At 71.5% G+C, this 54,959-nt stretch carries 55 protein-coding genes, 1 tRNA gene, 1 pseudogene and 1 riboswitch (2 of these 58 running past the window's edge); of the genes and pseudogenes, 28 read left to right on the top strand and 29 right to left on the bottom strand.

Annotated elements, in window-relative coordinates:
- On the bottom strand, nucleotides 1–994 hold the 5' portion of the coding sequence (locus QSK34_RS02085) for a sensor histidine kinase (RefSeq protein ID WP_285579262.1). 155 nt of this gene lie to the left of the window's left edge; the window shows 994 of its 1,149 coding nt (coding positions 1–994); the start codon lies at nucleotides 992–994; its stop codon lies beyond the left edge, outside the window.
- A gap of 193 nt (nucleotides 995–1,187) precedes the next feature.
- Between QSK34_RS02085 and QSK34_RS02080 the strand changes: the two genes are divergently transcribed.
- Both QSK34_RS02080 and QSK34_RS02075 read left to right on the top strand, forming a co-directional pair.
- Entirely contained in the window at nucleotides 1,188–2,651 is a 1,464-nt protein-coding gene (locus tag QSK34_RS02080; protein WP_285579261.1) for a S1C family serine protease, read from the top strand.
- On the top strand, nucleotides 2,648–4,288 hold the full coding sequence (locus tag QSK34_RS02075; protein ID WP_285579259.1) for a serine/threonine-protein kinase: 1,641 nt from the start codon (nucleotides 2,648–2,650) through the stop codon (nucleotides 4,286–4,288). Before QSK34_RS02080 ends, QSK34_RS02075 begins: the two co-directional genes overlap by 4 nt.
- On the opposite strand, the gene QSK34_RS02070 is transcribed toward QSK34_RS02075, so the two are convergent.
- The 3 genes from QSK34_RS02070 to QSK34_RS02060 all read right to left on the bottom strand — a co-directional run bounded on the left by QSK34_RS02070 (nucleotide 4,278) and on the right by QSK34_RS02060 (nucleotide 7,157).
- Nucleotides 4,278–5,054: an ABC transporter ATP-binding protein gene (locus QSK34_RS02070; protein ID WP_285579257.1), complete on the bottom strand. Its 777-nt coding sequence runs from the start codon at nucleotides 5,052–5,054 to the stop codon at nucleotides 4,278–4,280. The two genes, QSK34_RS02075 and QSK34_RS02070, sit on opposite strands and share 11 nt — an antisense overlap.
- Nucleotides 5,051–6,058, bottom strand: coding sequence for a FecCD family ABC transporter permease (locus tag QSK34_RS02065; RefSeq protein WP_285579253.1), 1,008 nt, complete (start codon nucleotides 6,056–6,058; stop codon nucleotides 5,051–5,053). The genes QSK34_RS02070 and QSK34_RS02065 overlap by 4 nt, the downstream gene beginning before the upstream one ends.
- A 166-nt stretch (nucleotides 6,059–6,224) precedes the next feature.
- A complete protein-coding gene (locus QSK34_RS02060) occupies nucleotides 6,225–7,157 on the bottom strand; it encodes an ABC transporter substrate-binding protein (RefSeq protein ID WP_285579252.1) in 933 nt (310 codons plus the stop codon).
- Between the two features lie 68 nt (nucleotides 7,158–7,225).
- Nucleotides 7,226–7,358: riboswitch (cobalamin riboswitch) on the bottom strand.
- A 27-nt stretch (nucleotides 7,359–7,385) separates the two neighbouring features.
- On the opposite strand from QSK34_RS02060, the gene QSK34_RS02055 reads away from it, so the two are divergent.
- The 3 genes from QSK34_RS02055 (at nucleotide 7,386) to QSK34_RS02045 (ending at nucleotide 10,589) form a co-directional block, all read left to right on the top strand.
- Nucleotides 7,386–8,585, top strand: coding sequence for a sensor histidine kinase (locus QSK34_RS02055; protein WP_285579250.1), 1,200 nt, complete (start codon nucleotides 7,386–7,388; stop codon nucleotides 8,583–8,585).
- Nucleotides 8,576–9,220, top strand: coding sequence for a response regulator transcription factor (locus QSK34_RS02050; RefSeq protein ID WP_161480286.1), 645 nt, complete (start codon nucleotides 8,576–8,578; stop codon nucleotides 9,218–9,220). The genes QSK34_RS02055 and QSK34_RS02050 overlap by 10 nt, the downstream gene beginning before the upstream one ends.
- Nucleotides 9,221–9,341: 121 nt before the next feature.
- Nucleotides 9,342–10,589: an acyltransferase family protein gene (locus tag QSK34_RS02045; protein ID WP_285579247.1), complete on the top strand. Its 1,248-nt coding sequence runs from the start codon at nucleotides 9,342–9,344 to the stop codon at nucleotides 10,587–10,589.
- On the opposite strand, the gene QSK34_RS02040 is transcribed toward QSK34_RS02045, so the two are convergent.
- Entirely contained in the window at nucleotides 10,555–11,412 is an 858-nt protein-coding gene (locus QSK34_RS02040) for a Gfo/Idh/MocA family protein (protein ID WP_285579245.1), read from the bottom strand. The two genes, QSK34_RS02045 and QSK34_RS02040, sit on opposite strands and share 35 nt — an antisense overlap.
- A gap of 88 nt (nucleotides 11,413–11,500) precedes the next feature.
- Here QSK34_RS02040 and QSK34_RS02035 point away from each other — a divergent pair, with 88 nt between their 5' ends.
- Nucleotides 11,501–12,091, top strand: coding sequence for a histidine phosphatase family protein (locus QSK34_RS02035; RefSeq protein WP_407929410.1), 591 nt, complete (start codon nucleotides 11,501–11,503; stop codon nucleotides 12,089–12,091).
- On the opposite strand, the gene QSK34_RS02030 is transcribed toward QSK34_RS02035, so the two are convergent.
- The 3 genes from QSK34_RS02030 to QSK34_RS02020 all read right to left on the bottom strand — a co-directional run bounded on the left by QSK34_RS02030 (nucleotide 12,088) and on the right by QSK34_RS02020 (nucleotide 13,506).
- Nucleotides 12,088–12,348 carry a hypothetical protein gene (locus QSK34_RS02030; protein ID WP_231515285.1) on the bottom strand — a complete coding sequence of 87 codons (261 nt, stop codon included), beginning with the start codon at nucleotides 12,346–12,348 and terminating at the stop codon, nucleotides 12,088–12,090. The two genes, QSK34_RS02035 and QSK34_RS02030, sit on opposite strands and share 4 nt — an antisense overlap.
- Nucleotides 12,349–12,449: 101 nt before the next feature.
- On the bottom strand, nucleotides 12,450–12,683 hold the full coding sequence (locus QSK34_RS02025; RefSeq protein WP_061294725.1) for a DUF397 domain-containing protein: 234 nt from the start codon (nucleotides 12,681–12,683) through the stop codon (nucleotides 12,450–12,452).
- Nucleotides 12,670–13,506, bottom strand: a complete 837-nt coding sequence (locus tag QSK34_RS02020; protein WP_051759271.1) for a Sco1979 family transcriptional regulator — start codon at nucleotides 13,504–13,506, stop codon at nucleotides 12,670–12,672. Before QSK34_RS02020 ends, QSK34_RS02025 begins: the two co-directional genes overlap by 14 nt.
- 151 nt (nucleotides 13,507–13,657) lie before the next feature.
- Here QSK34_RS02020 and QSK34_RS02015 point away from each other — a divergent pair, with 151 nt between their 5' ends.
- On the top strand, nucleotides 13,658–14,194 hold the full coding sequence (locus QSK34_RS02015) for an ATP-binding protein (RefSeq protein WP_285579239.1): 537 nt from the start codon (nucleotides 13,658–13,660) through the stop codon (nucleotides 14,192–14,194).
- A 362-nt stretch (nucleotides 14,195–14,556) separates the two neighbouring features.
- The gene (locus QSK34_RS02010) at nucleotides 14,557–16,932 is read left to right on the top strand and encodes a helicase-associated domain-containing protein (protein WP_285579237.1); all 2,376 of its coding nucleotides are present in this window, start codon (nucleotides 14,557–14,559) and stop codon (nucleotides 16,930–16,932) included.
- Between the two features lie 85 nt (nucleotides 16,933–17,017).
- On the opposite strand, the gene QSK34_RS02005 is transcribed toward QSK34_RS02010, so the two are convergent.
- Nucleotides 17,018–17,917, bottom strand: a complete 900-nt coding sequence (locus QSK34_RS02005) for an AraC family transcriptional regulator (protein WP_285579235.1) — start codon at nucleotides 17,915–17,917, stop codon at nucleotides 17,018–17,020.
- A gap of 121 nt (nucleotides 17,918–18,038) precedes the next feature.
- Here QSK34_RS02005 and QSK34_RS02000 point away from each other — a divergent pair, with 121 nt between their 5' ends.
- Nucleotides 18,039–18,356: a putative quinol monooxygenase gene (locus tag QSK34_RS02000; RefSeq protein ID WP_285579233.1), complete on the top strand. Its 318-nt coding sequence runs from the start codon at nucleotides 18,039–18,041 to the stop codon at nucleotides 18,354–18,356.
- A gap of 50 nt (nucleotides 18,357–18,406) precedes the next feature.
- Nucleotides 18,407–19,345, top strand: a complete 939-nt coding sequence (locus QSK34_RS01995) for an alpha/beta hydrolase (protein WP_353051361.1) — start codon at nucleotides 18,407–18,409, stop codon at nucleotides 19,343–19,345.
- On the opposite strand, the gene QSK34_RS01990 is transcribed toward QSK34_RS01995, so the two are convergent.
- The 4 genes from QSK34_RS01990 to QSK34_RS01975 all read right to left on the bottom strand — a co-directional run bounded on the left by QSK34_RS01990 (nucleotide 19,342) and on the right by QSK34_RS01975 (nucleotide 23,822).
- Nucleotides 19,342–19,725, bottom strand: coding sequence for a RidA family protein (locus QSK34_RS01990; protein ID WP_285579231.1), 384 nt, complete (start codon nucleotides 19,723–19,725; stop codon nucleotides 19,342–19,344). The genes QSK34_RS01995 and QSK34_RS01990 overlap by 4 nt on opposite strands.
- A 58-nt stretch (nucleotides 19,726–19,783) precedes the next feature.
- Nucleotides 19,784–22,285 (bottom strand): penicillin acylase family protein, encoded by a 2,502-nt coding sequence (locus QSK34_RS01985; RefSeq protein ID WP_285579228.1) that lies wholly within the window; start codon nucleotides 22,283–22,285, stop codon nucleotides 19,784–19,786.
- Between the two features lie 62 nt (nucleotides 22,286–22,347).
- Entirely contained in the window at nucleotides 22,348–22,884 is a 537-nt protein-coding gene (locus QSK34_RS01980) for a DUF1349 domain-containing protein (RefSeq protein ID WP_030450624.1), read from the bottom strand.
- A 5-nt stretch (nucleotides 22,885–22,889) separates the two neighbouring features.
- Nucleotides 22,890–23,822 carry an acyl-ACP desaturase gene (locus QSK34_RS01975; RefSeq protein WP_285579226.1) on the bottom strand — a complete coding sequence of 311 codons (933 nt, stop codon included), beginning with the start codon at nucleotides 23,820–23,822 and terminating at the stop codon, nucleotides 22,890–22,892.
- Between the two features lie 133 nt (nucleotides 23,823–23,955).
- Here QSK34_RS01975 and QSK34_RS01970 point away from each other — a divergent pair, with 133 nt between their 5' ends.
- Nucleotides 23,956–24,561 carry an SHOCT domain-containing protein gene (locus tag QSK34_RS01970; protein WP_285579224.1) on the top strand — a complete coding sequence of 202 codons (606 nt, stop codon included), beginning with the start codon at nucleotides 23,956–23,958 and terminating at the stop codon, nucleotides 24,559–24,561.
- Here the strand turns inward: QSK34_RS01970 and QSK34_RS01965 are convergent.
- The 9 genes and pseudogenes from QSK34_RS01965 to kdd form a co-directional block, all read right to left on the bottom strand.
- A complete protein-coding gene (locus QSK34_RS01965; RefSeq protein ID WP_285579222.1) occupies nucleotides 24,545–25,468 on the bottom strand; it encodes a hypothetical protein in 924 nt (307 codons plus the stop codon). The genes QSK34_RS01970 and QSK34_RS01965 overlap by 17 nt on opposite strands.
- Nucleotides 25,465–25,929 carry a hypothetical protein gene (locus QSK34_RS01960; protein WP_285579220.1) on the bottom strand — a complete coding sequence of 155 codons (465 nt, stop codon included), beginning with the start codon at nucleotides 25,927–25,929 and terminating at the stop codon, nucleotides 25,465–25,467. Before QSK34_RS01960 ends, QSK34_RS01965 begins: the two co-directional genes overlap by 4 nt.
- Before the next feature lie 3 nt (nucleotides 25,930–25,932).
- A complete protein-coding gene (locus tag QSK34_RS01955) occupies nucleotides 25,933–27,099 on the bottom strand; it encodes a macrolide family glycosyltransferase (RefSeq protein WP_285579218.1) in 1,167 nt (388 codons plus the stop codon).
- A gap of 208 nt (nucleotides 27,100–27,307) precedes the next feature.
- Nucleotides 27,308–27,886 (bottom strand): annotated as a pseudogene (locus tag QSK34_RS37720) (nitroreductase); the annotation flags it as partial.
- A 50-nt stretch (nucleotides 27,887–27,936) separates the two neighbouring features.
- The gene (locus QSK34_RS01950) at nucleotides 27,937–28,398 is read right to left on the bottom strand and encodes a MarR family winged helix-turn-helix transcriptional regulator (protein WP_285579215.1); all 462 of its coding nucleotides are present in this window, start codon (nucleotides 28,396–28,398) and stop codon (nucleotides 27,937–27,939) included.
- A gap of 34 nt (nucleotides 28,399–28,432) precedes the next feature.
- Nucleotides 28,433–28,801, bottom strand: coding sequence for a 3-aminobutyryl-CoA ammonia lyase (kal, locus tag QSK34_RS01945; RefSeq protein ID WP_161480304.1), 369 nt, complete (start codon nucleotides 28,799–28,801; stop codon nucleotides 28,433–28,435).
- Entirely contained in the window at nucleotides 28,798–29,547 is a 750-nt protein-coding gene (kamE, locus tag QSK34_RS01940; RefSeq protein WP_285579212.1) for a lysine 5,6-aminomutase subunit beta, read from the bottom strand. The genes kal and kamE overlap by 4 nt, the downstream gene beginning before the upstream one ends.
- 11 nt (nucleotides 29,548–29,558) lie before the next feature.
- Nucleotides 29,559–31,058: a lysine 5,6-aminomutase subunit alpha gene (gene kamD, locus QSK34_RS01935; RefSeq protein ID WP_285579207.1), complete on the bottom strand. Its 1,500-nt coding sequence runs from the start codon at nucleotides 31,056–31,058 to the stop codon at nucleotides 29,559–29,561.
- Nucleotides 31,055–32,140 (bottom strand): L-erythro-3,5-diaminohexanoate dehydrogenase, encoded by a 1,086-nt coding sequence (gene kdd / locus QSK34_RS01930; protein WP_285579205.1) that lies wholly within the window; start codon nucleotides 32,138–32,140, stop codon nucleotides 31,055–31,057. The genes kamD and kdd overlap by 4 nt, the downstream gene beginning before the upstream one ends.
- A 70-nt stretch (nucleotides 32,141–32,210) precedes the next feature.
- On the opposite strand from kdd, the gene QSK34_RS01925 reads away from it, so the two are divergent.
- Nucleotides 32,211–33,065, top strand: a complete 855-nt coding sequence (locus QSK34_RS01925) for a beta-keto acid cleavage family enzyme (protein WP_285579203.1) — start codon at nucleotides 32,211–32,213, stop codon at nucleotides 33,063–33,065.
- Here QSK34_RS01925 and QSK34_RS01920 read toward each other — a convergent pair.
- A complete protein-coding gene (locus tag QSK34_RS01920) occupies nucleotides 33,019–33,549 on the bottom strand; it encodes a hypothetical protein (RefSeq protein WP_285579201.1) in 531 nt (176 codons plus the stop codon). The two genes, QSK34_RS01925 and QSK34_RS01920, sit on opposite strands and share 47 nt — an antisense overlap.
- A 115-nt stretch (nucleotides 33,550–33,664) precedes the next feature.
- Here QSK34_RS01920 and QSK34_RS01915 point away from each other — a divergent pair, with 115 nt between their 5' ends.
- The gene (locus QSK34_RS01915; protein WP_285579199.1) at nucleotides 33,665–34,840 is read left to right on the top strand and encodes a M20 metallopeptidase family protein; all 1,176 of its coding nucleotides are present in this window, start codon (nucleotides 33,665–33,667) and stop codon (nucleotides 34,838–34,840) included.
- Here QSK34_RS01915 and QSK34_RS01910 read toward each other — a convergent pair.
- Nucleotides 34,830–35,273 (bottom strand): TIGR02611 family protein, encoded by a 444-nt coding sequence (locus tag QSK34_RS01910; RefSeq protein WP_285579197.1) that lies wholly within the window; start codon nucleotides 35,271–35,273, stop codon nucleotides 34,830–34,832. The two genes, QSK34_RS01915 and QSK34_RS01910, sit on opposite strands and share 11 nt — an antisense overlap.
- A gap of 209 nt (nucleotides 35,274–35,482) precedes the next feature.
- On the opposite strand from QSK34_RS01910, the gene QSK34_RS01905 reads away from it, so the two are divergent.
- Complete coding sequence (locus QSK34_RS01905; RefSeq protein WP_285579196.1) at nucleotides 35,483–36,055, top strand: RNA polymerase sigma factor; 573 nt, start codon at nucleotides 35,483–35,485, stop codon at nucleotides 36,053–36,055.
- On the top strand, nucleotides 36,048–36,947 hold the full coding sequence (locus tag QSK34_RS01900; protein WP_285579194.1) for a CU044_5270 family protein: 900 nt from the start codon (nucleotides 36,048–36,050) through the stop codon (nucleotides 36,945–36,947). The genes QSK34_RS01905 and QSK34_RS01900 overlap by 8 nt, the downstream gene beginning before the upstream one ends.
- Nucleotides 36,948–36,997: 50 nt before the next feature.
- Here QSK34_RS01900 and QSK34_RS01895 read toward each other — a convergent pair whose 3' ends face one another.
- Entirely contained in the window at nucleotides 36,998–39,721 is a 2,724-nt protein-coding gene (locus QSK34_RS01895) for a cellulose binding domain-containing protein (RefSeq protein WP_285579192.1), read from the bottom strand.
- 142 nt (nucleotides 39,722–39,863) lie between these two features.
- Here QSK34_RS01895 and def point away from each other — a divergent pair, with 142 nt between their 5' ends.
- From def to QSK34_RS01855, 8 genes are all read left to right on the top strand, one after another.
- A complete protein-coding gene (gene def / locus QSK34_RS01890) occupies nucleotides 39,864–40,373 on the top strand; it encodes a peptide deformylase (RefSeq protein WP_353051360.1) in 510 nt (169 codons plus the stop codon).
- On the top strand, nucleotides 40,370–40,933 hold the full coding sequence (locus QSK34_RS01885; protein WP_285579188.1) for a class I SAM-dependent methyltransferase: 564 nt from the start codon (nucleotides 40,370–40,372) through the stop codon (nucleotides 40,931–40,933). The genes def and QSK34_RS01885 overlap by 4 nt, the downstream gene beginning before the upstream one ends.
- A 28-nt stretch (nucleotides 40,934–40,961) precedes the next feature.
- A complete protein-coding gene (locus QSK34_RS01880; RefSeq protein ID WP_285579186.1) occupies nucleotides 40,962–41,786 on the top strand; it encodes a patatin-like phospholipase family protein in 825 nt (274 codons plus the stop codon).
- Nucleotides 41,787–41,815: 29 nt separating this feature from the next.
- Nucleotides 41,816–42,238 carry a nitroreductase/quinone reductase family protein gene (locus QSK34_RS01875; RefSeq protein WP_161480316.1) on the top strand — a complete coding sequence of 141 codons (423 nt, stop codon included), beginning with the start codon at nucleotides 41,816–41,818 and terminating at the stop codon, nucleotides 42,236–42,238.
- Nucleotides 42,239–42,342: 104 nt separating this feature from the next.
- The gene (locus QSK34_RS01870) at nucleotides 42,343–43,017 is read left to right on the top strand and encodes a type II toxin-antitoxin system antitoxin SocA domain-containing protein (protein WP_285579185.1); all 675 of its coding nucleotides are present in this window, start codon (nucleotides 42,343–42,345) and stop codon (nucleotides 43,015–43,017) included.
- Nucleotides 43,018–43,272: a hypothetical protein gene (locus tag QSK34_RS01865; protein ID WP_285579184.1), complete on the top strand. Its 255-nt coding sequence runs from the start codon at nucleotides 43,018–43,020 to the stop codon at nucleotides 43,270–43,272.
- 157 nt (nucleotides 43,273–43,429) lie between these two features.
- The gene (locus tag QSK34_RS01860; protein WP_285579182.1) at nucleotides 43,430–45,094 is read left to right on the top strand and encodes a sodium:solute symporter family protein; all 1,665 of its coding nucleotides are present in this window, start codon (nucleotides 43,430–43,432) and stop codon (nucleotides 45,092–45,094) included.
- Between the two features lie 10 nt (nucleotides 45,095–45,104).
- On the top strand, nucleotides 45,105–45,338 hold the full coding sequence (locus QSK34_RS01855) for a hypothetical protein (protein WP_051759199.1): 234 nt from the start codon (nucleotides 45,105–45,107) through the stop codon (nucleotides 45,336–45,338).
- Here the strand turns inward: QSK34_RS01855 and QSK34_RS01850 are convergent.
- Nucleotides 45,324–46,397, bottom strand: a complete 1,074-nt coding sequence (locus QSK34_RS01850; protein WP_285579178.1) for a sugar ABC transporter substrate-binding protein — start codon at nucleotides 46,395–46,397, stop codon at nucleotides 45,324–45,326. The genes QSK34_RS01855 and QSK34_RS01850 overlap by 15 nt on opposite strands.
- Before the next feature lie 154 nt (nucleotides 46,398–46,551).
- Here QSK34_RS01850 and QSK34_RS01845 point away from each other — a divergent pair, with 154 nt between their 5' ends.
- From QSK34_RS01845 to QSK34_RS01835, 3 genes are all read left to right on the top strand, one after another.
- Entirely contained in the window at nucleotides 46,552–47,511 is a 960-nt protein-coding gene (locus QSK34_RS01845) for a LysR family transcriptional regulator (RefSeq protein ID WP_285579176.1), read from the top strand.
- 97 nt (nucleotides 47,512–47,608) lie between these two features.
- Entirely contained in the window at nucleotides 47,609–49,048 is a 1,440-nt protein-coding gene (locus QSK34_RS01840; RefSeq protein ID WP_285579174.1) for a S1 family peptidase, read from the top strand.
- 103 nt (nucleotides 49,049–49,151) lie between these two features.
- Nucleotides 49,152–50,135, top strand: coding sequence for an ABC transporter permease (locus tag QSK34_RS01835; protein WP_285579172.1), 984 nt, complete (start codon nucleotides 49,152–49,154; stop codon nucleotides 50,133–50,135).
- A 1-nt stretch (nucleotide 50,136) separates the two neighbouring features.
- On the opposite strand, the gene QSK34_RS01830 is transcribed toward QSK34_RS01835, so the two are convergent.
- Nucleotides 50,137–50,883, bottom strand: coding sequence for an IclR family transcriptional regulator (locus QSK34_RS01830; protein WP_285579171.1), 747 nt, complete (start codon nucleotides 50,881–50,883; stop codon nucleotides 50,137–50,139).
- An 89-nt stretch (nucleotides 50,884–50,972) separates the two neighbouring features.
- On the opposite strand from QSK34_RS01830, the gene QSK34_RS01825 reads away from it, so the two are divergent.
- Nucleotides 50,973–53,573: a DUF5107 domain-containing protein gene (locus tag QSK34_RS01825; protein ID WP_285579169.1), complete on the top strand. Its 2,601-nt coding sequence runs from the start codon at nucleotides 50,973–50,975 to the stop codon at nucleotides 53,571–53,573.
- 127 nt (nucleotides 53,574–53,700) lie between these two features.
- Here the strand turns inward: QSK34_RS01825 and QSK34_RS01820 are convergent.
- Nucleotides 53,701–53,774, bottom strand: a tRNA-Ile gene (locus QSK34_RS01820).
- Nucleotides 53,775–54,035: 261 nt separating this feature from the next.
- Between QSK34_RS01820 and QSK34_RS01815 the strand changes: the two genes are divergently transcribed.
- Nucleotides 54,036–54,854, top strand: a complete 819-nt coding sequence (locus tag QSK34_RS01815) for a tyrosine-type recombinase/integrase (protein WP_285579167.1) — start codon at nucleotides 54,036–54,038, stop codon at nucleotides 54,852–54,854.
- A 1-nt stretch (nucleotide 54,855) separates the two neighbouring features.
- On the opposite strand, the gene QSK34_RS01810 is transcribed toward QSK34_RS01815, so the two are convergent.
- On the bottom strand, nucleotides 54,856–54,959 hold the 3' portion of the coding sequence (locus tag QSK34_RS01810) for an alkaline shock response membrane anchor protein AmaP (RefSeq protein ID WP_285579165.1). Its footprint extends 490 nt past the window's final position; the window shows 104 of its 594 coding nt (coding positions 491–594); the start codon falls outside the window, past its right edge — the gene reads right to left on this strand; it ends in the stop codon at nucleotides 54,856–54,858.

Here is a 54,959-nt window from a genome sequence, read left to right as displayed (position 1 = left end):
CGGCCTTCCCGTTGTCGGTCACCTCCAGCGTGACCGAGAGCGGGTGGTACGTGATCTTGATCTGGACGTCGGCCTCGCCGGCGTACTTCACCGCGTTGGTGAGCGCCTCCTGCACGATCCGGTAGGCCGACAGGTCGAGGCCCGGCGCCAGCCGGACCGGCTCGCCGGTGACCGTCAGGGTGACCCGCAGGGCGGTGTTGCTGACCGTGGAGATGAGGTTCCGCACCATGTCGAGACCGGGCTGGGGCAGCGCCTCGTCCTGCGGCATGCGCAGCGCGCCCAGCATCACCCGCAGTTCGTTGACGGCGTCGCGGCCGGACTGCTCGATCCCGGCCAGCACGGGGTTCTCGCCGCCCTGCGCCCGCCGCAGCGCGGCGGCCTGCATGACCATCATGCTGACGCTGTGGGCGACCACGTCGTGCAGCTCTCGGGCGATCCGGCTGCGCTCGGCGGCGACCGCCTCGGCGGCCCGGCGCTCCCGCTCGACCTCGGCCAGCGCGGCCTGCCGGGCGGCCTTCTGGGCTCTGACCAGCCAGGCGCGCAGGCCCACGCCGGTCAGGTAGGCGAAGCCGAACAGGACGGTGAGAAAGATGATCTCGTCGACGGGCAGCGGCCGCATGTCGACCGCGCCGATGTCGAAGACGAAGATCCCGCCGAGCCCCCAGACGGCTCCCCGCTTCCACGACAGGTGGGCGCCCAGCGAGTGGAACGCGATCAGCAGCGCGATCTGCTGGTGCACCTGGCACATCTCGTAGCCCTGCCGGTGCCAGAGGAACTGGATCACCACGGTCGCCACGAAGACGATCACGGGCGACGTCCGGCGGAAGCAGAGCACGGCCCCCGCGATCAGGGCCTGCGGGATCCACCAGAGCTCGGGATTCTGGGCGGCGCCGTAGGAGGTCGCGGAGGTGAAGGCCTCAAGTATGCCGACGGCCGCGACGGCGGCGCCGATGAGGAGGTCGCTCCGTGAGGGCGCGGGGATGCGGAGGGCCATGGTGGCAGATTAGTGTGTCCCGGTCGCCCCGCGAAGCGGCAGGTCGCCACCTTCGATCCGATTGCAAGTGAAATGCAAGCCTTGGCGTGATCCTTGGCCGGTATCAGATGAGTTTCGGTGACCGTGTGAACTCTTGCCGGGGTTTCCGGCCACTGAGACGCTGGAATTCGTCGTCATCGGTAAGGAGGCGGACATGCCCCGCCTGGCTGTCATCGCGGGGCTCGGTGCCCTCGGTGTCCTGGGCATGCCCTTGTTGCATCCCCACCCCAGCGGATCGACCGACCGGGTCACCCCGGGAGCGGTCCGGGTGGAGTCCGAGTCCACGGTCTCCGTCACCCTCATCGACGACCGGGCCCGTCTTCAGCGCTTCGAGCGCGAATACGAGGTCGAACTGGCGACCGGCAGCGGATTCACGGTGACGCCCGACGGCGTGATCGTGACGGCGACCCAGGTCGTCCGGCCCGACAAGGACCTGCAGGTGTACGCCGCCAACCGAGTCTTCGCCGAGTACTTCAAGGTCGACATCCCGGCCGACTTCGACCGCCACACGGTCGACGACCCCGACCTCAACATCCGTCTCCAGGCCTGTTATCCGCCGCGCACCCAGAACTCGACCTGCAACGCCACGGTCGACACGAAGGTGACCGCCTTCCCCTATCTCGACCCGCCCCTGCCCGAGGGCCTCGACGCCGAGGTGCTCTCGGCGGGCGACGCACCGTCGGCCCCGGCGGTGCTGAAGGTCAACGCGGGTCCGAAGAACAACCTGCCGACCGTGCCGATGGGCACCACGATCAGCGCCCAGGTCGAGTCGGTCGACGTCATGACACTGGCCGCCCGCCCGTCGGCCAAGGCGCCGCCGAAGATGGACACGGCCCACTTCGACCCGCCGGGCAGCCGCAACTTCAAAGCGGCGGAACGTGACAAAATCGACAAACTCATCGAAGCAGGCGCGATCGGCGCGGCGGTGATCGACGACGGGAAGAGCGAGGTGGTCGGGGTGCTGTCGGGGGGCGGCAGCCTGCCCGCGACCGTGACGCCCGTCGACGAGATCCGCACCGCCCTGGTGGCGGCCGGGGTGACGCCCCGCCGGGGACCCGTCGACGTCGTCTACGAACAGGCGCTCGCCGCCTACCACAACAAGCTCTACGGCAACGCGGCGCCGGTGCTCCAGCAGGTGCTCACCCTGCGGCAGGACCACGCCGTGGCGCTCGAGTACCTGCGCATCTCGAAGGCCAAGGCGAACACCGCCGAGGACGCGGCGAAGAAGCAGTCCGCGCCCGTCCCCGTCCCGGCGCCCAAGCCGGGGGTGGCGTCGTGGATCTGGATCACCGGGGGTGTCGTGCTCGTGGGGGCCGTCGTGGCCGGGTCGGTGCCGTTCCTGCTGCGGCGCCGGCGCAACGGGGTGGATCAGCAGGACACATCGGGGGAGAACCACGCCTTGGTCACGTCATGGCCGGCCCAGACGGAGGTCTACCGCACTCCGAATCCCGGGCAGCCCGTCATGGACATCTCGCCTGCGGGAGGCCGGCCGCACGTCTCCGACCCCGGCTCGAACCCGGGCGGGGCGTCGAAGAAGTTCTGCACCCAGTGCGGCATGCGGCTGGGTCACGCCCACCGGTTCTGCGGCTTCTGCGGTCATCCGTCGGACGCGCCATGAGCGCTGAACTGCCGGCGCTGGTGGGTCAGCGGATCGGCGACTACACGATCGAGGCGGTGGTCGGCCGGGGCGGCATGGCCACCGTCTACCGCGCGCGCGACCAGCGGCTCGGCCGCGCGGTCGCGCTCAAGGTGCTGGCCCCGCAGCTGGCCGAGGACAGCCGGTTCCGCGACCGGTTCGTCCGCGAGTCGCGGCTGGTGGCCTCGATCGACCACCCGCACATCATCCCGATCTACGAGGCCGGCGAGCACGACGGGATGTTGTTCATCGCGATGCGCTACGTCGACGGCGGCAGCGACCTGCGCAAGCTGGTGCAGAGCAACGGCCCGCTGCCGGTGGCGCGGGCCAACCACCTGTTCTCGCAGATCGCCTCGGCCCTCGACGAGGCCCACGCGAACGGGCTGGTGCACCGCGACGTGAAGCCGGCCAACATCCTGGTCACCGGCAACGACCACGTCTACCTGACCGACTTCGGCCTCACCAAGAGCTCCTCGGCCGACACCGGCCTGACCAGCCACGGCCACTTCATGGGCACGCCGCGCTACGTCGCGCCGGAGCAGATCCGGGGGCTGCCGGTCGACGGCCGCGCCGACGGCTACGCCTTCGCGTGCGTCGTCTACGAGGCGCTGGCCGGGCTGCCGCCGTTCCAGCGCGACACCGAGCTGGCGCTGCTCTACGCGCACGTCTCCCACGACCCGCCGCCGCTGACCCCCTACCGTCCCGACCTGCCCCACGCGGTCAACCAGGTGCTGTCGCGGGCGTTGTCGAAGTCGCCGCTCGACCGCTACCCGACGTGCACGGCGTTCGTGTCGGCCCTGCGCGACGCGATCAGCGGCACCGAGGGCGACCTGCCCAGCCCGATCTCGGGCCCCCGGCAGTCGTGGCCGTCGCAGCCTCCGGGCACCGTCTACCAGAACCCGGTCTCCAACCCGCCCTACACGCATCCGTCGCACCCGTCGTACCCCTCGCGGGTGTCGCAGGTGGCGACGGCCCCGGCCGGGGTGCCGCAGAACAAGAGGTTCCCGCTGGTCCCGGTGATCGGCGGGGTGCTGGCGCTGGGCCTGATCGCGGCGGGCGCGGTCTACGTCGTGAGCCAGAGCGGCGGCGACGGCCAGGCGTCGTGGGACACCTTCCCGGGCAACGTCGCGGCCCCCTACAGCTTCGACCATCCGTCGACCTGGACCCGCAAGGACTACTCCGACCAGCACGTCACCATCGCGGCCTCGGCCGACGCCTTCGACGCGCTGTTCAGCGTGCCCGGCAACCCCGACTGGTCGGGGGTCAACCCGATCATCACCGGCTCCCCCGACAAGTCGAGCGGCGTGGTCGCCCAGACCACCGACACGATCTCGGCCAGCGACGCGCTGGAGTCGGTCCAGGCGGGCCTCCAGGCGACCCTGCCGGGAGTGGTGTCGATCCCGGCGCCGCCGTCGCCGACGACGGTGGGCGGGCAGCCCGGCTTCAAGGTCAGCGGCTTCCTGAGCGACGCGTCCGGCGTGGGGCGGCTCGACTTCCGCACCTACCTGGTGACCCGCACCGGCCAGCCGTCGGCGCTGATGACGTTCTTCTGCCCGACGGCCAAGTGTGACGACACGACGATCACGACGATCATCAGCAGCGTGAAGTTCACCCAGTAGGACGGCGCAGGTGCACGACCGGCCGTCCGGCCGGGCCGGCGCCGATGGTCACACGGGCGCCGAAGTGGCGGGTGACGAGGTCCTCGGTGAGCACCTCGCCGGGCCCGCCGGCCGCCACCGCCGTGCCGCCGCTCATCAGGAGCAGGTCGTCGGCGTACTGGGCGGCCAGGGTGAGGTCGTGGAGGGTGCTGACGACGGTGAGGCCGTCGTCGCGGCGCAGCCGGTCGACCAGCTCCAGCACCTGCTGCTGGTGGCCGAGGTCGAGCGCGGTGGTCGGCTCGTCGAGCAGCAGCACGGGCGCCTCCTGGGTGAGCGCGCGGGCCAGCACGACCCGCTGGCGCTCGCCGCCGCTGAGCCGTTCCAGGGGCCGCGCGGCCAGGCCGGTGAGGTCGAGGCGGTCGAGCACCGCGCGGACCGTCTCGGTGTCGCGGGCGCTCTCCCGCCCCCAGTAGGGGATGTACGGCGTGCGCCCCAGCAGGGCGTACTCGTGGACGGTCATGTCGGGCGGCAGCAGCGGGCTCTGCGGCGCGTAGGCCAGCAGCCGGGCCCGGTCGCGGGGCGCGAGGTCGCGTACCGGACGGCCTGCGACGGTGATCAGCCCCGTGCAGGGCAGCAGCCCCATGACGGCCTTGAGCAGGGTCGACTTCCCGGCCCCGTTGGGCCCGATGACGGCCAGCCAGCGGCCCTCGCGGGCGGTGGCCGTCACGCCGCGCAGCACCGGCCGCCCGCCGAGCTCCACGCCCACGCCGGTGATCTCGACGGTCACGTCTCCACCTTCCGGGTGGCCCGCAGGATGGTGACGAAGAACGGGGCCCCGACGAACGCGGTGACCACCCCGATGGGCAGTTCGGCGGGGGCCAGCACGGTCCGGGCGATCAGGTCGGCCGTCACCAGGAACGCCCCGCCCGCCAGCAGCGACAGCGGCAGCACCACGCGGTAGGACCCCCCGGCGAGCCGCCGGACCGCGTGGGGCACCACGACGCCGACGAACCCGATCAGCCCGCCGGCCGACACGGCGGCGGCGGTCGCCAGCGAGGCCGCGACCAGCACGACCAGCCGCACCCGCCCGGCCCGCACGCCCAGCGAGGAGGCCTCGTCGTCGCCGACCGAGAGCACGTCGAGCAGCCGCCCGTGCAGCAGCAGGATCGCGGCGGCCACCACGGCGTAGGGCGCGCACATGACGACCTGCTCCCACCCGCCGCCGACGTCGCCGAGGATCCACGCGTAGACCCGCTGCAGCTCCTCGACCTTGAGCTGCTGGAGGAACGTCTGGACGGCGGTCAGGAACGACGTCACCGCCACCCCCGCGAGCACCAGGGTCGCGGTGCCGCCGCCCCGGGTCGCGGTGTGCCCCAGCCCGTACGCGAGCAGCACCCCGCCCGCCGCCCCGCAGAAGGCCGCGAGGGGCACCGCCGCCCCGTCGCCCACGGCCACGATGACCAGCGTGACGGTCAGCCCGGCCCCGGCGGCGGCCCCCAGCAGGTAGGGGTCGGCCAGCGGGTTGCGGAACACGCCCTGGTACCCGGCGCCCGCGACGGCCAGCAGCCCGCCGACCATGGCGCCGAGCAGCACCCGGGGCAGCCGCAGCTCGAACAGCACCCCGGTCTCCAGCGGCGTCAGCCCGGAGTGGGCCGACACGAACGGCAACCGGTCGGCCAGCGCTAGCACCACACCCTTCAGGGGCAGCCCGGCCGCGCCGACCATGAGCCCGGCGGTCATACAGGCCGCCAGCACGACGGCGGCCCCCGCGAACATCACGCCCCTGCGCATCAGCGGGCAGCTCTGAAGGCGGCTGCGGGAAAGCCCCGGCAGAGACCGGCGCGACCGGCCGGCGCCCCCGCCCTGCGGAACCTCCGGAACAGGGCCGCGCGATCAGTTCGCCCTTCCGGAGGCAGTCCTCGGGAAAAAGCCCCGGCCGTGGAGATGATCTCGGCCATCAGCCCGCGGCCTTGGCCACCCCGGCGCCGATGGCCCTGGCCAGGTCGACCACGCGGGGGCCCCACCGGGAGGCGACGTCGTCGTCGAGCTCGACCACGTCGCCGTTCTCGACGGCCTTGAGGCCGCCCCAGCCGGGCCGCTCCGCGAGGGCCTTGGCGTTCTGCCCGCAGCACTTCACGTCGGCCAGGAAGATCAGGTCGGGGTCGGCCTTCGCGACGAACTCGGCCGACAGCTTGGGGTAGCCGCCCGCCGCGTCGGGGGCCTCGTCGGCGATGTTGACCAGGCCGAACAGGGCGTAGACCTGGCCGATGAAGGTGGTCGAGGTCGCGGCGTAGGGGGTGACGTCGAGCTCGTGGTAGTAGGTCAGCTCGGCCTTGGGGGCGGCGGCGGCCAGCGCGGCGAGCTCGCGCTTCATGCCGGCCACGACCTCGTCGGCCTTGGGCCGGTTGCCGGTGGCGGTGCCGAGCTTCTCGATCTCGGCGTACGCGTCGTCGATCTTGGTGGCGGCGGTCAGCACCAGCACCGGCACGCCGAGTTTGCCGAGGCCGGCGACCACGCCTTCGAGGTCGTTGGAGACGACCACCAGGTCGGGGTTGCGCGCGGTGATGGCCTCGACGTTGGGCTTGAAGCCCGACAGGTCGGTCTTGGGGGCCTCTGCGGGGAAGTTCGACTGGTCGTCGACCGCGGTGACCTGCGGCCCGGCGCCGATGGCGAACAGCGACTCGGTGGCCGTCGGCGACAACGACACGATCCGCTGCGGCCTGGCGGCGATCGTCACCGCGCCGTTGGCGGCCTGGACCGTCACGGGGAAGGGGCCGCTGGGGGCGGCGGACGCGGCGGGGGCGGGGGTGGCGGTGTCACTGCTGCCGCAGCCGGACAGCAGGGCGACACCCAGCAACACGCCCGCGAGGGCCGTGCGTAGGGGCCTCACGAGTTTCCTCCGAAGGGAGTTGCCGGAAACGAGAGACCCGGGGACGGATCACCCTTTCCACGAGGGCGGACGACGTCGGCGACGACGCAGGCGACCTGGCTGACCCTCGGAGGAGGGATCACAGTTGCGGGAACAGCGCCGGGTTCACACCGGACTTCGCTGCGGCGTCACGCGTCCCATACGTTACCAACAGCCTTTTCGCCGGGAACGTGAGGCTATGCTGACCGCATGGTGCGGCGGACCGTCACGGCGACCGGGCGGCTTCTGCTGGGACTCCTCCTGGTCCCCCTGTGCCTGCTGGCCATCGCCGTCACCGTCTTCACCCTCGTCGTCTCCGCGACCTACCTCGGGCTGCTCCTGCTCCCCTACGCCATCCGGCTCAACCGGGGCGTCGCGTCGCTGGCCCGGCGGAACGCGGGGGCGTGGCTCGGCCGGCCGGTCACGGCGTCGTACCACCCGATCAGGGGCGGCGTGCTCACCCGGGTGCGCGTGGTCATGGGCGACCCGCAGACCTGGCGGGATCTGGCGTTCCTCGCCCAGCACGTGTTCACCGGCCCGTTCGGCGCGATCCCGGCGGTCGCGTTGTGGGGCGCGCTCGGCTGGGCGCTGTCGCTGCCGCTGTGGTGGGACGCGCTCGGGCCCGGCCACCACATCTACCTGCCGTGGGCGCTCGACTCGTGGGCGACGGTGGCGGTCACCGTCCCGTTGTTCATGGCGCTGGTCGCGGCCGTCGGGTTCCGGGTCGTGCCGCTGGTCGCCGACGGGCTGGCGCAGCTGGCCCGGTCGCTGCTCGCGACGCCGCAGCACGTGCGGCTGGCCGAGCGGGTGGCCGAGGCGCTCGACGCCCACGGCTACGAGCTGCGCCGCATCGAACGCGACCTGCACGACGGCGCGCAGGCCCGGCTGGTCTCCATCGCCATGCGGCTCGGCATCGCCGAACGTGTCCTGGCCACCGACCCCGGCAAGGCCGCCGCCCTGATCACCGAGGCCCGGCTGAGCACCGAGGAGACCATGACCGAGCTGCGCGGGATCATCCGCGGCATGTACCCGCCGATCCTGGCCGACCGGGGCCTGCCGGGGGCGGTCGCGGCGCTGGCGGCCCGCTCGCCGGTGCCGGTCGAGACCGAAACGGCCGACGTCGGGCGGCTCCCGGCGGCGGTCGAGGCGGCGGCCTATTTCGTGATCGCCGAGGCGCTGACGAACGTCGCCCGGCACAGCTCCGCCGGCAAGGCGAGGGTGCGCGTCCGGCGTACCGAGAACAGGCTGACCGCCGAGGTCACCGACGACGGCCGGGGCGGCGCCGACGAGAACGGCGGATCCGGGCTGGCCGGCATCCGCCGCCGGGTCAGCGCCTTCGACGGCGTGACCACACTGACCAGCCCGCCCGGCGGGCCGACGACGCTGCGGGTGGAGCTGCCGTGCGAGTGATCATCGTGGAGGACAGCGTGCTGCTGGCCGAGGGCCTCACGCTGCTGCTCAACACCGAGGGCCACGAGGTCGTCGCCACCGTGGGCACCGCCGCGGAGTTCCACACGGCCGTCGACGAGCACCGCCCCGACATCGCCGTGGTCGACATCCGGCTGCCCCCGACCTTCCGCGACGAGGGGGTGCGCGCCGCCGTGGAGGTCCGCCGCGTCCACCCCGGCCAGCCGATCCTGGTGCTCTCCCAGTACGTCGAGCAGACCTACGCGACGGAGCTGCTGGCCGGGGGCGGCGGCGGCATCGGCTACCTGCTGAAGGACCGCGTGGCCCGGGTGTCGGAGTTCGTCGACGCGCTGGAGCGGGTGGCCAAGGGAGGCACCGCCATGGACCCCGAGGTCATCGCCCAGCTCCTGGTCCGCCGGCACGCCCACCCGATCGACTCGCTCACCCCGCGCGAGCGCGAGGTCCTGTCGCTGATGGCCGAGGGCCACTCCAACACCGACATCGCGGCCTCGCTCGTGGTCACCGAACGGGCCGTGCACAAGCACGTGGGCAACATCTTCGCCAAACTCGGCCTGCCGCCGAGCGACAGCGGCCACCGCCGCGTGCTGGCGGTCCTGGCCTATCTGAGCGGGGTGTAGCCAGCACCACCATCCGCGGTGGCGGAGACCCGTCGATCAAGTCGGGTGCCCGCGGGACCGACTTCGACGGCCGTTCTCGGGAGGCTCAAGGGGAACCGATTCCCCCCGAAGGCGGCCCCCCATGTCGATGACCCACCCCCATCCCGTCCATCCCGTCGCCTCGCCGCGCGACCCGTTCGTCGACGTCCTGCGGGTGCTGGGCATGGTGCTCGTCGTGGTGCAGCACTGGACGATGCCGGTGCTGCTCGACCGCGGGGGCGACCTGGTCACCGGCAACGCGCTGGCGTCGGTGCCGCTGGTCACGTGGGTCAGCCAGGTCATGCCGCTGGTGTTCTTCGCCGGGGGCGCGGCCAACTACCTGAGCTGGACCGCCAAGCCCCAGAGCGCGGAGAAGTGGATCGGCAGGCGGGTGGTGCGGCTCGGCTGGCCGGTGCTGCCGCTGATCGCCGTGTGGTTGCCGCTGCCCTATCTCCTGGGCGCGCTGGGTGTGCCCGCGCAGCCGCTGGAGGTGGCGTCGCGGCTGGTCGGCCAGCTGCTCTGGTTCCTCGCCGTCTACCTGCTCGCGGTGGTGACCACGCCGCTGCTGGCGCGGGTGCGGGCCGGGGTGCTGGTCCCGGCGTTCGCCGCCGGGGCGCTCGCCGTCGACGTCGTGCGGTTCTCCGGGTTCGAGGCCGCCGGATATCTGAACGTCGTGTTCGTCTGGCTCGCCGTCCACCAGATCGGGTTCCTGTACGCCCAGGGCAGGCTCGCCCACCTGACCGGCCGCAGGGCTCTGTGGTTGGCCGTCGCCGGGTTCGCGATGACGGCGGCCATGGTGCTCGCCGGCCCCTACCCGGCCAGCATGATCGGAATGCCCGGGATGCCGTCGAACATGGCCCCGCCGAGCGCCGTGATGCTCGTGGTCTTCGCCGGTCAGCTCGGCCTGGCGTTGTGGGCGCGCGAGCGGCTGAACCGGGCGCTGCCCGCGCCGGTGCTGGCCTGGCTGGCGCCCCGCATGATGACCTTCTACCTCTGGCACATGACCGCGCTCATCACCGTCGGCGGCGTCGCCTTCGTCGGGTTCGGCGTGGCGACCCCCGAGCCGTGGTCGCCGGCGTGGTGGCTGCTGCTGCCGATCTGGCTCGGCTGGTTGTCGCTGGTGCTGGCCGTGCTGACCGCGCTGCTGGCCCGGTTCGAGGCGGCGCCCCCGGCGAGCCCGACCCGCGCGAGGACCGTCGCGGCGGTGGGGCTGTCGGCGGCCGGGCTGCTCACCCTGACCGTCACCGGGTTCACGCCGGGCACGTTCGTCCCGGCCGCCGGCAGCGCCGCGCTCGCGCTGGGCCTGGCCCTGCTGCTCAGGCGGAGAGCTGCCGCTCCGCTTCCGCGATGATCCGCTGGAGGCGCAGCCCGTGGGCGGCGTCGAGCGGGTGGCCGCCGCCGTTCCTGACCGTCTGGGCGAACTGCGCGACCATCCGCTCGAAGGCGTCGTCGCCCAGCATGGCCCCGAGCAGCGTGGCCGAGCCCTTCCGGCCGAACACCTCGACGCGGGCGTCGGGCAGGTCGCCGGTGGCGGCCATGGTCAGCGACACCTCGCTGACCGCGCCCGTCTCGTGCTCCAGCAGCAGCCCGACCCAGCCGAGCGTGTCGCCGTGGGCGCGCACCGAGGCGATCGGGCCGAGCGCGGCGTCGAGCAGGTCGAGCATGTGCGGGCCGACGTCGAGGATCGCGCCGCGCTCCAGCCGCCACGGCGTCGCGAACGGGCCGCCGTGCAGCGCGCCGCCGATGTTGGCGGCGTATCCGCCGAACGGCTCGATCCCGGCGGCCTTCTCCAGGAAGGCGGTGGTCGCGGCGGCGTACCGGAAGGAGAACACCATCTGCGTCGCCACGCCGGTCTCGGCGACGGCGTCGGCGAGCCGCCGGGCGCCGTCGAGGCTGTCGGCCAGGGGCTTCTCCAGCAGCAGGGCCTTGCCGGCCTGTGCGGCCAGCACCCCGAGTTCGGCCTGCACGCCCGGCGGCACGCAGAACGCCACCGCGTCGCAGTGGTCGAAGAGCTCGTCGAGCAGCTCGAACGCGCGGGTGCCGTGCCTGGCGGCGAGCTCGCGCGCGGCCTCGGGGCGGCGGGCCCAGATCCCGGCCAGCCGGGTGTCCGGCCCGGCGGCGAGCTTGGGCGCGTGGATCATGCCGGCCCACGGCCCGGCTCCGATCAACCCCACAGATACCGGTTCCATCCGCCAACTCCCCTTTGTCGCGACACGTCCGCGATCAGAGACTATCGACCGGGCACCGGCCATCATGGGTTCGGTGAACATCATCCTGCTGCGCCACGGCGAGACCGAATGGAGCAGAGTCGGCCGCCACACCGGACGGACCGACATCCCGCTGACCCCCCGCGGCGAGGCGCAGGCCCGTGCCCTGAACACCCTGGTCGGAGACAAGGACTTCGAGCTGGTGCTGGTCAGCCCGGCCCAGCGGGCGACCAGGACCGTCGAGCTGGCCGGGCTCGCCGACTGGGAGACCGACCCCGACCTGTGGGAGTGGGACTACGGCGGCTACGAGGGCGTCACCACGGCCACCATCCGGCAGTCGATCCCCGGCTGGTACATCTGGCGCGACGGCGTCATCCCCGGCGACTCGGCCCATCCGGGTGAGAGCGTCGACCACGTCGGCGAGCGCGCCGACCGGGTGATCACCCGGGCCGTCGACGCGCTCACCGGTGAGGACAGCTCGGTGCTGCTCGTGGCGCACGGCCACTACCTGCGGGTGCTGGCGGCCCGCTGGCTCGGCCTGCCCGCCTCCGAGGGGAGGCTGCTCCGGCTCGACACGGGCACCTACAGCTCACTGGGGTACGAGCACGGTGAACGGGTCGTCCTGAGCTGGAACTCGCCGATCTAGGAGTTGACGGGCGCGGGCTGCGGTCCGCGCCCGGTGAGCCATTCGAGGACCTTGCGGTGTCCCCGGCGGGCGTCTTCGAAGTGCCCCCAGCGCCAGTAGCGGGGCTGGTCGCGGACCCCGGTGACCCAGGTCCGGTACGCCACCGGCCGCGGCTTGCCGTCATGGGGATCGGCCGCCGAGGCGACACCGTAGGTCCTGATCACGACCCGGCCGCCGGGTGCGAAGAGCACGTCGTCGGCGACGGGATACAAGGTCATCTGGTCCAGCATGGGATCCATGCTGCCGGACCCGTGTTACACACCTGGCCCAAAGCCGTTAAGTGCGTGAACCTCGTGTTAAAAGTCGTGGTGAAACGGCGTCACGCGACCAGGCCGTCGAACTCCCCGTCCTTGACACCCAGCACCAGTGCGCGGATCTCGTCCCGCGTGTAGATGAGCGCCGGCCCCTCGGGGAACCGGGAGTTGCGGACGGCGACCCCGCCGTCGGGCAGCTCCGCGAGTTCCACGCAGTTGCCCGTGGAGTTGCTGTGCAGGCTCTTCCGCCACTGAACGCCGGAAAGGGCGGTGGCGGGCATCCCGTTATAAGTCTGCATACACTTTCTCTCTGAGAAGATCATCGAGCAGGTCCCTGGTCCCGCCCGGCGTGGTGCTCTCCACGCAGAGCTGTTCCATGGCCGTGAGGTACGGATCGATGTCCTCGCGTTTGTCGAGGTACAGAGCGCCCCAGAGTTGCTCGACGTAGACCACGTCCGAAAGGTCGGACTCCGGAAACCGCAGGATGGTGAAGGCCCCGCCCTCGGCGGCGTGCATGCCGAAGCGGAACGGCATCACCTGCAGGGTGATGTTGGGCAGCCGGGCCACGTCGAGCAGATGCTCGATCTGCTCGCGCATGATCTTGGGCCCCCCGATGGGCCGGCGAAGCGCCGCCTCGTCGATGACCGCCCACAGGCGCGGGCCGCCCGCGTGGGCCAGCCGCTCCTGTCGCTGCATCCGCACATGCACGCGGCGTTCGATCTCGTCATCGGCGGCGTCGGGGAACCCGAGCCGGATGACCGCGCGGGCGTACGCCGACGTCTGGAGCAGGCCGGGCACGAACTGCACCTCGTAGGTGCGGATCACGCTGGCCGCCTCCTCCAGTCCGATGAAGGTGACGAACCAGTTCGGCAGCACCTCGCCGAACTTGTGCCACCAACCGGGCGTGTTGGCCTCCCGGACCATCTCCAGGAGTTGCCGTCGCTCCGCGTCGTCGACGACGCCGTACAGGGTGAGCAGGTCTTCGACGTCTCGTGTCTTGAATCCGACCCGGCCGAGTTCCATCCGGCTGATCTTGGATTCGGAGGCCCGGATGTGGAATCCGGCCTCTTCGCGGGTGAGGTCCCGCTCCTCGCGCAGCCTCCGGAGACTGGCGCCGAGCATGATGCGCCGGACGGTGGAGCCGGAACCTGGCGGGTCGATGGACACGAGTCATTCCTCCGGTATGTGGACTGAACTACAGTCTGTCAAAGATCGCCCCTTTCGTCCCAGGGTCGTTTTGGGTAACGGTAGCGCCTGCAACGACCATCTGCACGTGCATCCGCTGTTGCACATGCACGAGACCGTGCCCCATCATGATCTCGTGCACTCGGTCCTCGAATGGTCGGCACTCGATTGGTGGCCCCCGGTCGGCTGGTGGCCCGAACCCGCGCGCGACCTTCCGCCTGCCGTCTCCCCCACGCAGGCCGCCACGTTCGTCCTGCCGCCCAAAGCCGATTCGGTCCACAGCGCCCGCAGCTTCGCGACCGGCACGCTGACCGGCTGGGAACTCGGCGAGATGTGCGACGGCATGGAACTGGTCGTCTCCGAACTGGCCACCAACGCCCTGCGCCACGGCCTGGAGATCGGCGGCCGGCACCGGCGCGAGGTGATCAGGCTGGCCCTGATCAGGCGCGGCGGCTTCGTCACCTGCGCGCTCACCGACCCCGGCTCGGCCACCCCGGTCATGCGCGAGGCCAACCCCTTCGAGCCCGGCGGGCTCGGGCTCCACATCGTCGAGTCGATCAGCGTGCGCTGGGGCTGGTCGCCCCTCGCCCCGCACGGCAAGGCCGTCTGGGCCGTCCTGAACTAGTTCCCCGCCCGATCTCTCGCCGGCCGAGGGGTGCTCCCGTGTAGCCCGGACTACGCGGGGGCACCCCTCGGCCGACGGGTTCCCCGGCAGATCCCCCACGCGAGACACGCCCGGCCTCCGGCCGCCCACGTTTCGCTCTTCTGATGCCTCTGGGGCCTCTGTTAACGCCCGGCCAGGAATTCCCCATCGAGTATCCGGGATCGCCTTCCGATCGCGTGATCCTGTGCTGAGGTGGAGTTCAGCACGCTCGCGGGGAGGAGGGAGAACAGGAGAATGACCTTTTCGTCGCCCAGAGTGCCGAATATCTTGATCTCACGTGCGTCTCCACCACCGCGGCTTCCCGAGGCCCTGAGAGATCTGTGATGGACGATCACCTAATCGCCTGGCTGACAACTCTCGACGAAGACCGGCTCGCGCGTGTCCTGGCCAACCGGCCGGACGCCATCGCCCCGCCCTGGCCCCGGCGGATCGATGCGCTGGCGCAGCGGCTCGGCAACACGTTCGCGGTCATGGAGGTCATGCGCGGCCTCCCTCTGCCCCCTCTGGAGCTCCTGCAGGCGTGCCTGGTCATCGGCGGCCGCCCGACGGAGGACGAACTGGCCCGGTTCCTCGGCGTGTCCACCTCCGAGGTCATCCCGTGGCTCGACCGGCTCTACGACTGCGCGCTGGCCTGGCCCGGCCCCGACGGCCGCATCCACCTGGCCGAGGCGGTGGCCCGCTGGTGGACCGCGCCGTGCGGCCTGGGCGAACCGCTGGCCCAGTACCTGGAGTCGTGGGCGCTGAACGTTGAAGGGCTGCGGCGCATGTGCCGCACGCTGGGCATCCCCCCGGCGGGCGGCAAACGCCAGATGACGGCGCGGGTGACCGCGCTGCTCAGCGACCCCGACAAGCTCGGCGACCTGCTCTCCACCGCCCCCGAGGGCACCGTCGGCCTGCTCGACGACTTCGCCTGGGACGGCCCGGTCCGCAGCGTCGACGGCAACCGCTTCGTCAACCCCGGCACCCCGGAGAAGTGGGCCCAGGACCGGGGCCTGCTGTTCCGCACCCAGTGGGACGTCGCCGAGATGCCCCGCGAGGTCGCCCTCGGCCTGCGCGGCCCCGAATACCACGGCCCCTTCACCCCCTATCCGCCCGACCTGGCGACGATCCCGGTCGACCGCGAGGCCGTCGACCTGGCGATGGCGCTGGCCGCGCCCCACCTGCTCGACCGCGCCACGGCGCTGCTGGAGAACACCGACAAGACCACGCTCCCGCTGCTGAAGAACGGCGGCGTGGGCGTGCGCGAGATCCGCCGCGTGGCCAAGGAGACCGGCACCTCCGAAGAGGAGACCCGGCTGCTGATCGAGGTCTGCGCGGTGGCCCGGCTGCTCGCCCTCGACGAGAAGGCGGGCGGCTTGGTGCCGACCGACCGCTTCGACGCCTGGCGGCTCGACGACGCCCCCCACCGGCTGCGGGTGCTGCTGGCGGCCTGGTGGCGGATGGAACGCTCGTCGCTGCGCCGCGTCGACGGCCGCTATCCGGTGGTGCTCGGCGACGACCCCGCCGGTGAGACCCTCGCCCGCATCCGCCGGGCCGTTCTCGGCGCCCTGACCGACGTCGAGCCCGGCCAGGGCTTCGCCACGCTGCAGGAGCTGGTGCAGTCGGTGCATTGGCGGGCGCCGCTGCTCGACCGCGAACTGCTCGCCGAGTCGGCGCCCGGCCTCCTGGAGGAGGCGCGGCTGCTCGGCCTGACCGCCTGCGACTCCCTCACCGACCTCGGCCGCGCGCTGGCCTCCCTTTCGGCGGTGGCCGGAGACGAACACGACGACTCGGTCCCCGAGGTCGAACACGACCCGGCGCTGGCCGAGTGCTCCACCCGGGCGCTGGCCAGCGCGCAGCGCACCGCCCTGTTCGGGGCCGACCTGACCGCGGTGGTCACCGGTCCCCCGGCGGTCGAACTGACCTCGCTGCTCGACCGGGTCGCCACCCGCGAGGCCAAGGGCGCGGCGTCGATCTGGCGGTTCAGCCCCGCGACCGTGCGCCGCGCGCTCGACGCCGGGTCGACCGCCGACGAGCTGCTCGACGAGCTCGCCCAGGTCGGCACCCTCCCCCAGCCGCTCGTCTACCTCATCAACGACGTCGCCCGCCGCCACGGCGAGGTGACCGTGACCTCGGTCGGCTGCATCGTGCAGGGCTCCGACCCGGGCCTGCTGGCCGAGATCGCCGGGCACCGCAAGCTGGCCAAACTGGGCCTGCGCCAGCTCGCCCCGACGGTGCTGGCCAGCACCGCACCCGCCGACCGCACCCTCCGGGCGCTGCGCGAGGCCGGCTACGCCCCCGTCCCGGTGAACGACACCGGCGACATCGAGATCCGCCGCGAGCCGCAGGGCGGGCGGCTGATCCTGCTGCCGGGCGGCCGGGTCGCCGAGCTCGAACCGCCGCCCCTGCTGACCGAGCCCCCGCCCGATCCCCACGAACACGCCAAGCGCCTGATCAAGAGCCGCGACGACGGCCGCCAGAGCGGCCACACGTGGGCGCTGATCGGCCGCCTCGCCAGCCGCCTGCCGACGGCCCAGCAGTCGCTCCTGGGCTTCGTCGTCGACCGCGGCGTCCGCGCCCTGATCACCCTGTCCGACGGGGTGACCGCTACCGTCAGCCACGGCGAACTGCACAGTGGCGTCCTCGACGCCTGGTGCGAGGAAGCGGGCGACTACCTGGAGTTCCCCCTCAACGAGATCGCGTCCGTAACGGCTTCTTAGTTACGGCTCCGCCCACCCCGGCCCCGCCCGCCGCCCCGGTCGCGCGCCGTGTCCGGCGCCGACCGGCCGCGCGCGTCGGCGGCCGTCACGACAGAGCGCCCACCGACTTGGAGGACGGACGCAGCGTGGCGTCCTGACTGGGTGGCGTCCCGAACTGGCGGCGGTACTCCCTGCTGAACTGGGACGGGCTGTCGTAGCCGACCCGATGCCCCACCCCGGCGATGTCGCCGGGGCTGGTGGCCAGCAGGAGCCGGGCCTCCTGGAGCCGGATCTGCTTCTGGAACTGGATCGGGCTCATCGCGGTCACCGCTTGGAAGTTGCGGTGGAACGCCGACACGCTCATGCCGGACAACCGCGCCACCTCCTCCACCCGGAACGGCTGCGCGTAGTGCTCCCGGATCCAGCGCACCGCCCGCGCGACGTGGCTGAGCCCGCTGTCGGCCAGCCCGAGCTGCCGCACCGCCGCGCCCTGCGGCCCGCTCGCCACCAGCCAGAGGATCTCCTTGATCACCAGCGGCGCGAGCACCGCCCGGTCCCGCGGGCGTTCGATGAGCCGCAACAACCGCACCACCGCGTCGAGCAACTCGGCGGAGACGTCGCTGACCGCCAGCCCCGGCGCCGCACCGCCCGGCTCCCGGGGCACGTCGCCGGCCCCGGCCGACAGCAGCACCTCGGCCACCGCCTCGGGCCGCAGCACCAGCCCGAACCCGAGCGCGGGCCGCTCCCGCGTCGCGCCGACGAAGTGGCCGGTGACCGGCAGGTCGACGGAGGCGACGAGATACTGCCCGGCCCGGTAGTCGTGGACGCGGTCGCCGAGCGCGAGCCGCTTCTCCCCCTGCGCGATGACCGCCAGCACCGTCCCGGACATGGAGGTCTCCGGCGGCTCCGACCGCTCGACCCGGGAGATGAGCACCCCGTCGATGGGGGTGGTCATGTCGGGACGGGCGTGCCGGTTCAGCAGCCCGCGCAGCTCTTCCATGCTCATCGCCCGATTACACCGTCCACGAGAGGATCAGGCAAGAGCAGGCGAGCATCGTGCTACCTCCGAACTGGGCGAGGGCGTGTAATTGAGGCAACGGAAACACCCCCGACGAGAAGGAATGAGCATGACCGCCGCCTATGGTTTCACCGCCACCATGACCGCCCACCCCGGCCGCGGCGACGACCTGGTCGCCCTCCTGCTGACCGGCCTCGACGCCGGCTCCCCCGCCGCGAGCGAGCACTGCCTGGTCTACCTGGTCAGCCGCTCGGCCGCCGACCCCGACGTCGTCCAGGTCACCGAGGGCTGGACCACGGAGGCCGACCACCACCGCCTGTTCGCGGGCGAGCCGGCCCAGTCCATGGTCGCGAAGATCGCCCCTCTCCTCGCGGGCGAGTCCACCTACGCCGACCTCACCCCGGTGGGCGGCAAAGCCACCCTCTGAACCGCCCCCAAGCCCTCCTGCTCCTCCGCGTACCACCGAAAGGACCCCTGATGACCCCCGTCCGGCCCGCCGTCGACGCCGAACTCCGTGCGCTGTCCGCCGACCTGCCGCTCATGCCCGAACTGACCCCGGAGGTGGTCGCGACGCTGCGCGCGATCCCGTCCGCTCCCCTCGGCACCCTGCTCGGCGGCCGGGCCGTCGAGCGGCGGGAGGTCACCGTGGCCGCCGAGGACGGCGCGGAGATCCCGCTGACCGTGCTCGTCCCGCCCGGCGCGGTGAACGCGCCCTGCGTCGTCTGGATCCACGGCGGCGGCATGATCATGGGCGACCGGTTCGCCAACCTCGACATCCCGCTGGAGTGGCTCGACCGGTTCGGCGCGGTCGTCGTCACCGTCGACTACCGTCTCGCCCCCGACGTCACCGGCACGACCCTGGCCGAGGACTGCTACCGGGCGCTGACCTGGGCCGCCGGGAACGCCGCCGAGCTGGGAGTCGACCCGGCGAGGATCGTCGTCGCGGGCGTCAGCGCCGGCGGCGGGCTGGCCGCCGGGGTCGCCCTCATGGCCCGCGACCGGGGTGGTCCCGCGCTCGCCGCGCAGGTGCTGATCTGCCCCATGCTCGACCACCGCGACGCGACCACGTCCACCCACCAGTTCACCGGACCGGGAGTGTGGAGCCGCGAGATGAACGCCTACGGCTGGCTGGCCGTGCTCGGCGGCCTGACCGGCGACGACGTCCCGGCCTACGTCTCCCCCGCCGTCGCCGACGACCTGTCCGGACTCCCGCCGGCCTACGTCGACGCCGGCTCCGCCGAGGTCTTCCGCGACGAGGACGTCGCCTACGCCACCCGCATCTGGGCCGCCGGGGGCCGCGCGGACCTGCACGTGTGGGACGGCGGCTTCCACGGCTTCGACGCCCTCTACCCCGGCGCCGCGCTCTCCCAAGAGGCCCGCCGCACCCGGACCGAGTGGCTGGACCGGCTGCTCTAGTCCCGGAGCACGGCCACCATGTCGATCTCCACGAGCTTGTGGTCGAGCGTCGAGCCGACGGTGGTCCGCGCCGGGAACGGCCGGGCCATCGCCGACTCGTAGACGGCGTTGTACGCCTCGTAGTCCCGCCCCAGATCGGCGAGGTGGACGGTCACCTTGACGACGTCCGAGAAGTCGAGCCCCCGTGCGGCGAGCAGCGCCCGCAGGTTGCCGAGCACCTGCCGCGTCTGGGTGGCGACGTCGTCGCCGACGACCTCCCCGGTGACGGGGTCGTGCGGCCCGGTGCCGGCGGTGTAGAGGAACCCGCGGGCGACGACGGCCTGCGAGTAGGCGCCTCCGGGTGCGGGCACGCCGTCGGCGCTGATCACTTCCCTGCTCATGGGTCCGTTGTAGAACGCGGCCGGGCGGCCGGGGCGCGCGCCGCGCCCGCCACAACCTCTACGGGGTGAGCGTCAGTTCGTCGGCCGTGGCCCGCCCGACCGCCTCCTCGGTGAAGGGCCAGGGGGTGGTCCTCCCCTCGGCCCACAGGTCGGCCTGGTCGGCGTAGTTGCCGTTGAAGGCGTGGCCCGAGGCGCCGGTCAGGTTGACCCAGGTCGAGGCGTCGAGGTCGGCCAGGTCGACGACCATGCGCATCGACGGCACCCAGTTCACCTCGTAGTTCCCCGACGCGGCGTCCCAGCCGGTGGCGTCGACGGCGTCCTTGCCGCCGGACAGGCGGTAGGGGCCGCGGTTGAACAACCACTCGATGGGGCCGATGCCGCTGGTGCCGAAGGTCTCGTTGACGAGTTCCAGGGTGTGCAGGTCGCCCCACGTCCACGCCTTCGGGTCGTCGCCCAGCGTGCCGCGCAGTTCCGTGGAGGCCGCGGCGAGGGCGGCGCGCAGGATGTCGTCGCGCTGCTCGGCGGCGGGCGTCTTCACGTCGTCCCACCAGGTGTCGGACGGGTCGTCGAGGAGCCGCCGGACCACCTCCCACCAGCGGTCGTTGCCGCCGGGGCGCAGGTCCTCGGTGAGTTCGTCGTCGAAGGTCAGCGTGAGGAGGTGGCGCCAGACGGCGTTGAAGTAGGCGGCCGGGGCGCTGTCCTTCCCCTGCGTGAAGTCCCAGCCGGCGAACAGGGCGGTGTCGGCGCCGCCGACCCTCCTCAGGTGCGGGACGAGGATGGGCGCCAGGCCGTTGAAGGAGTCCTGGTGGATCGCCGACATGACGTCCTTGGTCACCTTGCCGGCCGACACGGCCTGGGTGATGCGGTCGGCGATGCGCTGCGAGCGGTAGCCGTAGGCCCAGTCGTCGGTGAGGAAGTGGCTGTACCCGGGGCCGACGACCGCGTTGTTGGCCGTCGCGATGAACCCCTCGTCGGGGTTGAACGCCGTCGGCAGTTCGTCGAACGGGATGAAGCCGGTCCACTCCTGTTCGCCGGTCCAGCCCTCGGCGGGCCACTTGCCGTCGCCGCCCGACCGGACCGGGATCTTCCCGGGGGCCTGGTAGCCGATGTTGCCGGAGGTGTCGGCGTACACGAGATTCTGGGACGGGACCTCGAACTGGGCCGCGGCCTTCCGGAACTCGTCCCAGTCAGTGGCCCGGCCGAGCATGAAGATGGCGTTGCCGGTGTTGCCGGGGTCGAGCGCGGTCCAGCGCAGCGCGACCTCGACGCCCTGCGTCTTCAGCGGGGCGACCGGCCCGAAGACGTCGGAGACGATCGGGCCGTGCCGGGTGGTGCGCACGGTCAGGTCGACCGGCTGCCCGCCCGCGACCTCGATGCGCTCGGTGCGGGTCTCCAGCGGGGCCCAGGTGCCGGAGATCTCGTAGGTGTTCTCGCGCACCCGCTCCAGATAGAGGTCGGCCACGTCGGGGGCGAGGTTGGTGAAGCCCCACGCGATCGTGCGGTTGTGGCCGATGACGACGCCCGGCAGGCCCGAGAAGGTGAAGCCGGAGACGTCGTAGGGGCACTCGGCCGACAGGGTGCGGCAGTGCAGGCCGGCCTGGTACCAGATCGAGGGCATCTTCGGCCCGAGGTGCGGGTCGTTGGCCAGCAGCGGCTTGCCGGTGTCGGTGTGCTTGCCGGACACCACCCACGAGTTGGAGCCGATGCCCTTCGGGTCGCCCCCGCTGCCCAGCAACGACGGCACGGCGTTCAGCGTGGCCGAGACGCGCCGCAGGGCGTCGGCCGCCGCGGTCGTGGTCTCCCGGTCGCCCGAGGTGAACGCGCCGTCGCGGACGCCGCCCTCGCCGACGATGGGCCGGTGCCGGTCGTAGGGGTAGGGCGGGAACAGCTCCTCGACCCGTTCCCTCGGGAGGGTCGCGGCGTCGACGGCGCGCTCGATCTCGTCGTCCATGTTCGACCGCAGGTCCCAGGCCATCGCCTTCAGCCACGCCAGGGAGTCGGCCGGCGTCCACGGCTCGGGTTCGTAGGCGCCGTTGGTGAGCTTCAGGACGGCGTACTCAAGGCTCCTGGACGTGAAGCCCGCGTTGTCCTTCATCCAGGCGTTCACCCCGGCGGCGTAGGCGTCGAGTCCCGCCTTCGCCTCCGGGGTGAGGAGGTTGAGCTCCTGTTCGGCCACCCGGCGCCAGCCAAGTGTCCGGACCACCTTGTCGATCTCCAGGGTGGAGCCGCCGAACAGCTCCGACAGGCGCCCGGCCGTGGTCTTGCGCCGGAAGTCCATCTCCCAGAACCGGTCCTGGGCGTGGACGTAGCCCTGCGCCCGGAACAGGTCGGCGGCGGTGTCGGCGTAGATCTGCGGCACGCCGAACCCGTCGCGCCGCACGGTGACCGCCTTGGTGAGCCCCGGCAGCCGCAGCTCACCGCCGGTCTGCGGGAAGGACGCGCGGACCACCCAGACGATCCCGCCGGCCGCGACGAGCACGAGCACGAGAAGCGTCGTGAGGATCCGCAACGCCCAGCGGAGCGGCCACGAGAACCTCTTGTACGGAGCGAACCTCACCATTCCCGGACCTTCCCGCTCATGTGCGCATCACAGTATGCGGGTCCGGAAGGGTGTTCTGGTACCTAGCCGGTGATCACGACTTCGGAGAAGTCGACCTGGAATCCCTTGCCGACGGGGGCGGCCGCCATCGCCCCGGCGAGCGCGGGCACCCCCGGCGGGAAGTAGGCCAGCCGGAGCAGCGTGGCGGGCTCGCCGCCGTTGACGCCCCAGTTGATGTGCACGGCGTCGCCCTCGCGGACGAGCTCGAACGTGACCGAGGTGGTGCCCTCGGGGGCGAGCATCACCGACCAGTCGGAGAAGTCGCGGGTGACGACGGCGCTGATCTGGAGGGCGCCGTCGACGAACTCCACCCCTGCCTTGATCCAGTTGTTCTCGTCGGCGCGCAGGATGGCCCCGGCCTGGTCGTACTGCTCGGCGTAGTCGGCCGTGAAGGTGACCCGCACCTTGGCGTCGCCCTCGACGGTGCGGCCGTACATCGGCGCGGTGTCGTAGGTGTAGCCGTAGTGGGTCTGCCGCCACAGGTCGGTCTCGCCGGTGACGGAGAAGGTCAGGGTGTCTCCGTCTGCGGTCCAGCTCGCAGGCTCATTGATCCACGTCATATGGGCTATTTTGCCGCTTCCCGGGCTCGCCGGGCATCCCTTCGCTCCTCGAATCGCTTCGCGGTGACTTCGAGGTTGTCGAGGAACTCGGCGAGCTCCTGGCGGGCCTTCTCGCCCTCGGGGTCGAGGCCCTCCTTCTCGAAGACCTTCCACTGCCGCAGGACCGGCATCAGCACCTCGTCCTTGTGCGAGCGCAGGTCGTAGATGCCGGCGTGGGCGATCTGCATGGACATGCGGGCGAACCCGGCCATGCCCGCGCCGGGCATCTGGAAGCTCTTCACCACGTCGGTGATGGCGCGCATGGTCTGGTTCGGGTCGAGGTCGAGGGCCGCGCCGAGGAGGTTGCGGTAGAAGAGCATGTGCAGGTTCTCGTCGGCCGCGACGCGGGCCAGGATGCGCTCGCACGTCTCGTCGCCCGACGCCCTGCCGGTGTTGCGGTGGGCGATGCGGGTCGCCAGCTCCTGGAAGGAGACGTAGGCGAGCTGCTGCAGCATGGTGCCGTATTCGGTCTGGAACCCGGCCTCCATGTGCGCCATGCGGGCCCGCTCGAGCGCCTTGGGGTCGAGGGCGCGCGAGGCGATGAGGTAGTCGCGGATGACGATGGAGTGGCGGCCCTCCTCCGCCGTCCAGCGCCCGACCCAGGTGCCCCACGCGCCGTCGCGCCCGAAGGTGGTCGCGATCTCGTGGTGGTAGCTCGGCAGGTTGTCCTCGGTCAGCAGGTTGACCAGCAGGGAGGTGCGGGCGACCTCGGGGATCGTGGAGTCCTCCGGCCGCCAGGCGGTGCCGCCCAGAATTCCGTCGAAGGTCCGCGCGTCGTCCCACGGGACGTACTCGTGCGGGAACCATTCCTTGGCCACGCCCAGGTGCCGGTTGAGATTCTCCTCGACGACGGGTTCCAGCTCGATGAGGAATTCCGTCTGCGTCAGTGTGCGCGCCATCTCAGCTCCCCACTTAACTTACGTTTTCGTAACCTACGCTAGCGTAGCTTTGTGGTGAAAGGTTCGAGCCCGCGCACAAGCCGACGCCCCAGTTCTTGTAGATACCGGCGCTTGCCGAGGTAATGTGCGGCTCATGCCCAAAGGTGCCCGCGTCTGGATCGGTCTGTCGGTCGGCCTTCAGCTGATCTGGACCCTGCCTCTGACGGTCTTCATGTACGTCCTGTGGACGAACGGCGGGCCGCAGGTCAATCTGACCATGTCCATCGTCTTTGGAACGCTCTCCCTCGCCGTGGTCGTGGCGCTCGCCCTGACGATCGCGGCGTGGCGGCGCACCGACGCCCGCGAACGCGCGCTGCGCGAGAACGGCCTGCGCGCCGAGGCGGTGGTGACCGACGTGGTGCCGACCGGCGTGCGCGTCAACAACCAGCTCATGTACCGCCTGGTCGGGCACGTGCCCGACGTGCCGGGCATGGAGCTGCGGCAGTCGACCATCTGGCCGGTGCCGCCGGGCACCCGCCTGACCGTCGCCTACAGCCCCGACCGCCCCGGGAAGCCGCTCATCCTCGACGACCTCAAGTCGCTGGCCCACCGCATGCGCGTCGGGCCGGTGCCGCCGCTGGCGACGGGCGCCGACGCGGTCATCCAGCGGCTCACGCAGCTCGACCGGCTGCGGCAGTCGGGCGCCATCTCCGACGAGGAGTTCGACCGGCTGAAGTCCGACGTCATGGACGGTCAGTAGCCCCCGTGTGCGCGCGGATCACCGAGATCACCAGGGCGGTGGTGCGGGCCAGGTGGGTGCGGCCGTCGGGCAGCCGCGCCGCCGGGCTGATGTAACCGCGCCGCCCCATGTGGGTGGCCGGGTCGAGCCGGTGCACGGTGACCTTCCCGGCCCGCACTGCCCGGTTCCAGCCGCTGCCGCGCAGCAGCCGCCAGCGCTGCGGGAACATCCAGACGGACACCCGCTCGATGACGTCACCGCCGCTGGTGACGCGGTGCAGTTCGCAGGCCCGGGTCAGGTCGTTGGCGCCGTTGTGGAACCCGCCGATGGTGATCACCAGGATCGGGACCCGAAGCCGCGTGTGCAGCTCCTCGACCGCACCGGTCGCGACCTGCGCGCCGCCGCTGTAGCCGAGCAGCACCACCGGCGTGCCGCTCCCGGGCCGGTGACCGGCGCGGCGCAGGTGCCCGGCGATCTGACCGCCCACGGCGCGGTTGTACAGCGGACGGTAGCGGCGGTCGGCGGCGACGAAGACCTGCATGACGTTGTGCAGGAACAGCAGCAGCCCGGCGTGGTGCCGGATCCACTCCCACACGGGCCGGTCGGCGAGCGGGTCGGCCAGCGGCGAGTAGGGCTGCACCTGACCGAGCACCCGCAGCTCCGGCGCGCCGTCGAGCAGGGCCTGGACGAGTTGCCCCCCGTCTCGCGTGTCGCGGAAGCGCCGTTTCCCGATGCCGTCGAGATAGACCAGGTAGGCGGCCGGAGGACGGGCCGGGTCGGCGCCCCGGGCGTAGGGCATGCCGGGCGGGAGGTCGGTGACGGGCGTGCGCCAGCCGGCGGTGTAAGCCAGCACCTCGTAGCGGGCGAGCAGCGCCTCCGCGAGCAGGACCGGCCCGAGCACCAGCACGAACAACGGGACCTCGATCATGCGGTCACCGGCCGCGCGACCAGCCGCCGGACGGCCTCGATGGCGGCCCCCAGCCCTGCTCCGGCGACGGCCACGCAGCCTGCGGCAGCCCACCAGCCCAGTCCGGTCGTGGCGGCGAGCGGACCGACGAGGCCGGCCCCGACCTTCACGAAGAGCAGCAGGTGCAGCAGGGGCCCGAGCAGCGGGAACGCCAGCACGGCGGCCAGCAGCAGCGGGGCGACCAGGCCGGGTGTCCAGGTCAGCGCGGCGGCGTCCGGCACCGGCCGCACCACTCCGGCGAGGGTCCAGGCGGTCAGCGGCCACAACGCGAACGCCGTGCCCTCGACCACGGCCCCCGGCAGCAGCAGCACGACCGCGTGCGACCGCGACCCGCCGGGCCGGCGGGCGACCATGGGCAGGATCCGCCCGGCGGCCTCCGACAACCCGGCGAGCAGCAGCAGGACGACGACGGCGGGGGACATGGGTCAGCGCTCCCGTCGCGCGTCGGCCCGGCGCAGGTGGTGTTCGAGTTCGTCGGCGGCGCGGCAGTGGCCGCCGGCCGCACGCTGGGCGGTGCGCAGGGTGGCCACCGCGGCCCGGAAGCGCGGCTCGCCGAGCAGGCGCCGGGCGAGGCCGCGCACGGCGTCTTCGGTGGCGTCGCGGGGATCGATCGCCAGGCCCGCGCCGAGTTCGGCGACCCGGCGGGCCACCAGCGGCTGGTCGGCGCCCTGGGGGACCACCAGCATCGGGACGCCGGCGTACAGGGCCTCGTTCACGCTGTTCATCCCGCCGTGCGTGACGAACAGCGCGGCGCGGGCCAGCACCTCCGGTTGCGGCACGAAACGGCGGGCGAGCACGTTGCCCGGCAGCGGGCCGAGGGCGGCAGGGTCGGTGGCCCCGGTGGCGACGACCACGGTGCCGCCCAGCGGCGCGAGCGCGGCGGCGAAGGCGCGCAGCAGGTCCGGACCGGCGTCGAACACGGTGCCCGGCGAGGCGTACAGCACCGGATCCCGCAACCGGTCGGCGGGGAACGACGGGTCGGGCGGACGGGCGCCCACGCTCGGGCCGACGAACCGGTAGGACCGGTCGAAGGCGGCGGCGCCGGGCTGGAACGCGCGCGAGGTGAAGACCAGGTTGAGCGGCTGCCGCACGTCCGCCAGGTCGAGCAGGGGCAGCCCGCGGGTGTCGTGGCGGCGGCGCAACGCCCACCGCGACCGCAGGTAGCCGCGGGCGTCGGGCAGCCGGGCCGCCGCCGAGGCCAGCAGCTCCCGCGACGCGCGGGTGGGGCTGGGCGCCTGACGGTTGAACGCGAACGTGGTGAACAGGGACGCCGCCGGTACCCGCAGTTCGCGCGCGGCGACCGCGCCCCACGGGCAGGCCGCGCCGTGCACGATCAGGTCGGGCCGCAGCCCGCGCAGGTCGGCGAGCACCCCCGGCAGCAGGTCGAGGGTGGCGCGCGCGAGCGCGCCGAGCATCGTGAGCGGGATCGGCGGATCGGGAGGCGGCCGGTCGCCCCCGGAGTAGAGGAACACCTTCGCGCCGGCGGCCCCCGCACTCTCCGCGAACGCGGGCGAGGTGTGGTAGCCGACGGAGTGGCCGCGCCGGACGAGCTCGGCGACGACCGGCAGCGTCGGGTTGACGTGCCCGTGCATGGCGAGGTTGACGAACGCGACGGTGCCATCGCGCGACCTTCGAACGGGCGGACGCGGCCAGGCCGTAGAGGCCGCCCCGCGAGGACAGGGGGCCGGACGGGAACACCCGGCGCCGCCGTCCCGCGCCCTCGACGAAGGTGACGGTCTCGTCGAGCGGGGCCCGGCCCGTGCGCGGGTGCCGCACCGTGACGTCCTCGTAGCCGATCGACAGGCCGCAGAAGAGGACGAGCCCCTCGGGGGGCGACAGCACCTCCGCGACGGTCGTGCGGTAGACCGACCAGGCCATCTGCGGGCAGCTGTGCAGCCCCTCGGCGCGCAGCAGCAGCATGACGGTCTGCAGGTACATGCCGACGTCGGCCCATTGGGGCGGGCCCATGCCGGCGTCGATGTAGCAGAACAGGGCGGCGGGGGCGCCGAAGCACTGCCAGTTCGCGGCGGCCGCCCGCCGGCGCGACTCCCAGTCGTCGCGCGGCACGCCGAGCGCGCCGTAGCGCTCCTTGCCGAAGGCGGCCCGGCGCTCCCGGTAGGGGGACTTCAGGTCGGCCGGGTACATCGGGTATTCGCGCTCGTCCCAGGCGTCATCCGCGGCCACGCGCGCGCCCGCCCGCTTCTTGAGCTCGGCCAGGGGCTCGCCGGTCAGCACATAGACGTGCCACGGCTGGAGGTTCGACCCCGACGGCGACCACGCCGCGGCGGCCAGCACCCGCTCCAGCACCTCTCTCGGCACCTGCCTGCCGGTGAATCCGCGCACCGCCCGTCGGCTGGTGACCGCTTCGTAGACGTTCACGATCACACCCCCAATTCGTTACATATACGACGGTATCACATGTAATGGTATCAATCGATACTATGTGACGAAGGCGACTCCGCCGGATAGGCGAACCGGGTCAGCAGATCCCGCAGCACCTCGGCCTCTCCGGGCCCCAGGTGGGCGACCAGCCGCTCGGCCAGCGGCTCCGCCGCCGCCTGGGCCGCATCGAAGAGCTCCCGGCCCTCGGGGGTGATCTCCACCGCCCGCACCCGCCGGTCACCCGGGACGGGCCTGCGCACGGCCAGCCCCATCCGCTCCAGGTCGTCGACGACCCGCATGATCCCGGCCTTGTCCGAGCCCGTCGCCGGCGCCAGGTCGCGCTGCACGGTGGGCCCGCGGTCGACCAGCACGACCAGCACGGCGAAGTGCCGCAACTCGATGCCGAGAGGGCGGAACGCCTCGGTCATCACCGCGGCCGCACGCCAGTGGGCCTGGCGCAGCAGGAGGCCGAGGGCGAACGGTCCCGAGGCGGAAGTCTCATGAGTCATGAGACGATATTAATCATTACATTCTCATTCGATACTATTTGGCGGGGACCACGACCGTGCCGGTCGCCGTGGTGACCACGAGGGGCGGGTCGAGCACCTCGCTCGCCGACGGCGACAGATCGGGCCGGGCCCGGCAGACCACCCGCGCCTCGAAGGCCAGCGTCCTGCTGCGGGTGCCCACGCGGGTCACCTCGGCCGTCACCTCGACCACGTCGCCCGCGACGACCGGGGCCCGGAACTGCACGTCCTGGTAGGAGGCGAACAGGCCCTCGTCGCCGTCCATCCGGATGCAGACCTCGGTCGCGACGTCGCCGAACAGGCCGAGGACGTAGGCGCCGTCGACCAGCGAGCCGCCGTAGTGGGCGTGGGAGGCCGGCACGTAGCGCCGGTGGGTGACCCTCATTCGCGCACCAGCGCGTGGACGAGGTAGCTCGCCACCTCACCCGGTGTGGTGCCCTTGCCGAAGATGCGGTCGACGCCCAGGTCCGACGGGGTCACCGTGTCGAAGCGGGGGCCGCCCACGATCAGCAGGGGACGGCCGAGGCCGCCCGTCAGGGAGGTCGGGTAGGCCTCGGTGAAGGCGGCGGCCATCTGCTTGGTGTTGTGGATGTGGGCGCTCTTCTGGGTCACCACCTGGGAGACGAGCACCGCGTCGGCGTCCACCGCCTTCGCCCGTGCCACGAGGTCGCCGACGGCCACCTGCGCGCCCATGTTGTGGACCTCGATCTCCCGGTAGTACTCCAGGCCCTTCTCCCCCGCGAACCCCTTCACGTTGAGGATCGCGTCGATGCCGACCGTATGGGCGTCGGTGCCGATGCAGGCGCCGACCACGACCAGCCGCCGGCCCAGGCCGGCCTTGACGGCGGCGTTGACCTGGGCCGGTGTCAGCAGCTCGAACTCCCGGCCCTCCGGCACCTCGATGCCGGCGTAGTCGATGAGGTGGGTCGCCTTCCCGTACACGATGAAGAAGGTGAAGTCGGGGCCCATGGCCTTGCTGTGCACCACGCTCGCCGGGTCGAGGCCCATCTTCCCGGCCAGTTGCAGCGCCGCCAGTTCGGCGCGCGGGCCGTGCGGGACCGGCAGGGTGAAGCTGACCTGGATCATCGCGTCGCCCGTCGTGTCGCCGTACGGGCGGATGATCTGTTTCATCGTCTCGACGGTCACGGGGCCGCCTCCAGGATCTCGGTCGCGGGGTTCACGTAGCCGGCGGCCTTCTCGATCACGCCGTCGAGGCCCCGGCCGCCGTCGGCGGGGCGCTTGGTCACCCCGAACACGCCGTCGGCGATCGCGTTGAGCAGGCCGTCGTCGGCGACCCGGTGCAGCAGGTCGACGGTCTCCGACAACACCCGCGCGGCGCGCTCGCGGATGAAGGGGCCGGGGGTGAAGTCCTCCGACAGGTCGCCGGCCGCCCGGCGGACGTACCGGACGTTCTCCAGCGCGAGGTCGCGGTCGGAGAGCCAGGGGGTGTGGATGCCCTCGGTCATCATGCCGATGAGGATGATCGACTGGCCGGTCATCACCCCGGCCAGGTTGAAGAACGCGTCGAGCAGGTACCCGGCGAAGATGTTGCCGGTCATGTGCTTGGTGGGCGGCATGTACTTCAGCGGCGCGTCCGGGAAGAGCTCCCGCACGAGCTGCGCGTGCGCCAGCTCCAGGCGGAACGAGTCGGGGATCTGCGGGTTGATCTCGAAGGCGTGGCCGAGGCCGAGTTGCCGGTCGGCCAGGCCCGCCTCGTGGCCGAAGCGCTCGTTCAGCAGTTGCGAGGCGACGACGGTGTGCGCGGCGTCGATCGCGTCGGCGGTGGTCAGGTAGTTGTCCTCGCCGGTGTTGATGACGATCCCGGCGCGGGCGTGGATCTGGCGGGAGAACCGCTGGTCGACGAAGGTCCGGCGGGGGTTGATGTCGCGGAAGATGATGCCGTACATGCAGTCGTTGAGCATCATGTCGAGCCGTTCGAGCCCGGCCAGCGTGGCGATCTCGGGCATGCACAGGCCGCTGGCGTAGTTCGTCAGCCTGACGTAGCGGCCCAGTTCCGCCGACACCTCGTCGAGGGCGGCCCGCATGAGGCGGAAGTTCTCCTGGGTGGCGTACGTCCCGGCGTACCCCTGGCGGGTCGCGCCCTCGGGCACGTAGTCGAGCAGCGACTGCCCGGTCGAGCGGATGACCGCGATGACGTCGGCGCCCTCGCGGGCGGCGGCCTGGGCCTGCGGGATGTCCTCGTGGATGTCGCCGGTCGCGACGATGAGGTAGATCCAGGGCTGGTCCGGGTCGCCGTGCCGGGCGAGCAGCCGGTCGCGGTCGGCGCGGTTGCGGTCGATCCGGGCGACGCCCGCCCCGACCGCCGCGCGGGCCCGGGCCAGGGCCCGGTCCCGCTCGGCCCCCGTCGGCAGCTCGAATCGCATGGAGCGCCAGTTCGCGGCCGCGAAGAACGGCAGCGCGACACCGTGTTCCAGGCCTGTCTGGTCGCGTACGGCGTCCACGATCCGGTTGACCCACGGGATGCCGTCGGCGTCGGCGCCGGTGACGCCCGCGAGCCGGAGCACGGCCCGTTCGACCGAGACCGTCGTGTGGGTGCGGGCCATCTCGATGACCGGTTCGGCGGCGCGGGCGGCCAGGTCGCGGGCCCTGCGCACCACGGCGGGGTCGAGGCCGAGCTTCATCGCAGCCGCTCCTCGAACGCGGCCCGGACGCCGGGTTCCTCGCGCAGCAGTCTTAGCGCCAGCTCCGCGTGGCCAGGGGCGTAGCCGTTGCCGATCAGCATCGTGACGTCGGCGCCGAGCCCTTCGGCGCCCAGCGCGGCGGCGGAGAACGAGGTCGCCATCGAGAAGAAGACCACGGTCCCGCCGTCGCGGGTGGCCAGGATCGCGGCGTGCTCGCAACCGGGCACGTCCACGCAGACGACCGTGACGTCGGCCCTCAGGTCCGACAGCGCCACGGCGTCGCGGGCGTCGGCGACCAGCACCTCGTCGGCGAGCCCCTCGACCGTCGCGGCCTCCCGGTCGTTCACCACCACCCCGATCGTCCGGCCTCCGGCCCGGCGCGCGGCGGCCAGCGAGAGCGACCCGCTCTTCCCCGCCGCACCCAGCACCGCCACCACCGGATCCCGATATCTCCGGACAGCGCGTTCCGCCTGGGCAGGCTCGACATCACGAAAGTCCGCGACAGCGCACCCTGCCTGCCCGGAGGCCATCTCCATGTCCCGATATTTCTGGACAACGCGTTCGGTCAGCGCGGGGGCGCCGCAGACGTCCATGACCGCCAGCGCCAGCGGGACCGGCAGGTCGTCCGGCAGCTCCGCCGCGACCGACCGTTCAAAAAGAATGGCGTGGCCGTCGCACGGGACCTGTTCCGACAACCCGTCCCAGGTCGTCGAGGTGATGACCAGCGGGGTCAGGGTGAGGGAGACGAGCGTGGCGACCCGGGTTCCGGCCGGGAAGGCCGGGCCCTCCTCGACCACGCCGACCAGCATGCCGCCCGACCCGGTGACCGGGTTGTGCATCTTGCCCCGGGTGCGGATGATCTCCAGCACCTCGCCGCGCACCGCCGCGCCGTCGCCGTGGTGTTTGCCGTGCAGTTGGCGGTACGACGCCGCGTCGAGGTTCAGCCGTTCGACCCGCAGGCGCGTCTCCCCCGGCCACAGGCCCGGCGAGGCGTCCAGCCGCCGGGCCGCCTGAGGGAGCACCCCCGGTGGCGACAACACCCGGTGCAGCCCGATCGGAGAGGCCGTCGGCAATGGTCCCACCACCCTTCCCTGAGTCTCGACTCAGGAAAGCATCTTGTCCCGCCCCGGAACAAGGGGGCAATATCCGGATATGTCCAGCACCCTCATCACCGTCGCCCCGACCGGCGCGGAATCGGCCAAGGCCGACGTGCCCGCCCTGCCGGTGACCCTCGGCGAACTGCTCGCCACGGCCAGGGCGTGCGAGGCGGCGGGGGCCGCGGTGATCCACGTCCACGTCCGCGACGCCGAGACGCGGCCCACGCTGGACCCGGGGCTGCTCAGGGAGACGGTCGCCGCGCTGCGGGAGACCGATCTGGTGGTCCAGCTCTCCACCGGCGGGTCGGTGCACGACCCGTACACCGACCGGCTCAGGGTCTTGGACGCCGCCCCCGACGCCTGCTCCCTCACCTGCGGCACGGTGAACTTCGGCGACGACGTCTTCATGAACCCGTGGGGGTTCGTGGCCGAGCTCTACCAGGAGACCCAGGCCCGGGGCATCGTGCCGGAGTTCGAGCTGTTCGACCTCGGCCACGTCGCCACCATGAACCGGCTGCTCGACCGTTACGGCCCGCCCGCCGGCGGGCGGGTGCACTGCGACCTGGTCATGGGCGTGCCCGGCGGCTTCACGGGCGACCTGCGCACGGTCGCCGCGGCGGTCGGCCAGTTGCCACCGGGGGCCACCTGGTCGGCGACCGGGATCGGCCGCGCCGCGCTCCCGGTCATGTTCGCCGCCCTCGCCGGGGGCGGCCACCTGCGGGTCGGCATGGAGGACACCCTCACCTACGCCAAGGGCCGCCCGGTGCGCGGCAACGAGGAGCTCGTCGCCCGCGCGGCCGAGGCGGCCCGCCTGGCCCAGCGGCCCCCGATGACCACGACCGAGGCGCGCGACTTCCTGGGGGTCAGACCCGCTCCGGCTCCCGGTCCGACGGCGCGGCCAGCTCCGTGACGGTACGCCGGGTGCGCATCAGCAGGTAGGCCGCGCCCCCGGCCCCGGTCAGCGCCATCAGCAGCGCCACCACGCCGAGCAGGCTCCAGTCGCCCCTGACCCCGATCATGTCGATGTCGCTCGCGCACACCTCGGGCCGCGTCGGGTTCTCCAGGTAGACGCAGGCCGTGGCGGCGACGGCGTCGGACGGCCGCCCGCCGTCGGCCCGCCCGCTCAGCCGGAACGTGCTGGTGCCGGTCGGCAGCAGCGCCTCCCAGCCGGCGTGGTCCGCCGAGAGGGTCGCGCCCTCGGCGCGCAGGTTCGTCAGGCCCGGCGGGAACGCGAGCCGCACGTCGGCCTGGACCGGCCGGGGCTCCCGGTTGACCACCTGGACCGCGTATTCCACCCGGCCCGACAACTCGGTCACGCCGTTCTCGATGGTGATGGAGACCCCGCCGGAGAGCAATTCCGAGAGCAACACGGTGAGAGCGAGCGGAACGAGCATGATTCCTCCCGGCGACGACGACAGAAAGTAATCACAGAATCACAGTCGGCGACGGACTGTGGTCGAAAAGGCGCGCCGCGTTGAAGACGATCCGCGACCCGGTCGAGGATGAGACATGACCTTTCAGGACGAGCTGGAAAAACTGCGGCGAGCCATCCACCGGGAGCCCGAGATCGGCCTCGATCTGCCCCGAACCCAGGAGAAGGTGCTGGCCGCCCTCGACGGGCTGCCCCTGGAGGTCACCACCGGCCAGAGGCTCACCTCCGTCACCGCCGTGCTACGCGGCGGGCGGAGCGAGGGGAGGAGCGTGCTGCTGCGGGCCGACATGGACGCCCTCCCGATCCGGGAACGCGTCCCGGTCGACTACCGGTCGGTGATCGACGGCGCGATGCACGCCTGCGGCCACGACCTGCACACCGCCATGCTCGTGGGCGCCGCCCGGCTGCTCGCCGAACGCCGCGAGCACCTGACGGGCGACGTCGTCTTCATGTTCCAGCCCGGCGAGGAGGGCCACGAGGGCGCCAAGCTGATGATCGACGAGGGCGTCCTGGACGCCTCGGGCAGCCGCGTCGTCGCCGCGTACGGCCTGCACGTGTTCTCGGCCATCGTGCCGAGCGGCTGGTTCGTCACCAAACCCGGCCCGGTCCTGGCCGCCGCCGACACCTTCGACGTGACCGTGCGCGGGCGGGGCGGCCACGGGTCCACGCCGCACCGGGCGCTCGACCCCGTCCAGGTGGGCTGCGAGATCGTGAGCCAGCTGCAGACGTACACGACCCGGGCCTTCGACGTGTTCGACCCGGTCGTGATCACCGTCGGGCAGTTCCACGCCGGCACGGCCGACAACGTGATCCCCGAGGAGGCCTGGTTCCAGGCGACGATCCGGGCGTTCTCCGCCGAGACGCGGGAGAAGGTCAAGGAGGGCGTGGTCCGGCTGGCGACGGGCATCGCGGAGGCCCACGGGCTGCGCGCGGAGTGCTCGTTCGGGATCGGCTACCCGGTGACGGTCAACGACGCCGCGGAGGCCGCGTTCGCGGCGGAGGTCGTGCCGGAGATCGTGGGGGCCGGCCGCTATCTGACGATGCCGCGCCCGGCCACCGGGTCGGAGGACTTCTCGTTCGTCCTCGACGAGGTGCCGGGCGCGTTCCTCGTGCTGGGCGCCCACGCGAAGGGGGCCGACCCGGCGACCTGTGCGACCAACCACTCCCCCGAGACCGAGTTCGACGACTCGGTGATGGCCGACGGGTCACGCGTGCTGGCCGCCCTCGCGGAGCGGCGCCTGCTCAACGCCTGAGGAAGTTCAGCCCGAACTCGACCATGTCGAAGCCCAGGGTGAGCTTCAGGCATCCCCACACGATCGCGAAGGCCACCGCGAACGTCAGGACGCCGGCGATGATCCGCACCGCCCAGTTCTGCCGCTTCAGCCAGTCGGTCGCGATGGTGACGTAACGCTTGGCGAACTCCAGCACCCGGTGGGCCCAGCTGAACTCGGTCGCCAGGACGGCCAGCCCGGCGAACACGACCAGCCAGCCCGGCCCCGGGAACGGCACCATGATGAGCCCGCCGATCACCATGGCCCCGCCGATCGTGCCGATCACGATCTTCAGGGTCAGGGCGCCCGTGCGGGTCGCGCGGAAACGGTCGAGCCGTCCCTTGATTCCACTGTTGTCCACCGCGACCGGCGTCTTCGGATCGACGTCGGGATCGGTGGGCCCGGCCATAGCCATATAGGTGTCACCCCCACGGCCAGCATAACCAGAGCCCTTGCAGCGGACTTTCAGCCAGATGGACCATTCGACCTGATCCGTGGGTCGTACACCGACATTTCGGGGTCCGCCCCAAGGAGGGCTCCCGGCGCCCGCCAGAATGCGGGAAAGCGATTCGGGCCTGCGGCGGAGTGCAGATGTCAGATGACCGCTTCGCCCGGGGGGCACCCATGACGGCCGATATCGGCGAGCAGGTGGGAGACGCCGAGCTCGTCGCCGGATTCCAGCGGGATCCGGAGGCGTTCACCCGCGTCTACGACCACTACTTCCGAGACGTCTACCGCTACGTGGCCGGACGGCTCGGCACCGACGCCGCCGACGACCTCGCGGCGGAGACCTTCCTCACCGCCTTCCGGCTGCGGGCCAGGTTCGACCCCGCACGCGGCGGCCTGCGGCCCTGGTTGTTCGGGATCGCCACCAACCTGGTCGCCCGCCACCGGCGCAAGGAAGCACGGCACTACCAGGCGCTGGCCCGCACGGGCGCCGAGCCGGACGCCGAGAGCCACGAGACCCGCGTGCTCGCCTCCGTCGCGGCCGGACGGCTGCACGCCGACCTGGTGCGGGCGCTGGCGTCGCTGAACCGCGGGGAACGCGACGTGCTGCTGCTCGTGGCGCTGGCCCAGCTCTCCCATGAGGAGGTCGCCGAGGCGCTCGGCGTCTCCTACGGCACGGTCGGCTCCCGGCTGAGCCGTGCCCGCACCAAGCTTCGCAAACTGATCGGCAAGGAGTCGTTCAATGGATGACCTTGAGTCGCTGCGCGTCGCGCTGGCCAAGGACCCCTCGCAGGACACGATCGACCAAGGCCGGCACCGGCTCATGAACGCCGCCCGCCGGCCCGCCCCCCGGAGGCGCGGCCTGCTGGCCGCGGGGGTGCTCGCCCTCGGCGCGTCGGCCGCCGCGGTGATCACCCTGCTGCCCTCGGCCACCCCCCAGCCGGCCCCGGCCGAGGCGCGGCCCAGCGTGAGCGCGCCGGTCCAGCTCACCGGCCGCCAGATCCTGCTCGCCGCCGCCGACACCGCCCAGCGCGTGGCCGAGGAGCCCGGGAAGTACTGGCACGTCGTCATCGAGCACACCGGGTCCGACAAGATCGTGAAGGGCCGGAAGGACGAGTCGTGGCGGGCCGAATGGTGGTACCGCCGATCCGACGGGCACCTCTTCGGCGGCACCCCTGACGGCAAGGCCATGGACAACCCGAAGTCCGGCGACTTCTGGGTGCTCGACCATTCGTTCACCTACCAGGAGCTCCAGGAGCTCCCGACCGATCCGGACGCGCTGAAGGAGCTGGCCCTCAAGGGCATGCGCGAGGGCCTGAAGGGCGAGAGGCCCCGGGTCGGCGAGGACGGCTACGTCGCCCTCTCGATGTCCTACCTGCTCTATGACGTGCCGATCCCGCCGCAGGTCAGGGCGGGCGTGTTGCGGGCCATCGCGGCGCTGCCGATCGTGTCGAGCACCGGCGACGTCGACGGCGGCCACGGGGTGACGGTGGACGTCAAGGACTCGTCGTTCACGCTGGTCGTCGACCCGGAGACCGGGCTGCTGCGCAGCATCGTCACCTCACCCGGCAACACGATCGACATCACCACGGCCGAGTGGACCGACGACCTGCCCGAGGTGGTTCCGCCACCCGCCGAGTGAGGTCCGCGGACCGGCCAGGACGAGAAGCGTCCTGGCCGGTCGTCTCGGGGTCAGGCGGGCGTGCAGGTCACGCTCGGGATCGGGTTCGTGCCGGACTGACTGGCGTTGAAGCCGAACGAGGTCGTGCCGTTCGGGTTCAGGTTGCCGTTGTAGTTCATGTTCACGACCGTCTGCTGCGCGCCGCTCGCGGAGTGCACGCCGTTCCAGAGCTGGCTGACGGTCTGCCCGTTGGCCCAGGTCCAGCGGACCGTCCAGCCGGTGATCGCGCTGGTCCCGCTGTTCCTGACGGTCACGCTCGCGCCGAACCCGCCGGGCCAGGAGTTCGTGATCGTGTACGTCGCCGCGCAGGCCTTACCGGCGTTGGGCGACGGGCTGGGACTAGGGGAGGGCGACGGCGAGGGGCTGGGACTCGGGCTCGGCGACGGACTCGGGCTGGGCGACGGGCTGGGGCTCGGCGACGGCGAGGGCGACGGCGAGGGCGACGGGTTGGGGCCGGTGCGGTCGGCGTACAGGATGCCTCTGCCGTTGGTGCCCAGGTAGACGCGGCCGTAGATCCTCGGGTCTCCGGTGATGGCCTCGCCGATGTTGCCGTACTGGTGCTGGTCGTCGTTGATGCGCACCCACGTCGCGCCGGCGTCGTCGGAGCGGAAGACGCCGCGCACGCCGTCGATCTTCGCGACGAGGAAGATCGCCATGTACGACTGCCCGGGGGCCGCCTTGCCGAAGCCGACGTTGTCCGACTCCTCCACGCCGGCGATCTTCGTGAACGACGTGCCGGAGTTGGTCGACCGCCACAGGCCCGCGCCGCCGGCCAGCCAGATGTCGCCCTCGCGCCCCGGCACCGCCTTGAAGCGCGCCGTCGTGGGCAGGCCGGTGGCCGCCGAGGCGGTGAAGGTCTGGCCGCCGTTGGTGGAGACGTAGAAGCGCCCGTCGGCGAAGGCGTAGAACTTCTGCGGGTTCACCCGGTCGGACTCGACCCGCGCGCCCGACGGCACCCCGCTCGCGGTCTGCCACGTGTTGCCGTAGCCGACCGAGTAGACGACCGAGGCCCCGGCGTCGCCGGGCGCCCACACGAAGCGGCTGCCGTCGGCCGCCGCCGCGACCGTGCCGCCGTTGTTGATCCCGCCGGGCTCCTGGCCCTGGAACCAGTTGGCGCCGCCGTCGGTCGAGAAGGCCACGTGGTTGTCATTGGGCCGGTCGGCCTCGGTGAAGTTGCCGACCCTGACCATGGTCGAGGGGTTGAGCTCGGCGTAGTCGAGCGAGGTCGTCGAGGTGAAGTTGGGCTGCAGGAACATCATCGGCGGCACGGCGTCGAGGTTGGTGTGCCGGAACCCGCCGATGTCGCCCAGGCCCGAGATCAGCGGCGCGCTGCCGGTGGGCGGGCTGACGAGGTCGAGGACGGCGGTCTCCTCCAGGCCCTTGACCATGGGCTTGATGGTGAGCTGGCCGCCGGTGTCCCACAGTTTCAGGTCGGTCGAGCCGTAGATGGTGGCGCCGGTGCCGTACATGAAGCGGTTGCCGTCGAAGGGGTCGATCTCCATCGACTCGGTCATCCAGCCCAGCTTGGGCGTGACCTCCGGCGGTTGCGGGTTGGCTCCCCAGCTCAGCCAGGGCGCGGAGCTGATGTCCATCTTGTAGCGGAAACTACGGTTCGGGTACGAGGTGAAGTCCCAGATCCGCGTCCAGGTGGCCCCGGAGTCGGTCGACCGCCAGAAGATCACGTCGGGCCACCAGGAGATCTGCGTGGCCACCATGATCGTGCTCGGGTTGGTCCGGTCGATGGTCAGGCCCGAGTAGCCGAAGTAGGCGTCGCCGCTGCTCGACGGGATCGGCGAGATCTGCGTCCAGGCACCGGTCGCGGTGGCGTAGCGCCAGACGTCGCCCTTGGCCCCGGAGTAGGGCCCGGCGGTGTCGGAGGTGGCGATGTAGAGGTAGCCGTTGACGTGGTCGAGCACGCCCTTGTGGGCGATGTAGCCGGTCGGGGTGCCGGGCAGCCGCTCCCAGGTGGTGCCGCCGTTGGTCGTCCGGTAGACGGTGTTGGCCTTGTCGGCCACGCCGACGTAGATCGTCTGGGTGGCGTTGCCGGACGTGCCGGTGCGCTTGTCGAAGGTCACCCACACGACGCCGGGCTGGTGGCTGGTGTAGCCGTTGGGGTCGCTCGGGTCGTCGCTGTAGTTCCCGGCGTTCGGGAAGCTGGTCACCTTGGCCCAGGTCGCGCCGTAGTCGGTGCTCCGCCACAGGCCGTTGCCCATCGGCGCGCCCAGGTAGAGGGTGGAGTTGCGGTTGGGGTCGACGGCCAGCCGCTCCCCCATGCCCCGGCCGGGCATGTTGCCGCCCATCTTGAACGGCAGCGGGGTGACCGACCAGGAGTCCCCCTTGTTCGTCGACCGCAGGATCGCCCCGTTGTTCGGGTCCCACGAGTTGGTGTACATGCCCACGGCCGCGTAGACGCGGTTGGTCTGCACCGGGTCGGTCGCGATGCTGTCGACCCCGTTGTAGCCCCAGTTGGTGAACCCGACCCAGTCGAGCAGCGGCTTCCACGACGTGGTCGACTGCTCCCAGCGGTACATGCCGCCGATGTCGGTCCGGGCGTAGATGAGGTTCCGCTCGGTCGGGTTGAACACGATGCCCGGCACGAACCCGCCGCCGTCGATCCGCACGTTCTTGTACGTGTACGGATCGGAGGCGACCGCCCCCGCCGGGGCCATCCGCACCACCGCCGCGACCAGCACCAGGGCGGCGATCGCGAGCATGCTGACGATCTTTCTTCGCATGGACGGTTTCTCCTCCGTAAATGGATAACCGGCCATGCACGATCAGGTGGGGACCCTGACCGTCCGCCCAGCGCGTGCATGGAACTTGGTTTGATTACCAAACCAACTATCTCAGGTGGAGACCGCTGCGACAATGGACCACATGAGACCCATCACGATCGTCGGGACGCCGGTCCTGCACACCCCGTGCCGCCCGGTGGAGAAGTTCGACGACGAACTCGCGGCCCTGGCCGACGACATGTTCGAGAGCATGTACGCCGCCGAAGGCGTCGGCCTGGCCGCCAACCAGATCGGCGTCGACCTGCGCGTCTTCGTCTACGACTGCCCCGACGCCGACGAGGTCTTCCAGAAGGGCGTGGTCGTCAACCCGACCCTGGAGCTGCCCCCCGCCGACGAGCAGGAGTTCGACGTCGGCGGCGAGGGCTGCCTGTCGGTCCCCGGCCCCCGCGCCGCCCTGGGCCGCCCCAACGTGGCCACCGTCCACGGCTTCGACCTGCGCGGCGAGCCCGTCACGGTGGTCGGCACGGGCGTCCTGGCCCGCTGCTTCCAGCACGAGACCGACCACCTGAACGGCATCCTCTACATCGACCACCTCACCCCCGAGGCCAGAGAGGCCGTCATGACGGAGTTCCGGGAGCTGCACCCGCAGTGAACTGGGACGACCAGGCGGCCACCTTCGACGACCAGCCCGACCACGGCCTGCGCGACCCCGTCGTACGGGCGGCCTGGGCCGCCCGGCTGGCCGCGTGGCTCCCCGGCGCCCCCGCCGACGTCTTCGACGCGGGCTGCGGCACGGGCTCACTGACCCTCCTGCTGGCCGAACAGGGCCACCGGCCCGTCGGCGTCGACCGGTCGCCCGAGATGGTGAGGCGGGCCAGGCGCAAACTCGCCGAGGCGGGCCACGACCCCGAGATCACCGTCGGCGACGCCGCGGAGCCTCCGGGCCACTTCGACGTGGTGCTCTGCCGCCACCTGCTGTGGACCTTCCCCGACCCGGCCGCGACCCTGCGGGGATGGATCGCGAGCCTGCGCCCCGGGGGCCGGCTCGTGCTGGTCGAGGGCCGCTGGGGCGACTCGGGCCTGACGGCCGCGGAGGTGGCAGGAACGCTTCGCCCCATGGTCCGGGAGATCGTCGTGGAACCTCTCCCCGACCCGGCGTTGTGGGGCCGCCCGATCGACGACGAGAGATACGCCGTGGTCGCCCTCCCGTAGCGCGCGCCGATAGAACATAATTCGGTATATGACGAGAGCATTGGTCCTGGGTGGCGGAGGCATCGCCGGCATCGCCTGGGAGGCAGGGATCGTGACCGGCCTGCGGCGCGAGGGCATCGACCTGGGGGCCGCCGACACGATCATCGGCACGTCCGCCGGTTCCGTCGTCGGCACCCTCATCGCCACCGGCGCCGATCTGGAGCGGGCCGTCGCGCGGCAGAGCACGTCCGACCACGGGCCCCGCCCGGCCGTCGACATGGCGCCGGTCATGCAGGCGTTCGGCATCCTCTTCGATCCGAGCATCGACCCCAAGGAGGCCCGCCGGAGGGTCGGCGAGCTGGCCCTGGCCCTCCCCGTGGTCGACGGCATGGCCCGGATCGAGTCGGTCGGCGACCGGCTGCCGGTGAAGGTGTGGCCCGAGCGCGACCTCCAGGTCACCGCCGTCGACGCCGCCACCGGCCAGTTCGTCGTCTGGACCCGCGAGTCGGGCGTCGAGCTCACCCTCGCCGTCGCCTCCAGTTGCGCCGTCCCGTGCGTCTACCCGCCGGTCGAGATCAACGGCGCCCGCTACATGGACGGCGGCGTGCGCAGCGGCACCAACGCCGACCTGGCCAGGGGCGCCGGCACGGTCGTCGTGCTCGAACCTCTCACCGGCATGGTCCCGCCCGAGCGCCTGGCCCGGGAACTGGAGAAGACCGGCGCCTCGAAGACCGCGTCGGTCGGCCCCGACGAGGCCGCCAAGGCCGTGTTCGGCACCAACGTCCTCGACCCCGGCCTGTGGGCCCCCGCCTTCAAGGCCGGCCTCGCCCAGGCGCCGTCGGTCGCCGCACGGGTCGCCGAGGTGTGGGACTGAGAGCCTCTTTTCCGGCAAGTATGAGGCGCATGAGCAACCCGATTGACGGCGACATCCGTGAGATCAACCGCAGGACGATCGAGGAGTTCCGCGCCCACAAGGGCGGCGGCCCCTTCGAGGGCCGCGCCCTGCTGATCCTCACCACCCGCGGCCGCGTCACCGGCCGCCCCCACACGACCCCGATGATGTACGTCATCGAGGGCGACCACCTGCTGGTCATGGCCTCCGCGGCCGGCGCGCCCGAAGACCCGGAGTGGTACCGGAACCTGCTGAAGACCCCCGAGGTCACGGTGGAGGTCGGCGACCAGGTCTACGTCGCCACGGCCCGGCCGACGGAGGGCCCGGAGTACGACGCGTTGTGGTCGCAGATCAAGAAGAACTACCCGTTCTTCTCCGAACACGAGAAGGCGGCCGGCCGCAAGATCCCGGTCGTCGCACTGGAGCGTACCTGAGACGCCATTCCCACGCACCGCCACCGAGCCATAGCGTATGGTTACGGCCATCGCCCAGATAAATCAGAACATCCATTCGACGGCACGGCGGGGAGGCACTGGCCATGGCTCAACCGGTCCTTAAACTGGACCTCGTGTCGGCCCCTGCGCCTCTCCGAGGCCCTGCCGCCGCCGTCGCCTACCTGCTCGCGACGGCTCGCAACGGCGGCATGCGCGTCAATCGCACGAAACTGGCGACGATTCTCTATCTGGCCGATCTCCGCGCCGTCGAACACGGCCTCCCCCCGGGGTCCGGCGTCGAATGGCGCCGGCACCACTACGGCCCCCACAGTCTTCGCCTCGCGGAAGTCGAACGCGACCTTTCCGAAGCCGAGGTCATCGAGGTCGAGGAGAGCGCCGACCCCTTCGCCGGGCACCGCGAACGCGTCATCCACCTGATCGACGCACCACAGACCATCATCGACGCGGGGTTCGCGAAGATCATCGACGACGTCCTGACCGAATACGGGCGATTGTCCGCCGGCCAGCTGAGAAGCCTCACCCACCAGACGCGCCCGATGCAGATGGCGATCGAGCGCGATCAGCCCGAGGTGCGGCTCGATCTGACGGGCGGGGCGCCGTTCCCCGACCTGGGCTCGGGCCTTGACCGGCTCCGCCAATGGGTCGCACGCAACCCTCTGCCCGGAGACGAACCGGGCGGTGTCGACGATCTCGACGACGACCTCTCACAACTCGCCGATCACCGCGCCGAGGCGACACGGCAGCTCATGGAGGACTGAGTGGCTGGTCCCTATGTGACCGGCGGCGTCTATCTCGTCAGCGACAAGGCGCTTCGCCTGATCCCCGAAGAGGAAAGGGTCGTCCACGACGAACGCCGTCCGGTCGTCGTGGTCACAGGGGGATACTCCAACGGTGATCCCGCCTGGCCGTTCGTCCTGGTCTGCCCCATCTCGGGTTCGCCGTCCAGCTCGCCAGGGGCCAGGGCGGGGTCGTCAAGAAGTGCTGGATCAGGATTCCGGCGGTTCAGCCGCTGACGAAGCCGGTCCTGGAAGACCGGACCGGCATCCTGGACGAAGACGTGCTGACCCAGGTGCAGGCGCGGCCGGCCCAGTACCTCGGTCTTCTCGACTGAGCTTCCGGCCCGCACCGTGACCCGCGTGAGGCGGTGAGGTTCGGGGGTAGCGGGGGTCCGTGCTCGCTCTTGCTCCCCAGGACCTGCGCCTGGACGTCAACGCGCTGGACTATCTGATCCTGGCGCTCTACTTCGCCGTCGTGGTGGGCATCGGATTCGCCGCCCGCCGCGCCATCCGCTCCTCCAGCGACTTCTTCCTCGCCGGGCGTGCCCTGCCCGCGTGGATCACGGGTCTCGCGTTCGTCTCCGCCAACCTCGGGGCGATCGAGATCCTCGGCATGGCCGCCAACGGAGCCCAGTACGGCCTCATGACCGTGCACTACTACTGGATCGGCGCCATTCCGGCCATGGTGTTCCTCGGCGTCGTGATGATGCCGTTCTACTACCGGTCGAAGGTGCACAGCGTGCCGGAGTTCCTCCGGCGGCGGTTCAATCCGGCCACGCAGTTGTTCAACGCCATCGCGTTCGCCGTCGCGCAGGTGCTGATCGCGGGGATCAACCTCTACGCCCTCGCGCTCGTCATGGAGGCGCTGCTCGGGTGGCCCCTCTGGTTGTCGGTGATCGTGTCGGCGGCGATCGTGCTGGCGTACATCACCCTGGGCGGGTTGTCCTCGGCGATCTACAACGAGGTCATGCAGTTCTTCGTGATCATCGCGGGGCTCGTTCCCGTGGTGGTGCTGGGGCTGGTCCGGGTCGGGGGGTTCGAGGGGCTCGGGCAGAAGGTCCGCGAGAGCGTGCTCGGGGAGGGCGGGCTGCACACGTGGTCGACGACCGCGTCCACGGACAACCCGCTGGGGGCGAGCTGGATCGGGATCGTGTTCGGGCTCGGGTTCGTGTTGTCGTTCGGGTACTGGACGACCAACTTCGCCGAGGTGCAGCGCGGCCTGTCGGCGCGCAACACCAACGCGGCGCGGCTGACGCCGATCGTGGCGGCCTATCCGAAGTTGCTGATCCCGGTCGTGACCGTGATCCCGGGGCTCGTCGCCCTGGTGCTGTTCTCGAACCTGGGCAAGGAGGGCGGGCCCGCGTACAACTACGCGATTCCGCTGCTCATGAACGAGTTCCTGCCCAACGGGGTGCTCGGGGTCGCGGTGACCGGTCTGCTGGCCTCGTTCATGGCCGGCATGGCGGCGAACATCTCCGGGTTCAACACCGTGTTCACGTACGACATCTGGAAGGGTCACGTGAACGGCGACAAGCCCGACGAGTTCTATGTACGTCTCGGGCGCGTCGCCACCGTCGGCGGTGTGGTGGCCGGCATCGGGACCGCGTTCATCGCGGCCGGGTTCTCGAACATCATGAACTACCTCCAGGCGCTGTTCGCGTTCTTCAACGCGCCCCTGTTCGCGACGTTCATCATCGGCCTGTTCTGGAAGCGGATGACCCCGTGGGCGGGCTTCTGGGGCATCATCGCGGGCACCCTGGCGGCGTTCGCGGTCTACATCCCCTACCGGGCGGGGGTGCTCGACCTCGGCACCGACCTGAACGCCTCGTTCGTGGCCGCCGGGGCGGCGTTCGCCGTCGACGCGGTCGTGTCGGTCGTGATCACGCTGGTGACCACGCCCAAACCGGAGGAGGAGCTGCGGGGTCTGGTGTACGGGCTGACCGACGTCGACCTCAAGGACGACTCCCTGGCCGGGGACCGGGCGTGGTACCGCTCCCCCGTGATCCTCGGATCCGGCGCGCTGGTCCTGGCCGCCGCCTTCTACCTGCCGTTCCTGTAAGGGGGACCCGATGTTGTTCGACATCCGCCGCATCCTGGGCGGCCTGTTCGCCGTCTACGGCGTGATCCTGGTCGTCGCCGGGCTTCTCGACGGGGCCGAGGAGATCGCCAAGGCCGAGGGGGTGCGCATCAACCTGTGGACCGGGGTCGGGATGCTGGTGCTGGCCGGGGTGTTCCTGGTGTGGGAGCGGCTGCGGCCCAAGGACGTGCCCGACCCCTCCGACGAGTCGTCAGGTGATGCCTAGCTCCGCGCACGTCGGCTTCATGGCGGCCGGGTTGCAGACCTCGTTGACCGTCCAGAAGCCGTCCCTGACCACGGTGTCCTTGATCGTGTCCCGGGTGACCACGATCGCCTTGGTGATCATGGCGGGGATCTCCTGCTCGGTGTCGTTGCTCACCGTGCTGGTGCCCCGGATCGGCCGGCCGGCGCCCAGGTCGACGGCCAGCTGCGCGGCGTTCTGCGCCTCGGGCTGGATGGGCTTGTAGATGGTCATGGTCTGGGTGCCGAGCATGATGCGGTGGATGGCCTCCAGGTCTGCGTCCATGCCGGTCAGCGGGGTGTCGGGGGGCATGCCCGAGTCGCGGATCGACGACGCGGCGCCGCCGGCGAGGCCGTCGTTGGCGGCGTACACGCCGACGATGTTGGCGGGGCCGATGCGGTCCATGGCCATCTCCGACTCGCGTTCGGCGTCCTCGGGGCTCCAGCCCGGGGTGTCGTACTCGGCGCCGATGCGGACCCGCCCGTCGAGGGCCGCGTGGGCGCCGGCCTTGAACTCGGCGGAGTTGGGGTCGGTGGTCGGGCCGTTGAGCATGACGATCTGGCCCTCGCGGCCGCGGGCCCTGATGGCGTCGACCAGGGCCTGGCCCTGCAACCGGCCCACCTCGACGTTGTCGAAGGAGGTGTAGGCGTCGATGGCGCCCTCCGCGAGGCGGTCGTACGAGACGATCCGGACGGCCCGCGCGGCGGCGCGGTCGACCGACGGCTGGATGCCGCGGGCGTCCACCGGGGTCAGGATGACGGTCTTGATCCCCTGGGCGGTGAACTGGTCGAGCTGGCGGCGCTGGGCGACGGGGTCGCCCTCGGCGTTGACCGAGACGATCTCGCAGTTGGGGCAGAGCTGGGCGACCGACGAGGTGATGTACGGACGGTCGAACTTCTCCCACCGGGGGGTCGTCAGGTCGGGGAGCATGAGTCCGATCTTGAACCCGCGGGCGATGATCTCGGCCGGACCGGTCTGCGGAGGCTTCTCGGGGCCACAGGCGGCCACGGCGACCAGCAGCGCCAGCGCGAGAAAGATCCTCACTCATGCCCCCCGTTCGTCTGGGGAGGCCTACCCTGCCCGTTGCCGGGGGGTAACGGTGGTGACGGAGTCTTGATAGACCTTTTCCGACATGACTAGTCAGAATGTGTGACAAATCATCATTGCTGGAGTTATTCGGGGGTCATACCTTCACGTTATGGACCTGGAGCTCCGCCATCTCAGAATCGTGCGTATGGTCGCCGAGACCGGCAGCGTCACCAAGGCGGCCAGTGCGCTCGGGCTCGCGCAGCCCGCGCTCACGGCACAGTTGAAGCGGATCGAACGGGCACTCGGGGGCACCCTGTTCGAGCGGGACCACACCGGTTCCCGTCCGACCGCACTCGGGGAGCTGGTGCTCGCCCGCGCGCAGGTGCTGCTGCCCGCCGTACAGCAACTGCAGGAGGAGGCCGCCCGGCTGGCCAACGGCGAACCCGACGGCCGCCGCTACCGGATCGGCGCCGCCAACGGGCCGATCCTCGGCGGCCTGGTCGACCGGCTCGCCGCCGCCGAGCCCGGCGCGGTGATCACCACCGCCACCTCGTGGTCGACCGGGGAACTGGCCACCAAGGTGATGCTCGGGCGGCTCGACTTCGCCCTCATCGGGGTCTGCGGCGACTCCCGGCCCCCCGGCGACGAGGCGCTGTCGTGGGCCATGGTCGCCAACGACCCGGTGTTCGTGCTGGTCGCCGACTCCCATCCGCTGGCCGGCGAACGGGAGGTCGAGCTCGGCGACTTCGCCAGGGAGCAGTGGGCGGTCACCCCCGGCGACGGCTGCTTCGGCGAGTGCTTCGCCGTGGCCGCGTCGCGGTCGGGGTTCGCCCCGTCGGCGATCTACGAGACCGACGTCGCGACCTGCGTCCACCTGGTGCGGGTCGGCCGCGCCGTGGCGTTGTGCCAGGCCACGTTCCGCCGCAGCGAGGGGATGGTGGCCTTACCCGTACGCGGGGCGCCGCTGCGCTGGCGGCAGCTGCTCGGCTGGCATCCGGAGACCACGGCCGCCCAGTCGGCGCCGGCCGTGGTCAGCCACGCCAAGTTCTCCCACCTGGACGCCGTCCGGCAGAGCGCCCCCTACTCGAACTGGCTGGCCCGGAACCCGGGATACGGAACCATGCCGTAGCCGGGCCATAACACGGTGGTAGGGGGCAAACGACGGCTCCTCGGGGGGCGTGCCTGCAGATTACGTTCAGGGCACTCCCAGCCCCCAAGGAGAATCGATGCGCAGCAGGCACATCCTGAGCGCGGCGAGCGCCCTCACCATGGGCGTCGCCCTCGTCCTGTCCTCCGCCCCGGCCGCCGTCGCGGCGCCGGCGAAACCGGCACCCTCGATGTTGGAGGCCCTCCAGCGCGACCTCAACCTCTCCGCCGAGCAGGCCCAGCTCCGTCTCGTCAACGAGGCCCGGCTCGGCAAGCTCGAGGGCAAGGTCCGCACCGACCTCGGCTCGGCCTTCGGCGGGTCGTGGCTCAGCGGTGACACCGCGAACGCGCTGACGGTCGCGACCACCGACGCGTCCAAGGTCGGCGCCATCGAGGCCGGCGGCGCCAAGGCGCAGGTCGTGACCCGGTCGTTGGGCGACCTGACCACGCTCAAAGACCGGCTCGACGCCGCCACCGCCCCGCAGACCGTGCCCGTCTACTACGTCGACGTGAAGTCGAACTCGGTCGTCGTCGAGACCCGCGACCAGGCCGCCGCCGAGGCGTTCGTGGCCTCCGCCGGGGTCGACAAGGCGGCCGTGACCTTCGTCGCGTCCAGCGAGCAGCCGGTCCCCTACTACGACCTGCGCGGCGGCGACGCCTACTACATCAACAACTCGGGCCGCTGCTCCATCGGCTTCTCGGTCACCCGCGGCAGCACCCCCGGGTTCGTCACCGCGGGCCACTGCGGCACGACCGGCAGCTCGACCCAGGGCTACAACCGGGTCGCGCAGGGCACCTTCCAGGGCTCCTCGTTCCCCGGCAACGACTACGCCTGGGTCGCGGTGAACTCCAACTGGGTGCCGACCCCCACCGTGGCCGGCACCTCCGCGACCGTGTCGGGCTCGACGGCGCAGGTCGTCGGCGGCTCGATCTGCCGCTCCGGCTCGACCACGGGCTGGCACTGCGGCACCGTCCAGCAGATCGGCACGTCGGTCACCTACCCGCAGGGCACCGTCTCGGGCGTGACCCGCACCAACGTCTGCGCCGAGCCCGGCGACTCGGGCGGCTCGTGGATCTCGGGCACCCAGGCCCAGGGCGTCACCTCCGGCGGTAGCGGCAACTGCTCCGTCGGCGGCACCACCTACTTCCAGCCGGTCAACGAGATCCTGTCGGTCTACGGCCTGACCCTGACCACCACGGGCACCCCGCCCGGCGGCGGCACCTGCAGCGGCTACGCCAGCACCACCACCGGCTCGGTCAGCAGCGGCGGCAACGCCTACAGCGCCCAGTTCACCGCCAACGCGGGCACCCACCGCCTGTGCCTCGACGGCCCGAACGGGGTCGACTTCGACCTGTACCTGCAGCGCCTGAGCGGCTCGACCTGGACCAACGTGGCCAGCGGCACCAGCTCCGGCCCGGACGAGACCGTCACCTACAACGGCACCGCGGGCACCTACCGGTACCGCGTCCACGGCTACAGCGGGTCGGGCAGCTTCACCCTCGCGTACACCCGCCCGTAGAACGTAAAACTTTCGGTTGATTCAGCACCGTCGGGCTTTATTTGCGGCCCGGCGGTGTTGACCGTTCTGAGACCTTTTAGCAGAACTCGTATGGGGGACTTCAATGTCAGGCACCAGTCGCCGGATCCGGGCACTGGCGGGTTGTGTCGTCGCGGCGCTCGCCGGTCTGCTCCTGATCGGCACGGGCCTCCACCTTTCCGGCGCCGGCTGGCACCTCGCGCGCTGCCTGTCGGGCGGCGAAGCCCCCTTCGACGCCGCCGTCCTCCCGGTGGGATATCCGGGGCTCGGGACGATCCCGTCTCTGCCTGAGACGTCGGTCGCGCAGATCCGCGCGGTGCCGGGCGTGGCCTCCGCCGTGCCCGTCCAGGGCGGCGAGGTGGGCCTGGTGGGCTTCGGTTCCCTGGTCCCGCTGGAGGCGGTCGCGCTGGACATGGCGCTGCTGTCGTCCTCGGGCATGGAGGGCGACGCCCCCCGCGGCGCCTCCGACGCCGTCCTCGACCAGCGCACCGCCGACCAGCTGCATCTGGAGGTCGGCGAGACGATCACGGTGCACGGGAACGGCGCCGACCGCTCCTTTGAGATCACCGGCGTGACCGAGTCCCAGGGCAATCCGACGCTGGACGTGCGGGGCACCCTGGGGGTGCTGCCGATGACGGCGGCCGACCTGGTCGGGTCGCTGGAGACCGAGGTGGTGCACGTCCGCGCCGCCGACGACGTCGACCCCGGCGAGCTGCGCAACCGCCTGCAGGCCACCCTCGGCGGCGAGTACGACGTGCTGACCCACGCCGAGATGCTCGCCAGCGGCGACGTGACGGCCGAGACGCTGCCGCCGGTGCTCGGCGTGGTGGGCTCGCTGCTGGTCGTGGGGGCGGCGCTGACGGCGTACATGGGCCGGCAGTCGACGACCACCACGAGCCTGCTGATGGCGACGGCGGTGCTGAGCGTGGCCGCGACGGCCGCGGTGATCGTGGCGTCGGCGGGCGTGGAGATCTCCACGCCGACGATCCTGGCGGTGGCGGGCACGACCGCCGCGGCGGCCCTGGCGGCCATGCTGATGCGCCCGAAGATCGTCAGCCACATCGGCTGAGCTAGTGGAGCAGGTTCGTCACGGCCGAGGCAGCCGTCCGCAGGGCCGGGACGAACGCGAGCAGTTCCTCCCGTGACAGCAGGGGCGCGACCGTGGAGACGCTGAGACCGCCCGCGACGTGCCCGGCCCGGTCGAATACCGGAGCCCCCAGGCAGCGGATGGCCGTCTCGTTCTCCTCGTCGTCGACGGCGTAGCCCCGCTCGCGGATCCCGGCCAGTTCGGCCGCCAGCAGGCCGGACGAGGTCAACGTGGCAGGCGTCCTGGCGGGCAGCCCGGCGGCGGCCAGGACCGCCGCCAGTTCGTCGGGCGGGAGGTGCGCGAGCACGCACTTGCCGATCGCGGTCGAGTGGAGCGGCAGCCGCATGCCCACCCGTGAGGCCATCCGGTAGGGCTGGTTCCCCTCGACCTTCTGCACGTACACGGCGTGGTCCCCGCTGCGCAGCGCGAAGTGCACCGTCTGCCGGACCTCCGCCGAGAGCCGGGTCAGCACCTCGCCGACCCCGCCCGCCCCCGCCGCCTTGACCTCCTCGGCCAGCGCGAACATCCGGATCCCGGCCCGGTAGCTGCCGCCGCCCTCGGCGGCCACGAAGCCCAGCTCCACCAGCGTCGACAGGATGCGGTGCACGCTCGCCTTCGGCACCCCGGCGTCCGCGCAGATGTCGGCGAACCGGCGCGGGCCCGGACCGGCGACCGCCGCTTCCAGCACGGTCAGTGCCTTGGTGACCGCATTTCCCGTTTTGGGGTCCATTGACAGGTTGATCCCTTCAACTTAGCGTCTCATCCATTCCACCACGCAGTCCAGCGTTCCGCCAGACGGAACATCTTGAGAGGACCCCTGTGAAGAACCGCGCCCTCTTAGCCCTGGCCCTGGCGATGACCTCAGTGGGAACCACGCTCGTGGCGCTCCCCCCACCGGCCGCGGCCGCGCAGCGGCAGCACGCGCCGCTGCGGATCAGCCAGGTCACCGCGGTCGACGACCGGTCGATCGACATCACGTTCAACACCACCCTCGGGCCGGACATCCTGCAGTTCACGGCGGCGAACCCGGCGTACGCGGGGCAGTTCGTCAAGATCAGCGGCGGCGCGCTCGACGGCCGGCCGGTCGCCCAGATCGCCGGCACGACCGTTCGTCCCGTCGACACCCCCGGCCACCGGACCCTGCGGGTGGTCCTCGGCCCCGGCGTCACCCTCGACGCCGGGACCTACGAACTCTGGTTCGACGGCGGCGCCGACACGCTCGGCGACCTGTTCTTCCGCTCCGCGGACGGCCGCGCCCTGCCCGGCACGTCGACCACGCCCGTCGGGTTCGCGGGCACCGCCGACGACGCCGCCCCCGCCCGGATCGCCTCCGCGAGGCGACTGGACACCCGCACGGTCGAGGTCACGTTCGCCACCACGGTCTGGTCGGGGGTCCCGACCGGCGCCTACACGGGCGCGGACATCACCCTGACCGGCGGCGACGCCGTTTCCCGGCCCGTGTACGTCGAGAGCGTCCCCGGCACCGCCCAGCGCGTGTACCGCCTCTACTTCGGCGCCGACCTCGCGGCCTCGTACCGGCTGGCACTGGCCCCGGCGTTGCGCCTGACCACGAACGCGGGCCAGACCACCACGGAGGTCGCCGCCGACGTGACCGGCGGCGGCGGCGCCTACGAGCCCCCGAGGATCACCGGGGCCGAGGTCGCCGACACCGGCGACCGCATCCAGATCCGCTTCAGCCGCCGGATCGCCTCGGTCGGCGCGCTGCCCGTCAAGGAGACCCGGACCGGCGTGAGCGGCACGAACGTGACCGCCGCCCAGGTCCGCGCCCTGCTGCGGTTCTCCGGCCTGCGTGCCACCTCGGGCCGGGACGCCGCCGAGGCGCTCCGCGACGACGCCGCCTACTTCTCCGACGCCTCCACCCTCGTCGTCAAGCTCGACGACCCGCTCAAGCCCGGCTCACGCGGCACGGTCGCCCTCGTCGAAGGCGCGCTGAAGGACGTCACCGGCACGGCCGGCACCACCGCCGCCGTGCCCGTGCAGGCCCCCCGGCACCCGAGGCCGCCCGGCTCCGGCTTCAACCCGCACGGCCCCGACTACCTGAAGGTGAACACCCGCGCCACCACGGTCTTCCAGCGCTACGACCACCGGGTCAGCGACGACGGCGTCTCGGTCCGCCGCGACGGCGTGGCCGACAGGGTCAGCGGCCAGACCATCAAGACCATCGAGGTCGACACCAAGTACCTGAAGGCCGTCTTCGCCCCCGAGTACGGCGGCCGGCTGGTCTCGATGATCTACAAGCCCACCGGCAACGACCTCTTCTACACCAACCCGGTCGGCACCCCCTACGGCTTCTCCAGCGCCGCCCCTGGGACACCCGGGAACTCGCCGTTCTACCAGAACTGGCTGATGGTCTGGGGCGGCGTGTTCCCCACGCTCACCGAGGCCGAGCACGGCAAGTTCTGGAACGTCCCCTGGGACTACTCGATCAAGCAGGAGAACGGCCGCTTCGCCCTCACCATCACCAAGACCGACGACGTCGACTACCCGTACAAGCCCAGCCGGTACGTCTACGGCGCCACCGGCCTGAAGACCTCGGTCACCTACACGATCGACGCCCGCAGACCGACGCTGGACATGACGGTCGGCATCGAGAACCCCGGCGCGGAGGACAGGCGCTTCGAGTACTGGACCTGCACCACCCTGGCCCCCGGCGCCCCCTCGGACCAGGGGTCGCCGACCATGTCGGTCGTCTCCCCCGTCAAGACGATCTACCGCGACCCCGGCTACCGGTGGATGGAGAGCGTCGAGGAGCCCGCGGGCCCGGCCGGCTCCGGCCTGCTCAAGCTCGACAAGCTCAACCAGATGTCCAACTGGACGCGCGACGGCATCGCTTACGGCCAGGACCTCGCCACCCTGCCCCAGGGCGACTGGTGGGGCGTGATCAACCACGAGAACAACGAGGGCGTCATCCGCGTCGGCGACAACAAGAAGACGCCGGGCATGAAGTTCTGGGAGTGGGGCCAGAACAACTCCTTCGACACCAACGTCTACACCAAGGGCAACTCGGCCCGGCCGTACATCGAACTGTGGGCCGGCGCGTCGCCGAAGTTCTTCACCCCCGCCGTCCTGAAGGCCGGCCAGACCCTGTCGTGGACGGAGACCTACCTGCCCACGATGGACCTCGGCGGCGTCACCAACGCCAACGCCAACGGCGCGGCCGAGGTCAAGGTCGACGCGTCGGGCACGGTCACCGGCCGCCTGTTCGCCACGGCGATCGGCAAGCGCCTGCGCGCGACCCTGGTCGACGCGTCGACGGGCGCGACCCTCGACTCCGAGACGTTCACCGGTTCGCCCGACACGGCGGTGCGGCTCGGCGGCACGGTCGAGCCGGGCGTCCAGGCGCGCCTGATCCTGACCGAGGGCGACACGACGCTGCTGACGGCCGAATCGGGCCTCTGACCCTCATCGGAACGGCCCGGCGGCACACCGGGCCGTTCCCGGCACGGTGCAATGATCATCTTGCGTTGATCACCGGATATCCTGTGGAGGGCCGTCCGCTTTCCACGATGTGGCCTGGGGTTGTGAGTAGGGCGGGTGGGACTTGAACCCACGACCCACGGATTATGAGTCCGATGCTCTGACCGGCTGAGCTACCGCCCCGCTAAAAGCGTGCCTGATCTGGGAATTCGTCAAGCTGTCGGAACGTACCACAAGCGCATATCTAAGCGACAGCATAGGATTCGCAACGTGGCCGAACGGAGACAGCGTATCTCACCACCCTTGATCAACATGGTCGCCTCGTATCGACTGGCCCTGGAATCGGCCAATCGCAGCGAGGGCACGATCCGTTCATACGAAGACACGATCAAGCTATATCTGCGTCACGCGGACGTACATGCCCTCCCCATAACGGTTGATGACGTGGACGCCGACGCGATCCGCCGCTTTCTGCTCGCCACCCGCGCCGGTTGCTGGATCGACGACGACGAAGTTCGCACCCGGTGTGAATGCGGACTGAACGCCACCTCCCCCGGCAACGCGCACAAGCACTACCGCAATCTGCGGGCGTTCTTCGGATGGCTGATCAAGGAGCAGGAACTGCTCGGGCCGCACCCCATGGCGGCCGTCGTCGAGCCGGAGGTGCCCGACAACCCCGAGGACGTCTTCACCGACGACGAGCTGCGGGCCCTGGTCAAGGTGTGCGACGGCGCGACCTTCGAGAGCCGCAGAGACCTCGCCATCATCCGGATCTTCATGGACACCGGCATACGCGCCGGCGGCCTGACCGGGCTCCGCTACCACCCCACCGACCCCGACCTGTCCGACGTCGACCTCGGCGGCAAGCAGCTCACCATCCACCTCAAGGGCGGACGCACACGGCGAATACCCCTCGGGGCCAAGGCCGCCGCGGCCCTCGACCGATATCTGCGGGCACGGGCCCGCCACAAGGACTTCGCGGAGCCGTGGCTCTGGCTCAGCGTGAAGGGGCGGTTCACCCAATCGGGTGTGCGGCAGATGCTGGAGCGCCGGGCGAAGGAGGCGGGCGTGCACAACGTGCATCCCCACCGGTTCCGGCACACCTTCGTGGACGACTGGCTGGAAAGCGGCGGCACCGTCCAGGACGTCATGGAGGTGGGGGGATGGAAGAGCGCCCAGGCCGCCCTGCGGTACGGCCGGGCGGCCGACGAACGCCGAGCCCACACGGCGCACGCCCGCCTGTCGCCCGGCGACCGGATATAACTCAGTGGACCTCGCGGGTCCGCCCGCCCGGGTCGAAGCGGAGCCGTATCAGGGCGGGCAGGCGTTCCAGCCCCAACGCGGTCCGCAGGTCGGGGAGCGCCTCGT

Source organism: Herbidospora sp. NBRC 101105 (assembly GCF_030269205.1).
Classification (GTDB): domain Bacteria; phylum Actinomycetota; class Actinomycetes; order Streptosporangiales; family Streptosporangiaceae; genus Herbidospora; species Herbidospora solisilvae.
The sequence above is the reverse complement of the archived record's forward strand: the minus strand, read 5'-3'. Positions and strand labels throughout refer to the sequence as shown.

Bases quoted from the DNA above. Each gene is read 5' to 3' on its own strand.
- QSK34_RS02080 (WP_285579261.1), top strand. From the start codon at position 1,188: ATGCCCCGCCTGGCTGTCATCGCGGGGCTCGGTGCCCTCGGTGTCCTG.
- QSK34_RS02075 (WP_285579259.1), top strand. From the start codon at position 2,648: ATGAGCGCTGAACTGCCGGCGCTGGTGGGTCAGCGGATCGGCGACTAC.
- QSK34_RS02065 (WP_285579253.1), bottom strand. From the start codon at position 6,058: ATGCGCAGGGGCGTGATGTTCGCGGGGGCCGCCGTCGTGCTGGCGGCC.
- QSK34_RS02055 (WP_285579250.1), top strand. From the start codon at position 7,386: ATGGTGCGGCGGACCGTCACGGCGACCGGGCGGCTTCTGCTGGGACTC.
- QSK34_RS02045 (WP_285579247.1), top strand. From the start codon at position 9,342: ATGTCGATGACCCACCCCCATCCCGTCCATCCCGTCGCCTCGCCGCGC.
- QSK34_RS02030 (WP_231515285.1), bottom strand. From the start codon at position 12,348: ATGACCTTGTATCCCGTCGCCGACGACGTGCTCTTCGCACCCGGCGGC.
- QSK34_RS02025 (WP_061294725.1), bottom strand. From the start codon at position 12,683: ATGCAGACTTATAACGGGATGCCCGCCACCGCCCTTTCCGGCGTTCAG.
- QSK34_RS02020 (WP_051759271.1), bottom strand. From the start codon at position 13,506: ATGCTCGGCGCCAGTCTCCGGAGGCTGCGCGAGGAGCGGGACCTCACC.
- QSK34_RS02010 (WP_285579237.1), top strand. From the start codon at position 14,557: ATGGACGATCACCTAATCGCCTGGCTGACAACTCTCGACGAAGACCGG.
- QSK34_RS02005 (WP_285579235.1), bottom strand. From the start codon at position 17,917: ATGAGCATGGAAGAGCTGCGCGGGCTGCTGAACCGGCACGCCCGTCCC.
- QSK34_RS02000 (WP_285579233.1), top strand. From the start codon at position 18,039: ATGACCGCCGCCTATGGTTTCACCGCCACCATGACCGCCCACCCCGGC.
- QSK34_RS01995 (WP_353051361.1), top strand. From the start codon at position 18,407: ATGACCCCCGTCCGGCCCGCCGTCGACGCCGAACTCCGTGCGCTGTCC.
- QSK34_RS01990 (WP_285579231.1), bottom strand. From the start codon at position 19,725: ATGAGCAGGGAAGTGATCAGCGCCGACGGCGTGCCCGCACCCGGAGGC.
- QSK34_RS01985 (WP_285579228.1), bottom strand. From the start codon at position 22,285: ATGGTGAGGTTCGCTCCGTACAAGAGGTTCTCGTGGCCGCTCCGCTGG.
- QSK34_RS01980 (WP_030450624.1), bottom strand. From the start codon at position 22,884: ATGACGTGGATCAATGAGCCTGCGAGCTGGACCGCAGACGGAGACACC.
- QSK34_RS01975 (WP_285579226.1), bottom strand. From the start codon at position 23,822: ATGGCGCGCACACTGACGCAGACGGAATTCCTCATCGAGCTGGAACCC.
- QSK34_RS01970 (WP_285579224.1), top strand. From the start codon at position 23,956: ATGCCCAAAGGTGCCCGCGTCTGGATCGGTCTGTCGGTCGGCCTTCAG.
- QSK34_RS01965 (WP_285579222.1), bottom strand. From the start codon at position 25,468: ATGATCGAGGTCCCGTTGTTCGTGCTGGTGCTCGGGCCGGTCCTGCTC.
- QSK34_RS01960 (WP_285579220.1), bottom strand. From the start codon at position 25,929: ATGTCCCCCGCCGTCGTCGTCCTGCTGCTGCTCGCCGGGTTGTCGGAG.
- QSK34_RS01955 (WP_285579218.1), bottom strand. From the start codon at position 27,099: ATGCACGGGCACGTCAACCCGACGCTGCCGGTCGTCGCCGAGCTCGTC.
- QSK34_RS01950 (WP_285579215.1), bottom strand. From the start codon at position 28,398: ATGACTCATGAGACTTCCGCCTCGGGACCGTTCGCCCTCGGCCTCCTG.
- kal (WP_161480304.1), bottom strand. From the start codon at position 28,801: ATGAGGGTCACCCACCGGCGCTACGTGCCGGCCTCCCACGCCCACTAC.
- kamE (WP_285579212.1), bottom strand. From the start codon at position 29,547: ATGAAACAGATCATCCGCCCGTACGGCGACACGACGGGCGACGCGATG.
- kamD (WP_285579207.1), bottom strand. From the start codon at position 31,058: ATGAAGCTCGGCCTCGACCCCGCCGTGGTGCGCAGGGCCCGCGACCTG.
- QSK34_RS01925 (WP_285579203.1), top strand. From the start codon at position 32,211: ATGTCCAGCACCCTCATCACCGTCGCCCCGACCGGCGCGGAATCGGCC.
- QSK34_RS01920 (WP_285579201.1), bottom strand. From the start codon at position 33,549: ATGCTCGTTCCGCTCGCTCTCACCGTGTTGCTCTCGGAATTGCTCTCC.
- QSK34_RS01915 (WP_285579199.1), top strand. From the start codon at position 33,665: ATGACCTTTCAGGACGAGCTGGAAAAACTGCGGCGAGCCATCCACCGG.
- QSK34_RS01910 (WP_285579197.1), bottom strand. From the start codon at position 35,273: ATGGCTATGGCCGGGCCCACCGATCCCGACGTCGATCCGAAGACGCCG.
- QSK34_RS01905 (WP_285579196.1), top strand. From the start codon at position 35,483: ATGACGGCCGATATCGGCGAGCAGGTGGGAGACGCCGAGCTCGTCGCC.
- QSK34_RS01900 (WP_285579194.1), top strand. From the start codon at position 36,048: ATGGATGACCTTGAGTCGCTGCGCGTCGCGCTGGCCAAGGACCCCTCG.
- QSK34_RS01895 (WP_285579192.1), bottom strand. From the start codon at position 39,721: ATGCGAAGAAAGATCGTCAGCATGCTCGCGATCGCCGCCCTGGTGCTG.
- def (WP_353051360.1), top strand. From the start codon at position 39,864: ATGAGACCCATCACGATCGTCGGGACGCCGGTCCTGCACACCCCGTGC.
- QSK34_RS01880 (WP_285579186.1), top strand. From the start codon at position 40,962: ATGACGAGAGCATTGGTCCTGGGTGGCGGAGGCATCGCCGGCATCGCC.
- QSK34_RS01875 (WP_161480316.1), top strand. From the start codon at position 41,816: ATGAGCAACCCGATTGACGGCGACATCCGTGAGATCAACCGCAGGACG.
- QSK34_RS01870 (WP_285579185.1), top strand. From the start codon at position 42,343: ATGGCTCAACCGGTCCTTAAACTGGACCTCGTGTCGGCCCCTGCGCCT.
- QSK34_RS01855 (WP_051759199.1), top strand. From the start codon at position 45,105: ATGTTGTTCGACATCCGCCGCATCCTGGGCGGCCTGTTCGCCGTCTAC.
- QSK34_RS01845 (WP_285579176.1), top strand. From the start codon at position 46,552: ATGGACCTGGAGCTCCGCCATCTCAGAATCGTGCGTATGGTCGCCGAG.
- QSK34_RS01840 (WP_285579174.1), top strand. From the start codon at position 47,609: ATGCGCAGCAGGCACATCCTGAGCGCGGCGAGCGCCCTCACCATGGGC.
- QSK34_RS01835 (WP_285579172.1), top strand. From the start codon at position 49,152: ATGTCAGGCACCAGTCGCCGGATCCGGGCACTGGCGGGTTGTGTCGTC.
- QSK34_RS01830 (WP_285579171.1), bottom strand. From the start codon at position 50,883: ATGGACCCCAAAACGGGAAATGCGGTCACCAAGGCACTGACCGTGCTG.